The organism is Streptomyces sp. NPDC048496 (assembly GCF_043200055.1).
Classification (GTDB): Bacteria; Actinomycetota; Actinomycetes; order Streptomycetales; family Streptomycetaceae; genus Streptomyces.
This window is the reverse complement of record NZ_JBICXB010000011.1, coordinates 110,947-166,130: the sequence shown is the minus strand read 5'-3', so window position 1 is coordinate 166,130 and position 55,184 is coordinate 110,947. Positions and strand designations below refer to the sequence as shown.

The 55,184-nt window shown below is 68.9% G+C and carries 39 protein-coding genes and 1 tRNA gene (1 of these 40 running past the window's edge); 17 read left to right on the top strand and 23 right to left on the bottom strand.

Annotated features, from left to right (window positions below; all coding sequences use genetic code 11):
* Positions 1 to 208: 208 nt before the first annotated feature.
* Positions 209 to 3,616 (top strand): AAA family ATPase, encoded by a 3,408-nt coding sequence (locus ACGFSA_RS14580; protein ID WP_393304024.1) that lies wholly within the window; start codon positions 209 to 211, stop codon positions 3,614 to 3,616.
* A 102-nt stretch (positions 3,617 to 3,718) separates the two neighbouring features.
* On the opposite strand, the gene ACGFSA_RS14575 is transcribed toward ACGFSA_RS14580, so the two are convergent.
* The 10 genes from ACGFSA_RS14575 to pglW all read right to left on the bottom strand — a co-directional run bounded on the left by ACGFSA_RS14575 (position 3,719) and on the right by pglW (position 26,821).
* Positions 3,719 to 5,881: a DEAD/DEAH box helicase gene (locus tag ACGFSA_RS14575; RefSeq protein ID WP_393304022.1), complete on the bottom strand. Its 2,163-nt coding sequence runs from the start codon at positions 5,879 to 5,881 to the stop codon at positions 3,719 to 3,721.
* Positions 5,878 to 7,227 (bottom strand): BREX system ATP-binding protein BrxD, encoded by a 1,350-nt coding sequence (gene brxD, locus ACGFSA_RS14570; RefSeq protein WP_393304020.1) that lies wholly within the window; start codon positions 7,225 to 7,227, stop codon positions 5,878 to 5,880. Before brxD ends, ACGFSA_RS14575 begins: the two co-directional genes overlap by 4 nt.
* The gene (pglZ, locus tag ACGFSA_RS14565) at positions 7,224 to 10,016 is read right to left on the bottom strand and encodes a BREX-2 system phosphatase PglZ (RefSeq protein ID WP_393304018.1); all 2,793 of its coding nucleotides are present in this window, start codon (positions 10,014 to 10,016) and stop codon (positions 7,224 to 7,226) included. Before pglZ ends, brxD begins: the two co-directional genes overlap by 4 nt.
* On the bottom strand, positions 10,016 to 14,080 hold the full coding sequence (locus ACGFSA_RS14560; RefSeq protein WP_393304016.1) for a hypothetical protein: 4,065 nt from the start codon (positions 14,078 to 14,080) through the stop codon (positions 10,016 to 10,018). The genes pglZ and ACGFSA_RS14560 overlap by 1 nt, the downstream gene beginning before the upstream one ends.
* A 150-nt stretch (positions 14,081 to 14,230) precedes the next feature.
* On the bottom strand, positions 14,231 to 14,509 hold the full coding sequence (locus ACGFSA_RS14555; RefSeq protein ID WP_393304014.1) for a hypothetical protein: 279 nt from the start codon (positions 14,507 to 14,509) through the stop codon (positions 14,231 to 14,233).
* Between the two features lie 334 nt (positions 14,510 to 14,843).
* Positions 14,844 to 18,596, bottom strand: a complete 3,753-nt coding sequence (pglX, locus tag ACGFSA_RS14550; protein ID WP_393304038.1) for a BREX-2 system adenine-specific DNA-methyltransferase PglX — start codon at positions 18,594 to 18,596, stop codon at positions 14,844 to 14,846.
* A gap of 156 nt (positions 18,597 to 18,752) precedes the next feature.
* Positions 18,753 to 20,228, bottom strand: coding sequence for a hypothetical protein (locus tag ACGFSA_RS14545; RefSeq protein WP_393304012.1), 1,476 nt, complete (start codon positions 20,226 to 20,228; stop codon positions 18,753 to 18,755).
* On the bottom strand, positions 20,225 to 21,610 hold the full coding sequence (locus ACGFSA_RS14540; RefSeq protein ID WP_393304010.1) for a KGGVGR-motif variant AAA ATPase: 1,386 nt from the start codon (positions 21,608 to 21,610) through the stop codon (positions 20,225 to 20,227). The genes ACGFSA_RS14545 and ACGFSA_RS14540 overlap by 4 nt, the downstream gene beginning before the upstream one ends.
* Positions 21,607 to 22,092 carry a hypothetical protein gene (locus ACGFSA_RS14535; RefSeq protein ID WP_393304008.1) on the bottom strand — a complete coding sequence of 162 codons (486 nt, stop codon included), beginning with the start codon at positions 22,090 to 22,092 and terminating at the stop codon, positions 21,607 to 21,609. Before ACGFSA_RS14535 ends, ACGFSA_RS14540 begins: the two co-directional genes overlap by 4 nt.
* Positions 22,093 to 22,402: 310 nt before the next feature.
* Entirely contained in the window at positions 22,403 to 26,821 is a 4,419-nt protein-coding gene (gene pglW, locus ACGFSA_RS14530) for a BREX system serine/threonine kinase PglW (protein ID WP_393304006.1), read from the bottom strand.
* Between the two features lie 838 nt (positions 26,822 to 27,659).
* Between pglW and ACGFSA_RS14525 the strand changes: the two genes are divergently transcribed.
* Both ACGFSA_RS14525 and ACGFSA_RS14520 read left to right on the top strand, forming a co-directional pair.
* The gene (locus ACGFSA_RS14525) at positions 27,660 to 27,782 is read left to right on the top strand and encodes a hypothetical protein (protein WP_393304004.1); all 123 of its coding nucleotides are present in this window, start codon (positions 27,660 to 27,662) and stop codon (positions 27,780 to 27,782) included.
* 325 nt (positions 27,783 to 28,107) lie between these two features.
* Entirely contained in the window at positions 28,108 to 28,644 is a 537-nt protein-coding gene (locus tag ACGFSA_RS14520; RefSeq protein ID WP_393304002.1) for a hypothetical protein, read from the top strand.
* Between the two features lie 222 nt (positions 28,645 to 28,866).
* Here the strand turns inward: ACGFSA_RS14520 and ACGFSA_RS14515 are convergent, their stop codons facing one another.
* Positions 28,867 to 29,247: a helix-turn-helix domain-containing protein gene (locus tag ACGFSA_RS14515; RefSeq protein WP_393304000.1), complete on the bottom strand. Its 381-nt coding sequence runs from the start codon at positions 29,245 to 29,247 to the stop codon at positions 28,867 to 28,869.
* Positions 29,248 to 29,277: 30 nt separating this feature from the next.
* Between ACGFSA_RS14515 and ACGFSA_RS14510 the strand changes: the two genes are divergently transcribed.
* Both ACGFSA_RS14510 and ACGFSA_RS14505 read left to right on the top strand, forming a co-directional pair.
* Positions 29,278 to 30,189, top strand: coding sequence for a hypothetical protein (locus tag ACGFSA_RS14510; protein WP_393303998.1), 912 nt, complete (start codon positions 29,278 to 29,280; stop codon positions 30,187 to 30,189).
* A gap of 83 nt (positions 30,190 to 30,272) precedes the next feature.
* Positions 30,273 to 31,949, top strand: a complete 1,677-nt coding sequence (locus ACGFSA_RS14505; protein WP_393303996.1) for a hypothetical protein — start codon at positions 30,273 to 30,275, stop codon at positions 31,947 to 31,949.
* 256 nt (positions 31,950 to 32,205) lie between these two features.
* Here the strand turns inward: ACGFSA_RS14505 and ACGFSA_RS14500 are convergent.
* The 7 genes from ACGFSA_RS14500 to galU all read right to left on the bottom strand — a co-directional run bounded on the left by ACGFSA_RS14500 (position 32,206) and on the right by galU (position 37,641).
* Positions 32,206 to 32,279, bottom strand: a tRNA-Ala gene (locus ACGFSA_RS14500).
* Positions 32,280 to 32,367: 88 nt separating this feature from the next.
* Positions 32,368 to 33,492, bottom strand: coding sequence for a gephyrin-like molybdotransferase receptor GlpR (gene glpR / locus ACGFSA_RS14495; RefSeq protein ID WP_393303994.1), 1,125 nt, complete (start codon positions 33,490 to 33,492; stop codon positions 32,368 to 32,370).
* A gap of 162 nt (positions 33,493 to 33,654) precedes the next feature.
* On the bottom strand, positions 33,655 to 34,260 hold the full coding sequence (locus ACGFSA_RS14490) for a GNAT family N-acetyltransferase (protein ID WP_393303992.1): 606 nt from the start codon (positions 34,258 to 34,260) through the stop codon (positions 33,655 to 33,657).
* Between the two features lie 17 nt (positions 34,261 to 34,277).
* Positions 34,278 to 34,802: a molybdenum cofactor biosynthesis protein B gene (locus ACGFSA_RS14485; RefSeq protein ID WP_393303990.1), complete on the bottom strand. Its 525-nt coding sequence runs from the start codon at positions 34,800 to 34,802 to the stop codon at positions 34,278 to 34,280.
* Positions 34,799 to 35,299 carry a cyclic pyranopterin monophosphate synthase MoaC gene (gene moaC, locus ACGFSA_RS14480; protein WP_393303988.1) on the bottom strand — a complete coding sequence of 167 codons (501 nt, stop codon included), beginning with the start codon at positions 35,297 to 35,299 and terminating at the stop codon, positions 34,799 to 34,801. Before moaC ends, ACGFSA_RS14485 begins: the two co-directional genes overlap by 4 nt.
* 124 nt (positions 35,300 to 35,423) lie before the next feature.
* Positions 35,424 to 36,734: a gephyrin-like molybdotransferase Glp gene (gene glp, locus ACGFSA_RS14475; RefSeq protein ID WP_393303986.1), complete on the bottom strand. Its 1,311-nt coding sequence runs from the start codon at positions 36,732 to 36,734 to the stop codon at positions 35,424 to 35,426.
* A 4-nt stretch (positions 36,735 to 36,738) separates the two neighbouring features.
* Positions 36,739 to 37,641, bottom strand: coding sequence for a UTP--glucose-1-phosphate uridylyltransferase GalU (galU, locus tag ACGFSA_RS14470; RefSeq protein WP_393303984.1), 903 nt, complete (start codon positions 37,639 to 37,641; stop codon positions 36,739 to 36,741).
* A 94-nt stretch (positions 37,642 to 37,735) separates the two neighbouring features.
* Between galU and ACGFSA_RS14465 the strand changes: the two genes are divergently transcribed.
* On the top strand, positions 37,736 to 38,329 hold the full coding sequence (locus ACGFSA_RS14465) for a 5-formyltetrahydrofolate cyclo-ligase (RefSeq protein ID WP_393303982.1): 594 nt from the start codon (positions 37,736 to 37,738) through the stop codon (positions 38,327 to 38,329).
* A gap of 96 nt (positions 38,330 to 38,425) precedes the next feature.
* On the opposite strand, the gene ACGFSA_RS14460 is transcribed toward ACGFSA_RS14465, so the two are convergent.
* A complete protein-coding gene (locus tag ACGFSA_RS14460; protein WP_393303980.1) occupies positions 38,426 to 41,176 on the bottom strand; it encodes a penicillin acylase family protein in 2,751 nt (916 codons plus the stop codon).
* Positions 41,177 to 41,437: 261 nt separating this feature from the next.
* On the opposite strand from ACGFSA_RS14460, the gene ACGFSA_RS14455 reads away from it, so the two are divergent.
* The 5 genes from ACGFSA_RS14455 (at position 41,438) to ACGFSA_RS14435 (ending at position 46,855) form a co-directional block, all read left to right on the top strand.
* The gene (locus ACGFSA_RS14455) at positions 41,438 to 42,925 is read left to right on the top strand and encodes a potassium/proton antiporter (RefSeq protein ID WP_393303978.1); all 1,488 of its coding nucleotides are present in this window, start codon (positions 41,438 to 41,440) and stop codon (positions 42,923 to 42,925) included.
* A 271-nt stretch (positions 42,926 to 43,196) separates the two neighbouring features.
* Complete coding sequence (locus tag ACGFSA_RS14450) at positions 43,197 to 44,483, top strand: MFS transporter (protein WP_393303976.1); 1,287 nt, start codon at positions 43,197 to 43,199, stop codon at positions 44,481 to 44,483.
* A 217-nt stretch (positions 44,484 to 44,700) separates the two neighbouring features.
* Positions 44,701 to 45,030, top strand: a complete 330-nt coding sequence (locus tag ACGFSA_RS14445; RefSeq protein WP_393303974.1) for an FmdB family zinc ribbon protein — start codon at positions 44,701 to 44,703, stop codon at positions 45,028 to 45,030.
* A 254-nt stretch (positions 45,031 to 45,284) separates the two neighbouring features.
* Positions 45,285 to 46,118 (top strand): S-methyl-5'-thioadenosine phosphorylase, encoded by an 834-nt coding sequence (locus ACGFSA_RS14440; RefSeq protein ID WP_393303972.1) that lies wholly within the window; start codon positions 45,285 to 45,287, stop codon positions 46,116 to 46,118.
* Between the two features lie 149 nt (positions 46,119 to 46,267).
* A complete protein-coding gene (locus ACGFSA_RS14435) occupies positions 46,268 to 46,855 on the top strand; it encodes a hypothetical protein (protein WP_393303970.1) in 588 nt (195 codons plus the stop codon).
* Positions 46,856 to 47,080: 225 nt separating this feature from the next.
* On the opposite strand, the gene ACGFSA_RS14430 is transcribed toward ACGFSA_RS14435, so the two are convergent.
* Positions 47,081 to 47,308, bottom strand: coding sequence for a hypothetical protein (locus tag ACGFSA_RS14430; RefSeq protein ID WP_393303968.1), 228 nt, complete (start codon positions 47,306 to 47,308; stop codon positions 47,081 to 47,083).
* Between the two features lie 39 nt (positions 47,309 to 47,347).
* Complete coding sequence (locus ACGFSA_RS14425) at positions 47,348 to 47,716, bottom strand: hypothetical protein (protein ID WP_393303966.1); 369 nt, start codon at positions 47,714 to 47,716, stop codon at positions 47,348 to 47,350.
* Between the two features lie 282 nt (positions 47,717 to 47,998).
* Here ACGFSA_RS14425 and ACGFSA_RS14420 point away from each other — a divergent pair, with 282 nt between their 5' ends.
* The 3 genes from ACGFSA_RS14420 to ACGFSA_RS14410 all read left to right on the top strand — a co-directional run bounded on the left by ACGFSA_RS14420 (position 47,999) and on the right by ACGFSA_RS14410 (position 50,341).
* Complete coding sequence (locus ACGFSA_RS14420; protein ID WP_393303964.1) at positions 47,999 to 48,304, top strand: hypothetical protein; 306 nt, start codon at positions 47,999 to 48,001, stop codon at positions 48,302 to 48,304.
* 10 nt (positions 48,305 to 48,314) lie between these two features.
* On the top strand, positions 48,315 to 49,394 hold the full coding sequence (locus ACGFSA_RS14415; RefSeq protein WP_393303962.1) for a P1 family peptidase: 1,080 nt from the start codon (positions 48,315 to 48,317) through the stop codon (positions 49,392 to 49,394).
* A 179-nt stretch (positions 49,395 to 49,573) separates the two neighbouring features.
* Positions 49,574 to 50,341, top strand: a complete 768-nt coding sequence (locus ACGFSA_RS14410) for a DUF6227 family protein (RefSeq protein ID WP_393303960.1) — start codon at positions 49,574 to 49,576, stop codon at positions 50,339 to 50,341.
* A gap of 106 nt (positions 50,342 to 50,447) precedes the next feature.
* Here the strand turns inward: ACGFSA_RS14410 and ACGFSA_RS14405 are convergent, their stop codons facing one another.
* Complete coding sequence (locus ACGFSA_RS14405; protein WP_393303958.1) at positions 50,448 to 52,001, bottom strand: MFS transporter; 1,554 nt, start codon at positions 51,999 to 52,001, stop codon at positions 50,448 to 50,450.
* Positions 52,002 to 52,062: 61 nt separating this feature from the next.
* Here ACGFSA_RS14405 and ACGFSA_RS14400 point away from each other — a divergent pair, with 61 nt between their 5' ends.
* A complete protein-coding gene (locus ACGFSA_RS14400) occupies positions 52,063 to 53,073 on the top strand; it encodes a helix-turn-helix transcriptional regulator (protein WP_393303956.1) in 1,011 nt (336 codons plus the stop codon).
* A gap of 87 nt (positions 53,074 to 53,160) precedes the next feature.
* Here ACGFSA_RS14400 and ACGFSA_RS14395 read toward each other — a convergent pair whose 3' ends face one another.
* A complete protein-coding gene (locus tag ACGFSA_RS14395; RefSeq protein ID WP_393303954.1) occupies positions 53,161 to 54,159 on the bottom strand; it encodes an RNA polymerase sigma factor RpoD/SigA in 999 nt (332 codons plus the stop codon).
* A gap of 148 nt (positions 54,160 to 54,307) precedes the next feature.
* Here ACGFSA_RS14395 and ACGFSA_RS14390 point away from each other — a divergent pair, with 148 nt between their 5' ends.
* Together ACGFSA_RS14390 and ACGFSA_RS14385 are read left to right on the top strand one after the other, a co-directional pair.
* Positions 54,308 to 54,847, top strand: coding sequence for a GNAT family N-acetyltransferase (locus tag ACGFSA_RS14390; protein ID WP_393303952.1), 540 nt, complete (start codon positions 54,308 to 54,310; stop codon positions 54,845 to 54,847).
* Positions 54,848 to 54,896: 49 nt separating this feature from the next.
* Positions 54,897 to 55,184, top strand: partial view of a questin oxidase family protein gene (locus ACGFSA_RS14385; protein WP_393303949.1) — the start only. Its footprint extends 792 nt past the window's final position; only the first 288 of its 1,080 coding nucleotides appear in the window; the start codon lies at positions 54,897 to 54,899; its stop codon lies beyond the right edge, outside the window.

The window sequence follows — 55,184 nt, the reverse complement described above, 5'->3', positions numbered from 1 at the left end:
CCAGCTTCTTGATCTGCGGTTTCGGATCCGAGGTGCGATACATCCGCACCGCACGCTCACGCAACTCCAGCGAGTATTTCCTTGGGGCGGCCATGGTCGATGTTCCTCTCATGAGGACCATCTGACCCCCTGTCACCATCTTCCGCATCTCGGGGGAACCTCAAATCGGGAAGTCTTCGCGCAGGAAGTCGGCCATGAGCGGGTTCCCTTGTTCAGCCAAGCCGCGGAGGAAGCCGCTGACGCAGCGCTGAACTCCACCCCGCTGTGGGTGATGGACGGAGACAACCAACGTGCCATCATGGATGCCTTTTTCGAGCCGGTCGTCCCGGGTGACTCGTTGGTCTTCGCCTATCTGAAGCACTCCCCATTTCAAGAGCAGCGCACCGACCGACTGCTTGTAGGCGCCGCGCGGATCAATCGCGTCACTCCGCCACCGCTGTGGAACCACTCGGGGAACCCGCCATTCAGCTCCGCCATGTGGGAGACGGCTGTCGAGCACTCACTCCGCCCCGACATGACCGATGGAATCCTGCTGCCTTACCAGCAGCTCATCTCCCTGATGGACGATGGCATCGACGTCGACAAGGCGCTGGCATGGGCCCCCGAGGGCCGTGTTGTCGAGTTTTCTTACGTCACCGAGCATCTGTCCGACGATGCCGCCATCGAAGCGCTCACCTCTCTGCAGTCGGCCGCCGATGGCATGCGGGAATTGGGGGTGGACCTACCTGACACCGGGCGCGAATGGTTGCAGGCCCAGATCGAACGTCTCTGGCAGTTGCGCGGCCCTGTCCCCGGCCTGCCTGGTTTCCTCAAGGCGATCGGCGTCCAGCATCCCTACCTCGCCGCTCGAGCGGTAATGGCAGAGGCGGGCGACAACACAGACCCGTGGGACATCCTCAAGACAGTCTTTGCCGACCCGTCCTGCGCCCCCAGTGGGATCAGAGCGCACATCACCGGCCTCCAGGCCAGGATCTGGAAGAAGGTCACGCCAGAACGTCAGGCCGTCATGCGCCTGCTCTCTGGCTTTGACATCTCTCCGGCCCAGATACAGATGCTGCTCGAAGGCGCAACAGAGGTCGAGATGTCGGCCGAGGACCTTTTGCAGAACCCGTACTTCGCCTCGACGTGTACGTACGGCACCGCAGATCACGTGCCGTTCTCAACCGTTGACCGCGCCCTCTTTCCCCCGGCCCACGTCACCTGGAAGCCTCCGGTCCCTGACGACCTCAAGCTGGAGGGCAACGTCGATCGGCGTCGGATCGAAGCATTGCTTACCGACGTGTTGGAACGGCAAGGCCAGCAGGGCGACACGGTTGTACCCGCAAGTGAGACCATCGCGCTGGCACTCGAGGTACCGCTCGCCCAGCCGCCCGCGCTGCCGCAGACCGTCCTCGCCGGCCTCGGTCTGGACCATGACGGCATCCACGAGTGGACTGAATGGTCACCGCTGACAAGCGTGTCCCTCGCGGACGGCACTCCCGCGTACAAACTCACGAGGTTCGAAGAGACCTCTTTCGTCATCCGGGACTGGATCAGGGCGCAAGAAGAACTGGGCAGCCTCGGTCCCGTTACGGACGCCAGGCAGACCTTGGACGGCGCGCTCGGTCGCAACCAGAACGTCACGGGAGAGCTCGACGAGCTGGAAGAGCGCGCTCGCACCGAGAAAGCCGCCGGCCTCTCGGCCCTTCATGACGCGCCGCTGTCGGTGCTCATCGGGTCGGCGGGAACCGGCAAGACCACGCTGCTGCGCGCCCTGGTCGAGTACCCCGGAGTCGCCGCGGCCAATGTGCTGCTCCTCGCCCCCACCGGCAAGGCGAAGGTCCAGCTGGAAACCAAGGTCAAGCTGCCCGCCAGGACGCTGGCGTCATACCTGAGCGCCACTCACAGGTATGACGGGGAGACCGGCCGGTACCTGGTGTGGGGAGATCAGCAACCACGACACAACTACGCCTTGGTCGTAATTGACGAAGCGTCGATGCTCACCGAGGAGATGCTCGCAGCCACCCTCGATTCCTTCGCCAGGGTCAAACGACTCATCCTCGTCGGCGACCCCCGACAACTCCCACCGATCGGCGCAGGTCGCCCCTTCGTCGACCTCGTCAACAAGCTGCGCCCTGACAGTTTCGGTGACTGGGTGCGGGTGGCACCGGCCTACGTCGAACTCCAGGTGCCTCGACGCCAGCTCGCCGACGGGACCCACGGGACCCGACACGATCTCGAACTGGCAGCCTGGTTCGGCGACAACACCAGGGGAGCAGGTGACGAAGCCATCTGGGCAGAGCTGGCCGCCAGCCCTGACTTGCCCAGCGTGCGGTATGTTCCGTGGGGTAACAGGACTGCCGTCGAGACACTGACCGACGAACTCGAGCACAACTTGGCTCTCGACGGCGACCCGGACCCGTCACGTGCCTTCGCGCTCACCTATGGCGGCGTCATCAACGATGGCTACCTCAACTGGCAAGTAGGCGCGGGAGGACATGCCGAGGACTGGCAGATTCTCTCCCCGACTCGCTCCCGGGCGTTCGGTACGGTCGAACTCAACCGCCACATCAAGCGCACGTACCGGTCGAGCGACACAGCGTGGGCACAGCACTCCCGTCGCGCCAACATCCCGAAGCCGATCGGGCCCGAGCTGATCGTTCGCGGCGACAAGGTCATGCAGACCACCAACAAGCGCCTGAACGCATGGCCCAAGCAGAACGCGATGAACTACGTGGCGAACGGCGAGATCGGCGTCGCGATCGGACGCGTCACGCCGGCGACGAAGATGCCGAAGTCCCAGCTGCGCCTCAACGTCGAATTCTCCTCACAAGCAGGGTTCCAGTATTCGTACTGGCCGACTGAATCCGATGACGCGCCACTGGAACTGGCATGGGCGGTCACGGTCCACAAGTCGCAGGGATCCGAATTCGGCACGACCTTCCTCATCCTCCCCGCCCGGGCGAACGTCTCCCGGGAGCTCATGTACACCGCCCTCACCAGGCAGAAGGACAAGATCGTCATCCTCCATGAGGGCACGCTCTTCGACCTACGCGATCTTGCACAACCCTGGCGCTCGGAGACGGCCCAACGGCTGACCGACCTGTTCGACGCGCCACACCCGGTAGCGCTCGAGATTCAGGGAACGGCTCACCGCTTCGACCGCAAGCTCATGCATGTGTCAGCGAACGGCATCCCGATGGCGTCGAAGAACGAGGTCATCATCGCCGGCATCCTCGACCAGCTCGCCCCAGGCCACTGGCAATACGAGGGGCCTTTCACCGGTGCCGACGGACGCGTCGTCCTGCCCGATTTCACGGTCTCGACCGTCGATGGCCGCACGGTCTACTGGGAGCACGCAGGCATGCTCGACCTACCCGACTACGCCCGGAAATGGGAGCTCAAGAAGGCCTGGTACGCAGAGAACGGCATCCTTCCGCACAGTCAAGGCGGCGGACAGAACGGTTCGCTCATGTGGACGGACGATCTCAACGGCGCTGATGCGCAAGCCTGGCTGGCCTTCGCCTCAGAGGTTCTGGGAGCAGTGCCTGCCACGCTGCCGGCCCAAGGAGGCAACCGGCCTGGCCCAGCGCGGAGGGCCGCCAAGAAGACAGCACAGCGGCGCCCCACCTCCTAGCGATGAGGATTCCTCTCCGCGGAGGCGCTCACTTCCGGCAGTTGCAGATCGACACGTCGCAAGACCGCAGGAGCCCGGCTCGCGGTCGGCACTGATGTGGAACTACTCGTAGCCGAGCCTGAGGAAGCGTGCCGGTTCGGCGAGGACCGTGCCGGCACTCTTCTCGTCCGTCAGGCGCGCAGCGAGGGTGGCTTCGGCCAGGCGGGGCGGGAGAGCTTCTCCGAACTTGAGGCCACGAACCGCCCGGCTGCTGACATCAGGCAGGCACAGCCCCGCCGCAGCATCCGCGCGGGCCGTCTGCCAGAGCTGAGGCGTGAGGTCGTCGCGCAGCCTGACCCACTGGTCGCTGACCCGTCGGTGCGGGGCGGCCACCGAGGCCAGCGAGGCGGCCAGCGTGGCGTTGGCGCGGTGGCCCGCCCAGGTCCACCAGCGGACGTCGCCGTCACCGTGCCTGCTGATCACCGTGCCGCCGGGGTGGACGGCGTGCAGGTGGACGTCACGCGCTTCGGCGAGCTTCGCCGTGGCGCGCGCGGTGAGGCGGACCGGTGGGTCCTGGCCGAGGAGTACGTCCCGGGCGGCGCGGGTCAGGGCGAAGGAGCGGATACGTTCCCCACCGAAACCGCTCCAGCGGGCACGCCCGCCTTTGTCTGCCGGTTCCACGAAGCATCGCTTGCGTGTCCAGTCGATGTAGGTCACCAGCCAGTTGCGGCCTGCGAGAAGTAGTTTGCGCGGGCCCTCGATCTCCTCCGTGAGCAGGTCAGGGTCGGTGCGGCCGATTTCGTTACGGCCGTTGAGTACGGTGAACTCCGGCGGGGCGGTGAACATGGCCGTCAGATTCATGAAGTGTCGGTGCCCGTAGCGCCGTTCGGCCTCCGGGCCGATGAACAGCAGTCCGCCGTCCTGATCCAGGTACCCCTCCTCGACCAGGTGGCGGACGACGGGCAGCGCGCCCGGCCCGAACGGGCCCATGCCACCCCACCACTCCTGCCACAGGTTCTCCCCGACCCGGTGCTCCTGGAGACACAGGGCCAGTAGTTGCTGGGCCACCAAGTGGCGTGGTTCAGGCGGTGCGACGACGGGTTCGACCCAGCCACGGGACCACTGCAGCAGGAGTGCGGCTGACGCGAGCAGTCCTTCGGGTTCGAGCGCGAGGAAGAGGCAGTTGCGTGGGGTGCCGGTTCGGCGTCCGGTGCGGCCGATGCGCTGGAGGAAGGATGCGACCGTGGACGGCGCGTCGAGCTGGATGACGCGGTCCAGGTCGCCTACGTCGATACCGAGTTCCAGGGTGCTGGTGGAGACGATCACACAGTCGCGTGCATCGGCGAAGGCTTCTTCGGCGCGCCGCCGTTCATCCACGGACAGCGATGCGTGAGACAGGAACGTCGTGACGCCTTTCAGGCGCAGTTGCTCACCCAGTTCTTCCACGGTGCGACGCGTCTCGCAGAAGACCAGGCGTTTCTCACCGCGATGCAGGCCTGAGATGACGGTGGCGGCGTTGGCGACGGAACCGACGTAGTCGAGTTCGACATCCCCTGGCGGCGGTGTAGCGGGGGCCTGCGCCTCTCGCCCCGCGCCGGCTCGGCGCTCCTCGGCGAGGTGCGGTGCGACCACCCGCGCGGGCCGGCGTCCGTGTCCCGAACCCTGCAGCCAGGTCAGCAGCTCATCAGGATTGCCGATGGTGGCGGACAGGCCGACCCGCTGGAGGGGGCGGCCGACGATACGGCTCAGGCGCTCCAGTACGGCGAGCAGATGCCACCCCCGGTCGTCGCCCGCGAACGCGTGCACCTCGTCGACCACGACCGTGTGGAGCCCCGAGAAGAAGGAGCGGTGGTCAACATGTGCGCTGACCAACATGGATTCCAGCGACTCGGGTGTGGTGAGGAGGATGTCGGGACGCTGGGCGAGGATGCGGCGCCGCCGGCTCGTGGTGATGTCGCCGTGCCACAGCTCGGCCGTGCGGCCCACCCAGCCGGTGTAGGTCCGCAGCCGTGGGTGGAGGTTATTGAGTAGTGCCTTGAGCGGACACACGTACAGCACGCTGGTGCCCTTCCAGCCGTGGCGGCTCATGCGCGTCAGTAGGGGGAAGGCCGCCGCTTCGGTCTTTCCTCCGGCGGTGGGGGCGAGGAGTACGGCGTCCTCACCGCCCAGGAGCGGCTCGATAGCCTCTTCCTGCAAGGGGCGCAGGGAGCGCCAGCCGAGGGCGTTGACGATGTGGTGACCGAGGACCGGGTCCAGAAGGTCGAAGACATCGGCCGGTTCCTTCATGAGAGGGCCGGGTCGTCGTCCAGGTCCAGTGCGATGTCCCCGGCGCCCGTTGCCGCGCTGCGTTCCGTCTCATTGAGCTCGGCACTGCTCAACGTGAGCGCGTAGTGCACGCGGGGGTCGAAGTCGGGGAACTCGTCGACCCGGTCGAGGACATCGGCGACGAGCTTGCGCAGGTACAGGCGTGGGGCGATGCCGACCTTGCCGCCTAGGGACCCGGTGACGGCACGGGCCAGTTCGTCGAGGTAGGTGTCGTCCACCCGGTCCGCGAGCCACTGCGGGTGGCGGGCCGCTCCCGCGTACAGGTCCCGCACCTTGCGCCCGAGTTCGCCGAGCGAGTCCAGATCGAATCCGGCCAGCCGCAGTTGGACGGCGCGAGGGGAGTCGAAGCGCGGGTCGGTGGTGAAGTCGGTGGCCAGCCGCTGGGCGAGGGGCGCCAAGCGCTGGACGCCCTGCTGTCCGTCGTAGAAGGCCGGGGTACCGGTGATGACGAGGAAGAGGCCGGGAAATCGTCCGGCGTCGATCTCGTCGAGCAGCTGGCGCAGGGCGTTGAGGGACTTCTCCCGTACGTCGCCGCGCACGCGTTGCAGGGTCTCCACCTCGTCGAGGACCAGGAGCAGTCCGGGATGTCCACAGTCCCGCAGGACGGTCAACAGGCCTTGGAGAAAGCCGAGGGCACCGAAGTGGTCGAGGTCGCCACGGACACCCGCGGCACGCTTGGCGGAAGCTGCCACCGATTTCTGTCCGCTCAGCCACGCGATCAGCGCTTCGGCATGCGCGCCGTCACCCACGGCTACCGCCCGGCGATAGCCGCGCAGGGCCGCGGAAAAGGCAGGAGTGGTGCGGGCGACATCGGCGAGCCGGCGTTCCAGCAGCTCGTCCACGGCCTGTGCCAGCGCCTCCTCGTCGTCGTCGGCGACCTCGCCACCGGCGAGCACCTCCTCCTCCAAGGCGTAGAACCAGGAGTCGACGACCGCTCTGAGGGCGGAGGGCTGGTGGGTGGCCGTGGTGAGTCGTTCCACGAGTCGGCGGTAGACGGTCTCCAGGCGGTGCAACGGTGTCTCGGTCTCGGAGATCTGCACCTCGCTCACCGCGAGCCCGCGCCGCTTGGCACGTTCGGCGAGCCAACGGGCGAAGAAGGTCTTACCAGAGCCGTACTCGCCTCGCAGGGCGTGAAACGCGGAGCCCCCTCGAGCTGCGGTGGCCAGGTCGTCGTCGAGGGTCGCTTCGAAGCGTTCCAGACCGACGGCGAAGAGCCCGAGGCCGGCCTGCGGCACGGTGCCGCGCCGCAGTGCGTCGACCACGTCGCGCCGCCGCACCGCACTGACGTCGGATGCAGGAGCGCTCATGCTGTCTCTCCGAGGAACTGCTGCTCCAGCAGTGCCCTGTCGAGCTGGACGGTACGTCCCGACTCGACGAGCTGGAGCACGGAGTAACCGTCGATGTTGAGGAGGCGCTCCAGGACGGTGGCGAAGCGTTCCGGGTTGCGCTGCGAGCGACCCGTGGCGGCCTGAGCCGCTGCGGTCACCGCGCCGGGCGACAGCTTTCCCCCCGCCGCGAGGAGGGCGTCGAGCACAGCGGCGACGGCCTTGTCCGGGGGCGCGCCACGAACGAACTCGCGCTGGGACCTGTAGGACGCGGACCGTACAGTACGGGCACCGGGGCTGTCCTCACCGGAGGTGTCCGGGGACTGGGCCGCCTGAGGCCGGATGACCGGCCTCTTACCCAGAACCATCGTGTCGGTGTCCAGGACCGGCTCGGCGGTGTCCGGGACGGGCTTGGCCTCGGCATCGGTGGCAGGCCGCTTCTCGTCGTACCACCAGCCCGGGGCGATACGTTCGGCCGGCAGAAGTGTCCATCCTTCGGGAATCAGGTCCGCGGACGGCACCAGGGTGATCACGGGCACGGTGACTTCGGCAAGAGAGGCACCGCCGTGGTAACCGGCTTGTCGGGCGGTGTAGCGCAGGTCCTCGCGCCAGGCCAGGGTGACCCGGCCGCGTACCCGGGGGCCGGATACCTCGATCTCGCCGTCCGCCGCGTTCCCTGTGCGCCAGCGAGCTCCCTCGGCCTTGCCTACCAGGGGCTGCTGCCCGTGACCGCGCGGAGTGCGGTCGATGATATGGCCGTGGTCGGAAACGAGCACGACCGGTCGGCCGTAGTTGCGTGCCTCTTTCAGCAGGTCGGACAGTTTACCGATGTCCTCGGGCGCCCACTGGCCTCGGGCGCCTTCCCGTCCGTCGGCGAGCGCGTCGTCGACGGTGTTCAGGACGACACCGACGATGTCGTCGGAGGCGAGAGCCTGAAGCACTTCGGGGGCCAGCCGATGGCCGGGCGGCCCTTCGTATCCACCCTTGTGAAAGAGCTGGGCGGTGCGGTGCCGCTTCTTCCAGAACGCGGCGAATCCTGCGCGTTCGGCGCTCTGTCCGCCCTCCGTTGGCTGACCACACAGCAGGGACGCCCTGCTGAGGGTCGTCACGGACGGCAGCATCGACACGGCGGCCCGGCGTGCGGCGTCCTCGCCGGGGCGCGGCTTGGGGACCACTTCCGTCCACGGCCGCCGGTCTAGCGCACCGGCGAGCTGTACGGCGACGTCTGCGCTCATGCCGTCGAGTACGAGGATCAGAGGCCTGCCTCGCTCACGGCCGGATGCCGCATCGCCCTCGCGTTCGAGCGGCCTGGCGAGGGGGACGACTGCCTCGGCCAGCACATCCTCGACGAGCAGTGCGCCCCCGGGCGCCTGTCGGCAGGCACTCTCGCTCCAGAGTGCGAGCCGCTGGGCGAACTGCTCGTCGAGGGTGGCCCGTCGTGCTCGTACGGCTCCTATCAGCCGCTGGTAGGCGTCCGCGACGGCTGGATCCCGGGAGGCGTCGCCCTCGGCGAGGATCCCGACTGCGAGGTCGGCCCAGCCCGAGGACGCCAGATGGCTGTGGACGCCGTGGGCCACCGACTTCACCGTCTGCAAGGGCCCCTGGAGCCAGCGGACCAGGCGCACCGCTGTACGGGCGTTGTCGGTCGAGTCGGCGTACAGCGCGGCGAGGTGGTGCCCCGTAAGGTCGCGCAGCGCGGCCTGGGCCTCGCTCGCTGGACCGTGCAGGGTGCCAGCGAGATGGCGGAGCCGGGTCCGGTAGCCGGAGGGAAGCAGCCGGTCGGTTCCGGTCAGGGGGCCTAGGCGGGCGTCGTCGGCGAGCCGGTCGGCACGGTCGAGGATGTCGAGTACGCGGTCGCGGGCCTCGGTACGGTGCGGCCCGTGGCCTTCGGCCTCGGCGATCCAGCGTGTGAGAACCCCGGTGACTGCGTCCGCGTAGGGGCGCAGCGCGTCGAAAGAGGCGAGTGCGGGACCGAAGAGAGTCCCGAGGGCGAATCCGGTGGCTTCGGGTGTGGTGGAGGCCAGTGCGGCGGATGCGAGTGCACCGAGCGGCAGGGCGTCCGTGCCGCGTCCGTCGGCGACGAGAGCGAGAAGGGTGGGTGCGGCCGGTCCGACGGTCCTGGCGAGCCAGTCGCTTAGCCCGTCGCGTTCGGCGACGGACAGAACGGCGTAGCGGGCGGGGCCGGTGGGTGTACGCGTCCAGGCGAACAGCGTGTCGGCGTCGAGGTCGAGGGTGTCGGCGGTGGTGTCGCCGAGCCCGAGCCGTGCGGCGAGGAGGGCGCGCACGGCCCGGTCGCGGGTGAGGACGGCTCCGGCACGCGGCCAGCCGTCGGCGGGTTCGGCTTCCAGCAGGGCGTCCAGGAGCCAGCGCTCGTCGGCCATCCGGGGGTCGACGTCGGTGGCACCGAAGAGCTGCTTGACGATCTCGGCTCGGTCGACGGCAAGCGGCCGGTGGCGGACGGCGTGGGCCCGCAGGTCCCAGCCGAGCTGGTCGGCGGGGACCGCTCCGGTGACGACGAGGACACTGTCGCCGTCCGGGTCGTCCTCGGTGCTGTGGCGCTGCCAGGCGTCGGCGATGCCGAGCGGGGAGTCCTGGTCACTAACGCGGACCCGGCGGCTCGAGTCCGCGACGCGCAGGGTGAACTCGGTGTCCTGCCCGGGGCCCTCGTAGGTGGCGTCGACGAGGACGAGCCGCCGTCCTCCGGCGTCCGGGAGTTCCGCTTCCAGCAGGACCTCGATGGCGCGTCGGCCCACGGCGGGGCGGGTGCCCATCAGCGGTGCCCTTCCGTGCCTGCTCCGAGGCTGCCGGAACCGTCGGCGGAACCAGGCCCGGGACCTGGGCCGTGGCCGCCCGGGGTGCCGGGTGCCGCCGCGCCGCCGGTCTGCCCACCGGGGTCGACCGCACGCCAGATGATCTCCACCGGCGTATCGGGGTTCCCGGCGCGGAAGTCCTCGATCTCCCGCCGTACGGCGGCCAGCTCACCGGCGAGCAGCGTTTCCAGGCCGCTCGCTCCGGCCTGGACGACTCGCCGGGCGGCCCGGGGACCCGGCAGCACTCCCCCGGCGCCCTCTTCTGCGGCGGAACCGGTCGTGGACCCCGGTGCCGGCCACAGGAACTCGGGCTCCGGGGAGCCCGCCGGCGGACCGGCCGGCGGTTCCTGGTGTGAGGACACCGCCGGGCTTCCGTGTTCGGTGAGGGAGATCTCCCCGGGACCCGGCGTGGGTTCGGGCGGCAGCGGCGCCGTCTGTTCCAGCTGGAGCGCCGCGTCGAAGATGCCCATCGCGGTCGACCGCACCTCGCGGAGTACGGGCGCCAGCGGCCGCTCGAACTCCGATGCGCGGACGGTCTCGGCGATGTGGTCGAAGAGCCGGCCGGCCCGGTCGCCCACGCTGTCGTCCCGGTCACGGAGGCTGTGCACGCGCTTCAGCACGGGCCAGTCGGTGGCGTCCAGGGCGGCGAGGACGCCCTCGGCGCTCTCCATGGTGTGGGCCAGTTCGCGGATGGGGGTCTGGTGGGTGACCGCGGCGAGTTCCTTCACCAGATTGGTCGCGTCACTGCTGTGCCGGCCCAGCCGGGCCAGCACCCCCGCGGCCTCCCGCAGCATCGCGGTACGCGGCGCGGTGGTACCGGCGTCGAGGCCGATCAACTCCGCGTGCCGGTCCAACGCGCTGCGCACACCCGCCACGTCTTTCTCGAGCTTCGCCGCCTTGGCACGTACGTCGGCTGCCAGCTGGTTGACGTTGCGCGCGTACGGCTGGGGCTTGGCCGGCACGCCGAAGAGGTGCGCGGCACGGTCCCTGGCCTTCTCGTACTCCTCGTCGTCGGGCAGGGGCTGGGCGCGCAGCCTCCACGGGGGCCCGATCGACAGAAGATCGGGTGCCGTGGTCTCGGGGCCGGAACGGAGGACCCAGGCGCGGTCATCGAGCAGCGCGTAGGCGGCGATCAGCAGGTTGGTGGTCTGCTTGTCGAGGCCGGAGTAGCCGAGGGGTTCCTCGGTGATCCAGCGGCGGATGTCCTCGACGGAGAGGTCGTCGCGCTCCTGGTTCTGAGCGGCGGCCTGGTTGATGCGGGCACGCCAGTCGGGGCGCAGGACGAGCGGTCCGTCGTGGACCGTGCCGAGCTCCAGCGGTTCGACGATGCGTTTGACGGTCGCCACGTGGTTGCGGTCGATCTCCACGCGTCCCCCGTCGTCCATGGCCCGAGTGATCCACTCCAGGGTGGTCCGCAGCTCGGCGGGGGTGACGGCCTTCCGCTGGCCCTGGCGGTCGGGGCCGAAGGCCGGGTGCTTGGGGTAGAGCGCGCCGAACATCCCGTCGGCGAGGTGGGCCACGTTGTCCGCGAACTGCTTGCCGCCCTCCAGCTCGGGGCGTGGCAACTGCGGCAGGAGGGACAGGACATGACGTCCGTCGACTACCTCGACGGCCTTGGTGCCTTCCTTGGGCGCCGAGATGCCGTACACCTCACCGAGCGAGGTGACCAGGGTGTGGGTCAGGGTGTCACGGCCGATCTCGAGCTGGCGCCGGGCCTTGACCCGGTCGTCCGGCGCGTAGGTGCGCGTGTACTCGTCCAGCCGGTTGCGCTCCAGCAGGAAGTTGATCCGCATCAGCCGGCCGAGCTGCGCCTTGCGCTGCTCGGAGAAGAAGTCGGGCAGCCAAACCAGCGTTGCGGCGGACAGCCCGTTCTTCTTCAGCTCCACCACCCGCTGGTAGTCGTCGCTGGGATAGCGGCGCTCGTCGTCGTCCCAGGGGTAGTCGACGACGAGGCGGACGTTGGCGCTGTCGGAGGGCGTGAAGTGCTCGTCTGCCACCTCGCGCGGATCGCGTACGTTGCCGAACACGAACTCCACGGTGCGCCGGGTCCCCCGCCAGACGATCTCCTTCTCGACGATCAGACTTTCCTTGACGCCGAACAGCTCCCACAGCTGGTCGCGCACCCATACCCGACGCACGCCGACCCTGTCCTCACCGGCGACGGCGTCGAGCAGCGGCTCGATGTCCAGGTCGGACAGGTGGAGCGAGAACACCGGGTCCTTCTGGCCCTCTGCGAGCAGCTCACTGTGGAAGGTGCCGCGCAGCGCCTGCATCCGGTCGGCGACCTTGTCGCCGGGCGGGACGGTCCGCGATCGGACGGAGCCGTGGTTGAGGGCGGCCAGCCGCGCGCCGGTGAGCCTGCGCAGCGCCGGGACGTCGGGGGCGAGCGCCGCGAGCAGCAGCGTCTTGATGAACCGGTCGTCCGCGACGAAGTCGGGGTGGTCCGCCCGCCCGTACTGCTCCAGCAGGTGCTGCTGCGCCTTGGCGTGGAACTTCTCGGCGGCGTCGGACTCGTGCTTGAGCTGCTCGGTGAAGGCCGCACCGGTGCCATCGACCAGGATGTCCCACAGGTCGCCGAGTGGGATGAGCTGCCCGAGCGGGGCGTCGGCGTTCTTCTCAAGGAGCTGCTGGACCAGCTTCAGTCCGCTGCGTTCGCGCTGGAGGGCTCCGGAGAGCGCGACAAGCACGTTCAGCAGGGCAGGTGAGAGCGGGTAGACGGCACGGAAGTCCTCCCAGTTCGCACTGGTGGCGCCCTGGTCGTCCAGCAGGACGTCCTTGACCTGCTGGTTGGACCGGTCGATGCCCGCGAAGGCGCTTTCCAGAACCTCTTCCTGGCCGGGCTTCGCCTTCAGCACCCGCTCTTTGATGATCTCCGGGAGGTTGCGGTCCTCCAGGTTGATGACGGTGAAGCGCTCCTTGAGATATTCGAGCGCTTGTTCCATGTTCTGGACGTCGGAGCCGAGGATGTCTTTGCCGACGAGCTGGGAGAGGTCGCGCTGCCGGGAGATGAAGGAGACGATTGGCACCGGCCGGTCCGCGTTACCGGATTCGATCAGCTTGACGAGCTTCTGAATCTCCTCGTTGACCCAGGTGCGCTTCCTCATCCGGGCCTGGAGCCAGAGGATCAGCTCGTCGAGGAAGAGCACCACCCCGTCGTAGCCGAGCGACCGGGCGTGCTTGCTGATCTCGCTTAGCCCGTCGTCTAGCGATACGAACGCATTCTCATCACCGGCCTTGCCGGTGGCGTACGACTTCATGGGGCCGCCGAGGAGGGCGGCCACCAGACGCTTGCGGTCCTCGTCGCCTGCGGGGGCGTCGAAGGCGGCGTTGAGTTCGGCACTGGTCCACCGGGTCGCGGAGACGGAACCGATGGGAGCCAGCCCGCCCTCAGCAGGGACCGATCCGATGGGGGCCAGACCGTCATCGGTGACGGGGGCACTGGCCGGGACAGGTGCGGCGGTACCCGTGGTGGGCAGCAGCCGCGCGAACGCCTCGTCGCCGAGTGACTCCCGCATCGACCGGGCGTCGGCCAGTAGCCCGTCCGACTTGTAGACCGGCGGGGTCGGCGCGTCCGGGTGCTCGGCCCGCACAGTCTTGACGTATCCGCCGAGCAGCGCGGAGTCCAGGTTGGCGGCTCCCACCAGGTGGTAGGGGACCATCAGGAACTTCTTGCCGGGTAGCCAGTCATTGTGCTCCCCGACCACTTCGCGCAGCCTGGGCTTGGCCCTGGCCGCCGGGTCGCCGTTGAGTACGGCGTGCAGCACGGTCAAGAAGTGGCTCTTACCTGCGCCAAAGGAGCCATGCAGATAGGCGGCGTACGAGGTGTTCTTGCGCACGGCGCCCCGAACCAGCCGCAGCGCCTTGTCGAACTCCTTCGCCAGCTGCTCGGTGACCACGTAGTCGGCCACCGATCCGGCCTGGGCGTCGCCGAACCCTTCGGTCAGGGCGACCTTGAAGTCGCCGGCGTGGGCGTCCTCCTTGATGTCGAGGACATCCTTCAGCACAGCGTTGCTGCCCCTGGCCATCAGCCGCTCCCGCTCCCACCACGTCCGCCCGGCCCTGCCGACCGGTCACTCAACGGTCCGGGCCCGTCACCAGGGCCCTCTTCACCGCTCCTCCATCCTGCCAGCTCGGTACGACAACCAGGGACGGTCCGGCAGAAGAGGCGCACGCAGCTACCCGCCGTGGGGTGCGTCCCCAGAGGTCAGCCGAGCCGGGTCGGCCCTCTCACCGGTCCTGCCGTCGTCGGTGTTCTCGATACCCATGTCCTCGTCCTCGTCCTCGTCGGGCACGTACGGCAGGCGCATCCCGCGCGACTCGGCAACCCGCAGCGCATCGCTGAGGCATTCGGCGAGCCTGATCCCGGCGTACCGCACCTCGCTGTACGGGGACATGGTGTTCCCCAGCACCGCGCGGGCGTGGTCGAGGATCTCGATCCCCATCTCCAGCTGCACTGTCTCCGTCTCATCGGCCAGCCGGGAGAAGTGGCTGCTCCCGTCGTCGGCGACGAGGAAACAGGGCTTGCCCTCAGGTGCCGTCCAGGGGGCAGGCGCGGCGGCGTAGTGAGCGGTACGACGGACTGAGTTGCGGCGTTCGGCAGGGCGTCCATCAGGCAGCCACCCCCTGCGCACCGATCACATGCAGATCGAGGTCCAGCCAGAGTCGGCAGCGGGCACGAGGGCGAGCCGTCGGCGTCGCTGCGCGAGCCGAACGATGGCGAGACTGCCTGACGGGCAGGGGGCCTTCCCCGCGTCTGCGCGAAGGCCCCCTCCACTGCTGCCCCGCACCCTACTCGGCGGCCTTCCTTCGGCCGGCCCGCCTATTCTCCGGGCGCCAGGCACGTAGATCATCATGTGACAGGTTGCGGTCCACAGATCCACGGTTCAGCGCGGTCTGGAATTCCTGGGCGGGGTTGTCGCCCCACTCCTCGTCGTAAGCGTCGTACCACTGGTGGACCCACGGCATGGTCTCCTGCAACCCCGCGAGCAGGGGCACGAAGCGCGGATCATCCGTGCTCCAACCGTCCACCGAGGAACGGTCCATGAGCAGGTTCACCAGGGCCTCGGCCTGGTCACGGTGGTTCCAGCCGGCCCAGCCGAGGAGGAGGGACGGGTCGTTGTCCGTGGAGGCGCCGGGATAGGAGACGAATCGCTCCTTGGGCACGTCGAGCTTGCCGCGGTTCGACCAGTAGGAGTGCTTGAGAAAATCGGCGCCGGTGTACTTCGGCGGCACCTTGATGTCGAGCCGTTCCCCGGTCCGGTCCTCCTCGCGCTGCTGCTCCCATACGTGCTCCCACTGCTCGCGCTTACGCAGGCCGGACTCCTTGTAGCGGAGGGCAGCGAGGTACGGGACATGCTCGGCCTCGATGACGGCTGCGAGCACAGTGGCGAGCGAGGCGTCACGGTTGTCGAGGTGGTCGGCAGCGTAGAGCGCGGCGACGGCTTGGACGTCCTCATCGTGCCGTAGGGCGTCGGCGAGCTGGAACACGGAGAGCGTGCGGGGCGCGATGTAGTCGTTGCGCTCCTCGAACCACAGATCCTTGCGCTCGGCAGCATCGAGCAACCAGGCCCGCAGGGCAGCCGCCTCGCGCTTCTTCCAGGACTCGATGGACCAGCGCCTCTTGTACTCGGGGCGCTCCAGCAGCCGGATGTCCTTGTTCGACTCTATGATGTCGAGCCGCGCCTGAACGACCTGGCGGTACGCCTTGGGCCAGTCGGCCGGGATCTCAGTAGTGGCCGTTTCCGTTGAATGATGGCGGTCGAACCAGGCGGTGTCGGCCTCGCCAGCGTCGACCTGGCGCTTGAGGGCGATCTCGAAAGCCCGCTCGCCGAGCCGAAGGCGCAGCACGTCGGCGCCCCCCAGGCCGACAGGGTCGCCGCCGAGCGTGGTACGCGCCACTTCCTTGGGCGTAAGCAGTCCGTAAGCCCCGTACACGGCCCAGTCCAGCTCCTCCTGCAAGAGGATCATGCAGGAACGGATCCGCTCTTGCGCCTCGGAGGCGTCGAGCATGACGGAACGGGTGGGGGTGCCGGACGCAGTGAGGGCGGAAGGCTCGTACTCGCCCAACTGCTGGGCGAGTGTGTCAAGTTCGCGGGCGAGGGCGAGCGGGAGCTCTGACGGGAGCGGGAATTCCTGAAGCTTGGTACCGGTAAATTCGTAGCGCTCCTCCCATTCCTCGTCTTGCACTCCGCGCCCGAGGCCACTGCCCCCCTTACCCTGGCTAACCTGCTTCAACCAGAAGCAAGCCGCCGAGGAGTTCAGCACCCCCATCAACTCAAGATGCTGCTCCTCGGTCGCCTTCTCCGGAAGCTTGATCACCGGCGCGGAACGATTGAACACCTTTCCGCCGCGATCCAGCACAAAGTGATTATGCGTGGCCACAAAAGCGAAAGCGATGGAAAGCGGCTCCCGGTACCTCCTCGGAAAGAACATACTGTGATCGAACCAGCGGAGACCACGCTGTTCGGGTGTCTCTCCGAAGTCCAATCGTTCACGCAAAACTGTGCGGTTGCGCCATACGAATCGACATTCCGAGTCATCGATATCCCTCGCCCATCCCCTGATATTCGTGGGCGCGATCGTGACATAGGGGAAAAAAGTGCAAGTGCTTGGCTGAATACCGTACTCGCGGACTTCCTCACCCAGGATGACGGGCACGGTACCTAGTGACAACTGACGAGTGTCAGCAGCAGACGGCGGCATGTAATACGCCTCATCGAGCCCTGTGTGCGTGGTGCGCCCGAGCTCCGCCACAGCTACGCCCAGACGCCTAGGCGCCTTTTCAATCGCACCCATGACGCTGGGGGCACCACCCCCGGACAGAGTCCAGGGAAATTTAGAGAACCGAACGCGCTCAGCATCCTCTACCGAGACCCACTTCGACTCATACCCAGGTTTCCCAACATTCCTGACGATCGCCTGCCAAACCTCTCCTTGCGCAGCTTCAGGCGGCACGCCGGCTTCTCCCTGCACACCCAGCACAGCCCGGATCGGGTCCGCCTGCCGTGCCATCTGATTCCGCCCGGCTAGAATCACCGTCGGTGTCCCATGCCCCGGAATGTAAGCCCCGGAGGTGTCAATAATGTGCGAGAGCTCCACGCCTCCGAAGTCGCGCTTCTTCCTGCTCTTCGGGTCCTTGTACGGCCCGCCGTGGAAGTACGACTCGATGAGGAGCTTCCCGAATTCCCGCTTCATGAAGGAGTTCGAGGTGATCTGTCCGGTGAATCCACCATTCCGCTGGTCGCCACTGGATCGGATCGCCAGCTCAAAAATCCGCTGGGCGAACGGCACCGACAGTGCGTACTGACGTGAGCAGGCCCAGTACACATCCCGGTAATTCTGGTTCTCTTGCTTGTCCTTGACCGTGATGTACGGCGGGTTAGCCACGACCACGTGATACGAGCCGCGCCCCAGCAGATCCGTACTCTCGACGTACTCCTGGACGTCCTCCGTCCGGTACGTGAACACCTCGCGCTCGACGTCGTCGAACGTCTGCCCGTCCTCCTGACCGGCCTCCCGACCGTGCAGCAGCGAGTCCCCCACCGCAATCCGGATCGGCAAGGAGGGAGCCCGTCGGAGCTCGCGTACTTCGCCCTCCTTCAGCGCCGCGACCAGCAGCCGGAAGCGGGCGATGGAGGCCGCGTACGGGTTCTTGTCCGCGCCGTGCACGGACTCCAGAGCACGGCGGATTAGTAGCCACCGGTCCGTGCCCGGCTCCAGCTCGCGCCACTTCGCGAGAATCCGCTCGAACAGGCCGAGCAGGAAGTGGCCTGAGCCGCACGCGGGGTCGATGCAGCGCAGGCCGCGCACTTGATCGTCCTCGTCCAGCTCGCCCCGCCAGTCGTCCGGCTTGTGCTTCCAAACCGGGTCGAGGCCGAATTCCTCGACAGCCGGTTCCAGCGTGAGGTCGAGGATGAACTCCTCCACGAAGACCGGGGTCTGGAGCAGCGCGTACGTCTTGCGGGCGTGCTCGGAGAGGTCCTGGTAGAGGTCGCCGAGGAAGCGGGTGTTCAGCTCCGGGTCGGTAAAGTCGTAGCGGACCTCGTTGTCCGCGCCCCGTTCGCGCCAGAAGGCGAGCAGTCGGGCCGCCGCCTCGTAGGACGGCGTGACCTCCCCCATCGGGTTGTGGCGCTCGTCGAAGAGAGCCGCCGCCGTCGGGTGCGCGTCGGCGAGGGCGTCGAAGGAGGCCTTCAGCCAGTCACGGTCGTTCTGGTCTGGGTGCTTCCGGAAGTGCTCCTCGTGGCGGTCCTGGGCCTCAAGTAGACGCTCGCCGGGGCCGGACAGCCAGGCGTCGCGGATGAGCCCGTTGTCCTCGCTGAAACGGACGAAGACGCAAGCCAGGACCCAGGCTGCGGCAATCTGCACCAGGCGTCCGTCGAGCCATGTCCCGTAAGTGCCGCCGTCCGTTCGATCCGCAGCCACGGCATGCTGGTACTCGGCCGCAAGAGACCCGCTGAACGGCTCTTCCCGCGCCCTCGCCCGGAGGTCGTCCTCCAGCAGCGCGACCTGCTTCTGCAATTCCTTGAGCAGGCTCTCGAACATCGCCTCGCGGTCCTGCGACGCACCCGTCGTCGTACGGGCTTCCTCAGACGACACCGGCGGAACCTCTTCCCATCCCCGACAAGCCTGCCGCGTGGTCACGGCGTATCCGTCCATCCTGCCAGCCTGGCCGCCCGGTCCGGCAGCCAGCCGCCGGAGCTACACCTTCGGACGCGGCACCCCGCCCCGGCGCCCGAGCCCGAACGCGATCCGGTACACATCGGGCAAGTCCAGGCGTCCGTCACGACGGGGCGGAGTCATGACGCCGAGGGACATCAGCTCGTCGATCAGCCGGGGCAGATCATCAGGGTGCCGGGGGCCGGTCCGCACCAGGCGGGGTTCGTCGGCCTGCGCGTACAGGGCGGAGTCCTTCGCCAACTCAGCCGGGAGATTCTTCTCCGCCCACAGGTTCAGCACCGTCTGCTTCTCGATGGGCACCTGGCAGCCCGCGAGCGGCCGTATCGCCAGCTCCACCCACGGTGTGTCCTCGCTGACCTCGTGGACCCGCCGCTGCGAGGCCTTCTGCACCCCGGCGCGGATCGCCTCCTGATGCAGGGCCCGGTCATGGCCCCGGTAAGCGGTGTGCGTGCTATCGGCCGCCGTCAGGAGCGCCTGGAGGAAGCTACGCGGGCTGATCCTCCCGTTCCCGTCCATCAGATGGTTGGGCAGCCAGGTGTACGGCCTCCCCTTGCGGAAGTTGCTGCCCATGAAAGGGTCCGCGATCTGCTCGAACAACAGGATCTGTGACTCTTCGTCGTTGCGCAGCAGCAGCGGTGGGACGTGGCGTGTGCCCTCAGCTTCGGAGACCCAGCCCCCCGTGATCCGCTGGAACCGTCGGGCCGTCTCACTGTCCTCGTTGCCCAGGCAGTGGAAGAGCAGCCCGTACAGATCGGTCTGCGTCCAGGTCAGCTCGGCCGCGTAACCCGACAGCTTCGAGGCGTCCGGGAAGTGCTGCCGGGCCGAGTCGAACATGTCCGGGCGGATGAACACCTTGAGCCGGATGTTCCGGGTGCCGAAGCGCATCTGCAGGGCCAGCCGCAGGATTCCGCCGACGAGCCGGTCCGCCTGCTCGCGGTCGTTGTGCAGGTGCTCCAAGGCGTCGAAGAGCAGCAGGTGAACCAGGTTCTTGTCGTACGCCTCCCGGTCCGCGCGCTCAATCGTGCGCTGGGCCGGCTCCGGGTTGACACGCACCCAGGCCACCTTGTCCGACCAGTTGGGCAGGGCGCGCAGCTCCGGCTCACCCAGGGCGTTCAGCAGCACCGCGTACCAGATGTCGAACGTGTCCCCGGACTCCAACAGGGCCCGCAGGACCTGAGGGCTCGGGTAGGACTCGGACTGCATCGCCAGACCGTGTCCGGGCGAGACGATCACGCGGCGCAGCCGGCTGATGCGGTACTCGGCGGAGACGAGGTCGCGCAGCCCCTCGTCGAGCAGCGAGCGGTACCAGAAGGTCTTGCCGACACCCCGACCACCCGGCACCACCGTTGTGTCGACGTACAGAGCGGTGCGGTGTGAGTCCGGCATGAACAGGGTGTGCGCGGACGGCGCCCGGGTGTCGGCGTACGGGGACTCCTCCAGCGCCGTCGACAGCAGGTCGCGGTACTCGGCGGCGGTGAGCGGGGCCTCGGCCGTCATCGGGGTCCTTCCTGGTCGTCCCTGCGCTCCCGCAGGTCGGCCTCGATGCGGCGGGTCGTGGTCTCCAGGAACTCACCGTACGCGGCCTTCACGAAGCGGCGGTCCTGCCAGCCCGGAGCGTCGGCCGCGTCCATGCCCACCAGGCCCGGTTCGAACAGGATCGGGACGGCCCAATGCGGAGCGGACTCGTCGTGCAGTGCGCCGTCCTGCACTTCGTCGGCCCCGACTGCGTCGTACAGCACCTCGAAGCGCTCGTGCGCATGTGCGCGGAAACGCTCCAGATAGGACTCCAGGGGGTAGTGCACGGAGTCGGGGACCATCGAGGCGACCATGCCCAGTTTCTCCCGGATGCGCGGAGCCTGGCCCGAGGACTGCCAGGCGGCGAACAGGTCTCCGTATCCGCTCCACGTCTGGGCGTTGTCCGTGCCGAACAGAAGGGCCAGATCGCAGAGGCGGGAGATGGCGACGGCGGCGATGTCGTGGATACCGGCCCTGCTGTCCAGCAGGACCACGTCCGGACGCCGCTCGTGGTCGCCGTCCCGTGCCACCGCGTCCTCACAGGCGTGGACTGCACGCTCCAGGCGGGTCGCAAAGGAGGCATCGGGAGTGTCGGCGTAGACGCGGTTCAGCTTGTCGACGTACGCGTTCGGGATTCCCCCCGGTTCCGGGTCGCGCCCCCTCGCCGGGGCCACCCAAACCTCGCCGATGTTGTCACCGGATCGACGCGGCGCGTAGGACGAGCGGGTCACGAACTCCATGCCCTCCGCGTTGCCGACCGCGGATTCCACCAGGTAGTCGACGAGGCCATGACGGGGTAGCTCCTTGCCCATCAGCAGCGGGCCGGCACCCGGCGACTCCAGGTCCAGATCAACCACCAGAACGGCATGGCCGCGGTCCGCGAGATGGCGGGCTAGCATCACCGTGGCCGTCGACCGCCCGACTCCGCCCTTGAAGCCGTACAGCACCGTGCGATGGTTGCGAGGGCTCCCGGCCTCGGGGGCCGGTGTACTCACCCTGGCCCAGTCCTCGCCGACGACCGTGTTGTCGAGGAAGCGGACGGAGCCGGCAGCCGTCGGGCCGTCAGGATCGTCCACCACACGCGGGGAGTTCAACAACGCGCCCGCGGAGAACATTTCCGAGGCGAGCAGGACCACCCGGTCGGCCCGGTAACGGCCAATGCGGTCCTCGAACTCCGCCTCCCACTGCTCCCGGCAGCCTGCCGCCGCCTCCTCGCGGTCCGTGTCGTCGACGATGAGGGTGAAGCAGCCCAGTACGTCCCGGACCAGGAGGACAGGGAAGCCGCGTCTTGCTGCCGTTCGGGCGATGGCAAAGGCGCGCTCACGGGCCTCGTCGAAGTACACAGGGAAGGAGGAGGGTTTCACGGGAGCCTTCTGTTGATCACGGCTGTTTCATTCAGGGAAACTATGCGGTGTGCGGCTTCCCGGCGCTTGTCCACCACATCGGCTTGCAACCACCCGCCGTCACGGTAACGGTGGGCAACATTCCACCTTCTGAACGCCCGCAGATCACTGTCGAGCAGGGCGTGAAGCGGTGCGCCGGACCGACCGCTCGCGAACAGCTTGATCTCACGGACGAGTTCGTTGACATGACCGAACTCGATGATCCGCTCGGCGTCCTCCGGGTGCCTGGCCCGCGGCTTGGCAGACGGCTTCTCCTCGCCTTCCAGAGGTTCCATCTGCACCTCCGTGAAGTACAGCAGCAGGCTCTTGACCGCGCACTCGGCAGCAAACCCGTAGAGGTGGTCGGCTGAGGGCAGACGGCTGCCCTTACGGAGGTAGTCGCCGTCTAGGAAGTGCCGCAACGCGGCCGAGGCGAAGTGTTGTTGCTGGGTGGGTTCCGGCACAGGTCAGATCGTAGGCCGATCTTCTCGGAGCGGAAGGGCAATTGGGACACAAGGCCCCCTTGCGCACTGCAAGGCGCCCAGGTCGGTCCGACCGGCCGGCTGGCGAGCATCGCCCGTAGCCGAGCCCCGTAAGTATGGAGCCGACGCAGATCTGGTCAGTTGGCCAGCATCACACCCGGTCAAGAAGCTATCGATGTTGAGGTGCCTATGGGTTGCGGGGGAACTCCAGTGGCCCGCTGCACCATCGAGCGCCTCACAGGCAACGACTGCCTGCCGGGGCAGCCAAAAACAGCGGCTGCCAAGGCCCCTGTCAGCCCACCTTCTCCCACGTCCCCGACTTCAGCTCCTTCAGAAACAATCCCTTGAGCTCCACTCGCTGGGTCTCCCGGTCCACCACATCCACCGTGCGGCCGTCCAGAGCAGGCGACGCCTCGGGATCCTCCATGGGAACGAGCAGCCAGAGGCCATGCGGAGCGACGGCAGGGCGTCCCGCGGCGTTCTGTAGCGCGACCAGCAACTCCCGTCCCCCCACATCCCAGTAGCGAGCGACCAGTCCGGCCCGGTGAGCGAGGAGAACCGTGCGCGGGCCTGAAGCCGCCGCCAGCTCCTCGATACGGGCCGAGACTCGCTCCAGCGCCAGCCGTGCGTAAGAGGCAAGGCCCGCGCCGATGCTTCCCGAAGCGGCGTACGCGGCATCCGCCTTCAGCAGCGCCTGCCAGGGTGCCCCCTGCTCCTGGGCCAGCTCCCACAGCGTCGCGAGGAGCAGCTCGTCCAGGGCGAGGGGCGTCACATCGAAACGTTCCGCCAACTGTTCGGCCAAGCCGGGGAGTTCCGGACCCTTGACCGGGAGAGCGACGAAACCACCCCTCCGACGAGCCGCCTGGAGGCGGGCGGCCGTGACCCGTCGCGGGTCACGGCCGAGCGCCAGCTCGCTCTGTGCGTCCTCAATGAGCGTCCGGGTACTGGCCAGGGCGGACACCGTCTGCTCGGTGTGCCAGGCAACGGCTTCCCGGGCACGTGGCAGAAAACGCTTGCGTTGCTGGTCGTAGGCGAGCGGGAAGCCGGCCTGGTCCAGGGCCTCTTCCAGCTCCACGTAGGTGGCGTCGGCAAGCACCGCCAGGGCCGGGAAGCGGGCGCGGAGCCTGGCCAGCAGGTCGTCGGTGCCGATCCCGGTGTCCGGCCGTACCCCTGCGGCGGCCTGCGAGATCCGCAGCGCCTGGTCCAGGTGCAGGTCCAGAGGATAGAGCTCCAGGCGCGGAGAGACTCCGATGTCCCGTGCCATGGCGGCGGCTAGGTCGACGAGCCGGGTGTCTGCCAGCGGGGGCATGCCCTCGGGCACACCGACCGCGCGGAGTTCCCTCAGCACCGTCACCCGGCCCGGCAGTGGGTCGCGGACAGCCACGTTGGCGGCCACGACGCCGAGTGCCGCCGCGTAGTCGGCAAGTTCGGCGGGTGTCGGCTCGTCCGCACCGGGCTGGTCCTCCAGCGCCAGTAGCACGCGGCCGTCACGCCGCAGCATGGCCAGCCGTGCCGGAGCCTCCGAGCCGACGTCCTCGTCCCGCTTACGGGCCTCCGTGTCCACCGCCGCGCGGACCACTGCCAGCGCCCGGGCCGGCGTATCGACCGCATCGCCGTCACCCGCCCCGTGCCGGACGCGCAGCTCGTCCGCCAACTCCACGGCGGTCATCACTCTGCCCTGCTCGGACAGTATCGCCGCCAGCTCGTCCCGGATCCGGTCCATCCACGGCAGGCCCGCCCACCGCTCGACCGCGGCAAGCTGGTGCGCGGAAACCGTGTTCTGGCTGATGTCGAGCGCCTTCGCGATGGCGGTCTGCACCGGCCAGTCCCCCAGGTCGGCACCACCCGGCAACTGGAGGGTGGCGCGTACGACATCGGGACGCGGCTTCGTACGACGCCCCTGATTCTCCGAAGGCATGAGCCGCGCGGCCAGCGTCTCCACCGACTCCAGCGCCTCCTCCGGGGCGTCCAAAGCAATTGCCGCCGGTTTGCGTGACTCCGGGCGCTTGCGAAGGTCATGCGACCACTGGCGGTGGCGGCGGTTGAGCTCCTTACGGATCGCGTTCCCAGCGCCGCGAGCACGGGAGATCGTGTGCGCGGGAACATCGAGCAGCGCCCCGACCGTCGAGGCACCGAGAGAAGCGGCCACCGACACGGCACGCGGCGACAGGCCCGCCGCATCCAGCGGCGTTCTCAGGTCGGCGGCTGCCGCAGCCTGCTCACGGGCATCCTCGATGTCCTCGGCGGCCATTCCGACGGTGGCAGGCGTGGTCGCCGGACGCGCCGAGTCGGCCGTACGGAACAACCGACGCCATGCCTCCTGCAGGTCGCGCAGGCTGTCGTAACGCTGCTCCGCGTCACGGTGCAGCGCACGCTCGAAGAACTCGGTCAGGCCCTGGCTCAATGCCTGATCGAACAGCTCGGAGGCGACATACAACTTGGCATTCGTGACCGTCAGCGGATCGACCGTGCCGTCGCCCCACACGGGACGTTCACCGGACGCCATCTCATGCAACGTGACGGCGGCGGCGTACCACTCGGCGTGGTCGTCGTAGCGGGCGCGACGGCTCCCGCCGAGGAAGGGGTCGAGATAGCCGCGTGTCCCCGCCTGGACGTCCCTGTCCGGAACGTCGGCCAGCGAGAAGTCGAACAGCATGAGTTGCCAGGAGCCGTCGCTGCGCCGGAACAGGCCGAGGTTGTCCGGTTTGATGTCGCGGTGGCGCACGCCCCGTGCAGCCAGAGCATCCAAGGCCGCGAAGAGGTCGTTGCCGAAACGCTCCAGCTGGTCGTAACCCAGCCGTCCCTCACCGCGCAGACGCGAACCGAGACTGACCGGGTCCCGGTCGCCAGGCGGGCGGAAGCCCCCCGCGTACTCGATCTCTAGCACCGTGCGACCGCCGACCTCACGGGGGTCCGCCAGCAGCTTGACGATCTGACCACCGCCGACCTCTTTGAGGGCAGCGGCCTCGGCGTACAGGCGGGCGTCCTTCTCGTGGTCAAGGGCGATCTTGAAGACCCGCGGGAAGTCCGCCTGCCCGTCGACAGCGTCCCCGGTCCGACGCACGAGCAGTGCGCGAGCCGTGGCGCCGGTGCCGAGCACCCGGGTGACTGTCCAGGTGCCGTCCAACGGCTGCCCGGGCTGCACCGTCAACGGGTCCGCGACCGGCGCGCCCGCCGATTCGGGGATCGCCGCATCCGCCTCGGCCTCGTCCAGCAACCGCAGGAACTCGTCGGCCGAGACCGGCCGGTGGCGTACGTCAGCCGCGGTGGCCTGGAAGACTAGATCGTCGAGAACCGTGGACACGCCGTCGGCGACCGCGTACGGGTGCAGCCCTCCCTCGCCTGCCAGCCGGTCCACCAGCGCGCTGCGGCGCTCGGCGGGCGGTCGGCCGGTCAGCAGCAGATACGCCAGACTGCCCAGACCGAACACATCGAGATCCACCGGGTCGGCGAACTCCTGGCCGGACTCGGGGGCGAGGTAGACCTGCGCGACATCCGCGATCAGCCCGGAGTCCAGCGGGCTGTCTCCCAGGGAACGATGCAGTGTCGTCCGGAAGTCACGCGCCGCGGTCTGCCAGTCCGCAACCCTGATGACCGGATCGTTGCCGTCCTCGTCGGCCGAGACGTACACCGAACGGGCCGAGAGGGCACGGTGGTACAGCGACCGGTTGTGCGCATATCGGACCGCCTCGGCGAGCTGGCGCACCATGTCCAGCCGGTCCTTGGGGGTCAGCCGGCTGCCGTACGCGTCGAGGTAGGCGTCGAGGCGCAGGTCCGAGACGCGGTGGCGGAACAGGATCGCCGGACCGCCGGCATGCTCCCGGATCTGCACCGCTTGCACGATGCCGCGGTGGTTGATGCCCTGCAGAACCTGATACTCACGGCGAGCCGCCCGGTCCACCGCGTCGCGCTGCTGCGTTGAGGCTGCCTGGCCGGCGAGGTAGATCCTGACCCGGCCGCTCTCCTTCACCAGGCCGTCGTCGCGGGTCGCGAGCCGGTCCTCCCAGCCGGGGCCTGCGTCCAGGGCACGCGGCTCTAGACGCCAGTCGCCGCCGAAGCGCAGGTGAGCCATGGAGTGGCTGACGCCGATGTGCTTCATCAGCTTTTCAAGCAACAGACCGGTCCGCTGGGTGACGCGCCAGCTCTCGCGCTCGGGGGGGAGGCCCAGCAGGCCGTCCCAGATTCCCGGAAGTCCGCTGCCGCCGTCATTGCGCCCGTACACAGCGGTGCGCTGGAACTCGTCGAGCTCGCTGTTCAAGTCGGGGTCGTGCAGGAAGACCGCCGGCTTGATGAAGGGGACCTGCCTCGGGTCCTCGTTCAGCGCACGCGCCGCACGAGTGAGCTGTTCCTTCAACTCCTTGGCCTTGAGATCGGTGAGATGTAGCGGGTTCTTGAGCGTGCGTACCCGCTCGTCGTGGAACTGCCAGGTGTCACCGTGATTCACCACCCTTCCCGGGTGGCCCTTCAGCTCCAGCAGGTAAAGGCCACCAGGCACAGCGATCAGCAGATCACACTCGTTGACCCGTCCGGAGGCACCGGTGAACTGGAACGTCGCCCACGCCCGGTGCGGCTCGACTTGCGGCATCAGCTCGCGTACATGGTCCAGCCCCTCCTGCTCCCATCCGAACCACGAACGGCGCGGCTGGAACCAACGCTCCCTGCGCAGAGGAGGACCGGGCTTCGGAGCGGACGGCCGCGCGGCTGACGTCACCGGGAGACCTCCAAGAGGATCGGCTCGGGCAGGACAAGGACAGAGACATAGAGACAGGGGACTTTGACCAGGGCCAGGGAGCGCCCATTACCTGCCAGCGTGACTCCCGTCACACACCATCGCACCTGCCCTTACCCACCGTCCCGGCCACATCTTAGTAGCTAGCCGTCGGCAGCCTGGATTCCCGCGGCGCTGGCCACGCTTACTCCACTGAGCTCGTTAAAGGCTGGCCGACTGGTGTAGACATCTCGCTCACGGGCCACAAATGCGGCGTATCGCTCTTGACCTCACGCCTACAACAACAAGCGAGAGGGAGACTTCCTGGTTCAGCGACGTGTGGCGTGACAAGCCACGCACAGGGCGACAGCCAGGAACACGTTCGCGACCGTTCGAAGCACTCTTCTCCATCCATCCCCCTCCGTCGGGGCTATCCACTGTTCGGCCCATCCGGATGGCTACTTGTCCAGCCAGCGGCTAATCGTGTTCCATGCACCTCCCCGGCCCCCGTTTTCATCGCACGGTGACTCTCGCCGTGATCGATGCACAAGAGCGCGTAGCCCTCTTTCCACTTTTTGATTCCATCCACAAGCACTGGACTTTGCCCCACTGCCCGGTCCGGCTGGTCGAGTCCTACACTGAGGCCGCCCTGAGGCTAGGAACACGTTGCTTCAGCGGCTCGGCTCTCCGATGGGGACCAGTTGTCGGACGAAGATGGGCCGCTCCGCCCTCGAGTGGCGCGCCACGAGTGCGGATGGAGGAGCGTGTGTTTCTAGCTCGCACTAAGGCACCCTTGGCCTCCAACTCGATCCACAGAGGAGGGCGGTCTGGGCTGGCTGCCATGTGGGCAGCGCGGGCGATGCTCTCGTCGCTCTTGAAGGAGCCCCACCTCGACAGCACGGCGACCCTGGTCGACGGCTACCTCGACGGCTGGCTACCCGACGGCCCAATCACTCTTGGTTGAGCTCCATGATGGCGCGCGCTCAACTGCACGAGCACTCACCGGCGCCGTAGGGTCAGTCCACCAAGCGCAAACCCCGAACCAGGAGACTCGTGCGCCCCCTGCGGGGATGCACAGCGACGAACACCCCAAGGAGGACCACTGCTGTGGTTGCGCAAGCTCCCCTTCGACGCAATGGTTTGCGCGCACCCTCTGTTGCATAGGTGAGATTCAGCAAGGGGCCCCGCGATGACACACGGTGGCTCTAGAGTGACGCTTGCGTGCAAGGTTGCGGGCGGACTCGCACGCAACAGCGGCTAGCTGTAGGGAGTTTGATGGGGAGTCGGCAATGAGTGACATGCTCTTCCATCGTCTCGACGCGGAGGAACACGCTGCTCGGGAGTTGGTTGCCCGACTGCGCGCTGAGATCGCCGAGACCGAGGAGCGACTGGCAGCACTTGCAATCACTCGGCGTACTGCAGCGCAGCTTCTCGAAGAGACGCTGCCTGGGAAACCGACTGCGAGTGGGGGATCCGCCGAAGGCCGCGACGGGGTTCATGCACAGTCCTCCACGAATGGCGCTTCAGGAGCCACCGAGTCGGATGCAGAGTCGGCCCCCGGCGGGCAGCAGCGGCGCAGGACGGACAACCAGCAGGGTTCGAAGCTCTCTGGTCGACTTACCGAGCTGAACCGGAAGGTAGTCACTCTGGTGGGCTCGGCAGATCGACCGATGAGCCCCAAGGACGCAGTCATCCCCCTCGTCGACAAGAGTGCGCCTCGAGCAGAGATCGAGCGGATGCGTCACCGGCTCAACCGCCTGGTGAATAAGGGATTCCTGAAGCAGGTCGGACCGGGCCTGTACACCGGGGCGGAGGTGGATCGATAAGTAGCAGCGCCTAGCAGCACGTCCGTTGCCGTGAAGGATCAGCACGGCGTTGGACGGTGAATTGGTGGTGCCGCCAAGGGATCAGTCTCGGCGGCACCGAGCATGTGAGTCCGGTTAGGGGCTTCTGCATGCCGTTTTGAGGGTAGCCCACCGTCGGGTCACCTGTGGCGTGCTGAGCCCAATCCGTCCTGCCTGCACAGATGACGTGCGGGTTCCGGAGGTTCAGCAATGCATCGATCCCGGATCATTGGTACCCGGGTAGAGACCCACGCCGAGCCCGTCCTCCAGACGGCTCAACGTCGCCACGTCCGGCCAGCTACTGCCAGCGAGGAGATTCGCGACCGCCTGACGGTTGACGCCACTGAGAGCGGCGACGCGTCGCAGACCCAGCCCCTGAAGGGTCATTTGCCTGGTCAGGCCTTGTGCGACCGCCTGCACAATCCTGGCCTGGGGCTGGTCAACGAACGTCGCCTCGGGCCAGTTCTCCGGGTCCCGAGCCAGCTCCCGCGGCGGCCTGCTGCGGCCTCGTCCTCCGGTCATGCGCATGCGCTCCTGACTGTCGAAGTGCACACTCACGAAACAGGTGGCCACTTGTGTAGCCACTTTTCGTGGTGCGTTCCTTTGGAGACGGCAATGAGCGGCGCGATCCTCGGCTACCAGCCGTTGGAAAAGCCATCGGAGTGGCCCTTGGTCGCCGATGGCGTTCGCATGGTGGCCGCCGCGACCTGCGATTCCGTCCCATATCCAGTCCCGAAAGTGATGCTGGCGCTCTCCGGTCTGGCCATGTACGCCGAGCGCGTCGGCATTGCCCGCGACCCTCTGGCATGGCTGGCGCCAGAGGTGATGACGCGATACCTGCTCGCACGGACGAAACTCGAAGGCAGTTCCGTCCAGACGTACCGGAGCATCCTCCTGCGCATCCGCGAAGCCTTGCTGTGGTTGGAGTACGGCCAGCAGCCCACGCCCCGAATGAGTGCCAAGCGCCAGCGCGCAGCCCCGTACACCCCGCCTGAACTCGCCCGCTACCTGATGTGGGCCCGCACACTGCCCCCTACGTCCGCCATCGGCGGCAGCGCGCTGGCCCTGCTGGCCCTCGGCGCCGGCTGCGGACTGGCACGCCGCGAGGTGCTGGCCATCCGCGGCACCGACATCACCGTGCTGCCGTCGGAGGCGGTGGTCGTCGCAGTACCGGGCAGCGACCGGCTGGTGGTCTGCCGAGCGATGTGGGAGGAGGCCCTCGCTGCAAGGGCGTGTGCCGCGGGTGACCGATACCTGTTCCTGCCTCAACGCCAAGTCGCCGACCCGAAGAACGGTGTGTCCAACTGGGCCGAGCGGACGCTGAAGGGTGCATCGGGGCTTCCCGAACTGAAGCTGGCCCGGCTGCGTAGCACCTGGATCGTTGAGCTCCTGCGCCAACGTGTCCCAGAAGATGTCATCGCCACGGCGGCGGGCATGAAGTCGACTGCCGCCCTGGCCCCCTACCGAGCATCGGTCCCCCCGCTCACAACCGCGGCCACCGCCCGCATGCTGCGCGGATCGGCATGAGAACGCCCGCCGATGATCCCCGCTATCAACCTGGCAACGGCCGCCCCCGCCGCCCGTACCCGCGCTCACACGAGCCGTCCGAGATGGCCGACAGCAAGGTCATGAAGCTTCGGCGCACGCTCCATCAGAGTGGCGTCGTTGAGATGATCGAGGCCCAGTTTGCAGGGCTGCCGGGGCCGCCCGGCTACCCCATCCGTCTGGTTCTGCTCGGCCTGGTCTGCGCAAGCTACGAGAGGACCAGCAGCAACCTCGACGACGCTTTCGAGATCATGACGTTCGGCACCAGCGAGCGGCTGCGCGCCCACCTCTCCATTCCGACCTGCGACATCGAGGACCAGGATGCGGTCAACGCGCTCTACAACCGCTTCCACCGCGCCTGGACCCGCATGAACCGGTTGCTGGACGCTGCACCGCACCAGCGCCGCAGTCGGCTTCCCAGGGCAGCAGGCCTCAAAGTGGCCGCTCAGTGGAACGGTGAACACGGACAGCCCGCTCTCCGCCGTCTGGAAGAACTCGCCAACCGGCTGGTCACCGCCCCGGTCCGCATCGCCTTCGTGAAAGGTCTGATGCGTCATTGGCGCGGCGACAGCGCGATCGACACCACCTGCGTGCCAACTTGGGCCCGTCCCCACACACGTAAGCGCTCCGCTCTGGAGGCGAGCGCCAACTGGCATTACAAGGGAGGTGGCGACCGGGAGTTCGGCTACAGCGCCACGCTCGCCATCGCGGCTCACGCCGACCCGGACCGAGCCGGCCGCTACCCACAGCTGATCCTCGGCATGGTGCTGCACACGCCAGAGAAGGACATGGGCCGCCACGCCCACTACGTCAGCGCTGTGCTGGCGCAGCTCACCGAGCTCCGTGGCTTCACGGCGGCCGACCGCGCTTACACCAAGCTCCTCCCCGAGAACTTCCACCGGCCGATGCGCGCCCTCGGCTACATGCCCGTGCTCGACTTCACTGAGCCCCAGGTCACCTCCGCCAAGGCGGAAGGCCATCACCAGGGCGCGATCACGAAAGTGGGCCGACTCTTCTGCCCCCTCACCCCGCGCCGCTTGCTCGACCTGTACACGCAGATCCGCAGCGCCAAGAACGAGCGTGAACGCATCCCGCTTCGAGAGCAGCTGCAGGAGATCGAGGCGTACGCGCTCACCCGCAAGGACACACTCGACGATCGCGGCACCGAGCGGTTCGCCTGCCCCATCACTAAGGTCAACTGCCCCTGGGCACAGGAGCGTGAGGGCCGCGGCGCACCGACGAAGAAGGGGCCTGTACCGGTCGTCATCAACCTCGATGCCCACAGGGAGCGCACCGCGCACCCCGCCAGCCGGCCCACCGTAGAGCCCCCAACCATGCCGCTCGGCGAACGCCCCAAATGTTGCCGCCAGTCCTCCGTCACCGTGCAGGCGCACGTCATGCCCCGCACGCGGCAGGAGCTGCCTTGGCAGACGCCCTCCTGGGCCTTGGCCTACCAAACGTTGCGTGCTCACATCGAAGGTGGCAACGGGCGACTGAAGTCCGTCGACTCCGCCCTGCACGCCCGCGAGAGACGTCAGCCCCGTGGCCGCGTCGCCCAAACCCTCCTGTCCGCCATCACCGTCATGGTCCACAACATCAAGGAACTCGAGCAGTACCTGGCCGCCAGCAAGCAAAGTGCGATCACCGGCCTCGACCTCGAGCCGAACGACATCCTTGTGCCCTACCCGACGATCAGCTTGACGGTCGCGCCCCGCTCTCAGGCGCTGAGCCGCAGCCCCTGAGTGGGCACGTTCCGGGTAATTGAAGATCGACACGTCGCGAGACCGCAGGAGTCTGCCTCCACGCCTGCGGTCCCCGCGGCATGTCCGCATCCCGACCCCCGGTCCGTTCCGACGCGGACCGCCGCGCTTCCCAGCGGCCCGGCAGGCTGACTTTCACACAAGCAGGAGCTCAAACGACGAGATCCCGGTCAGACGGTGACCGTCTGACCGGGATCTCGTGAACCGTTCCGGGATGAACCCGTGAACGGCCCTGCGGTGGACCTGTGGGGATTTGAACCCCAGACCCCCTCGATGCGAACGAGGTGCGCTACCAGACTGCGCCACAGGCCCTTGCAACGAGTGAAACTCTAGCACCCTCACAGGGGTGCTTGGAAATCCGTTCCCTTGCTGGTCAGCCGGGTCGGCGTCGGAGCGGGTCTCACTCGTTGGCGGCGCGGGGCCGGTCGCCGTCTTCGTACTGGTCGAAGAGCGGGGTCCGGCCGCGGTCGCGGGAGCGGCGGGACGAGCCGGTGCGCTGGCGTGGCGCCGGCTCGACCGGGGGTGCGGCGGGCGGCGCGGTGCCCGTCTGGGTCGGCTCGGCCGTGCTGGAGCGGGCCGCGCTCCAGGTCTCCGGGTTGCCGACCTCGACGCCGCCCGTGGCGCGCGGGGCGACCGGTGCGGTGACGTACGTCGGCAGCGGGACCGGGACCGGCTCCCAGCTGTCGCCCTGGACCCGGCCGCGTTCACGCTGCTGGTCGACCCATTCCGCGTGGTCCGTCTGCTCGACCAGGGCGCGGCGGCCCGCCTCCTGCGGAGAGACCGCGGGGGCGGGCTCGGGCTCCGGGTGGCGCGATTCGGGCTCCTCGTCGGACTCGGCGGGGGCCGTCGACGCGGGCTGGTGCCTGCGGGGACGGTTCTCGCGCAGGCGCTGCGCCGCGACCTCCGCCCTGCGCCGGTCCATGGTGAAGACGAACCGGCGCCGTTCCTGGGCCCGCAGATGCACGATGTACATGCTCAGCAGCACGGCCGGCACCGCGGGCGCCCACAGGAAGCGCAGGCCGCCGACGGCCGCGACGATCGCGCCGAGGGTGAAGGCGAGGAAGAGGACCGAGGTGGTGCGCCGCCGGCGCGCGAGGACCTGGGAGCGCTGGGCGCGCCGGGCGCGCTCGGCGTCGGTCCCGCCGGGTCGTGCACGCCGTGCGGACACGGGCGCGTGTACGGGTCTGTCCTGGGCCTGCGGCTCCGGTGCGCGCGCCGGGTCGTGCAACCGGGCTTCGGTGTGCGCCGGAGGCGCGGCAAAGGCCCGGACGTCCACGGAATCCATTCGGTCCGTGTCCGCGTCCGGGTCGACGTCGGGGTCCGCCTCCTCGGCGGTGCGTTCCCGCAGCTCCTTGGCGTACCGGCGCTCCATGGCCGCCCGTCCGGACAGCAGCCGGATGGCGGTGCTGAAGCGTTCCGTCGGACGGGCTTCATTGAGCTCGTCCTGCCTGCGGAGCCACATCGGCACCAAGTAGGCGGCCCAGGCCCCGACGATGACTGCGTAGATGAGGCCGCTGCTGCTCACGTCTCACACCGTAGAGGGGTTTGCACGGAGGCATCCGCCAATTGGCCCGGTGTGTCGCACGATCCGGCTGATATCGCGGACTTTTTTGTGATTGTTCAGATCGGCAGTCGGCGTTTGTGCGTTCGTCAGCGGCCACACATCGATCAATTTCGAACACTTATTTTATTTCGCGTGGCGTTCCGGTCGTGCCTGGTGCCAGCGCCGGAGCAGTCCGTCGGGCACCTCCTCCGCCGTGAGCGCGAAGATCAGATGATCCCGCCAGGCACCGTCGATGTGGAGATAGCGCGGACGCAGCCCTTCCTCGCGGAATCCGAGTTTCTCCACGACCCTCCGGCTGGGCCCGTTCTCCGGCCGAATGCACACCTCGATGCGGTGCAGTCCGACCGTCCGGAAACAGTGGTCGACAGCGAGCGCGACCGCGGTCGGCATCACACCGCGGCCCGCCACGTCCTGGTCCACCCAGTAGCCGACGTGTCCCGAGCACATCGACCCCCAGGTGATCCCGGCGACCGTCAACTGCCCGACCAGGCGTCCCTCGTACTCGATGGCGAAGGGCAGCATCCGGCCCGCGTTGGCCTCGGAACGCAGATGGCGGATCATCTGACGGTACGTGGGACGCCGGGCGACCGGGCCGCCCGGGGCGGGCGGTGGAACGGTGGCCTCCCAGGGGCGCAGCCAGTTGCGGTTGCGCCGATTGACCTCGCGCCACACGCGCTGGTCCCGCAGCTTTATCGGCCGGAGGGTGATCGCGCCGTCCGTCAGGATCACCGGCCAGGTCGGGACGTTCAGCTCGGGCTCCCGGGTCGGGGGTGGTCGCCGCCGCGGAGCTGGTCGACGGCGTGCACCAGAAGACGTTCGAGGACGGCAAGCCCGTCCCGTACCCCGCCGGTGGAGCCGGGCAGGTTCACGATGAGGGTGCCGCCCGCCACACCCGCGAGGCCACGGGAGAGCGCGGCCGTGGGGACCTTCTCACGGCCCTCGGCGCGGATCGCCTCCGGGATGCCGGGGATCTCGTGGTCAAGGACGCGGCGGGTGGCGTCCGGGGTGCGGTCGGTCGGCGAGATGCCCGTACCGCCGGTGGTGACGATGGCGTCGTACCGGGCGGCCACCCCGGCCCGCAGGGCCTGTTCGACGGGGTCGCCGTCGGGGACGACCTGCGGCCCGTCGACGGCGAAGCCGAGCGCGGTGAGCGCCTCGACGATCAGGGGACCGCCCCGGTCGGCGTAGACACCGGCCGAGGCGCGGTTCGACGCCGTGACGACAAGGGCGGTGTACGGGGCGGGCGGCGCCGCGCCGGTGGACGCCGTCATGCGTCCGATCCCTCCGGCGCCGGCCGCCGGTAGTCGCCCGACTTGCCGCCGGACTTCGCCTCGACCCGGACATCCGTGATGACCGCGCTCTTGTCGACCGCCTTGATCATGTCGATCACGGTGAGCGCGGCGACCGAGACGGCGGTCAGCGCCTCCATCTCCACGCCCGTGCGGTCCGTCGTCTTCACCGTGGCGGTGATCTCCACCGCGTCGTCGGCGACGCTCAGGTCGACCTTCACACCGGAGACGGCGAGCGGGTGGCAGAGCGGAATCAGCTCCGGGGTGCGCTTGGCACCCATGATCCCCGCGATGCGGGCGGTGGCGAGGGCGTCGCCCTTGGGGACTCCCTCGCCACGGAGCAGTTCGACGACGCGCGGCGAGACGAGGACCCGGCCGCTGGCGCGGGCGACGCGCGCGGTGACGTCCTTCTCGGACACGTCGACCATCCGGGCCGCGCCCGCCTCGTCGAGATGCGTCAGCCTGTTCTGCGTACTCACTGAACTCCGCCTAGCGGTAGGGCGCCGGTTGCCCGCTCGGCCTGCACCGGGGTGCGGCCGGGGGTCCGAGGGGTGTCCCCCGGTAAGGCACAGCGGCAGACACCGTACCGCCACCGGCCGGCGTTCAGCGGAGCAGGATCACCTCGGTGACCGTGCCGGGCTCCGCGGAGGTGACGTCCTCAGGCAGCACGATCAGCGCGTCGGCCTGGGCGAGGGCCGCGATCAGATGCGATCCCGAGCCACCGACAGGGGTGACGGTGCCCGCCTCCGCGTCGTACGTGCCGCGCAGGAACTGGCGCCTGCCGGGCGGCGAGGAGAGCGCGTTGTCGGTGTTCAGCGTGGCCCTGACGGTCGGGCGGGTCACCTCTTCCAGGCCCATCAGCCTGCGGATCGCGGGCCGCACGAACAGCTCGAACGAGACGTACGAGGAGACGGGATTGCCCGGCAGCGCCAGCAGCGGTGTGTGCTCCGGGCCGATCGAGCCGAAGCCCTGCGGCTTGCCGGGCTGCATGGCGAGCTTGCGGAAGTCGATGCCGCTGCCCGGCTCGTCCTCGTCGCCGACGGAGGACAGTGCTTCCTTGACCACGTCGTACGCACCGACACTGACCCCGCCCGTGGTGACGACGATGTCCGCGCGGATCAGCTGGTCCTCGATCGTGGCGCGGAGCGAATCGGCGTCGTCCGCGACGGCTCCGACCCGGTAGGCGATCGCTCCGGCGTCGCGCGCGGCGGCGGTCAGCGCGAAGCTGTTCGAGTCGTAGATCCGGCCGCCGGTCAGCTCCTCGCCGGGCTGCACGAGTTCGCTGCCGGTGGAGATGACGACGACCCGCGGCCGCGGACGCACCTTCACGGTGGAGCGGCCGATCGCGGCGAGCAGCCCGATCTGCGGCGGCCCGATCACCGAACCGGCCCGCAGCGCCAGATCGCCGGGCTGCACATCGCTGCCGCGGGCCCGGACATGGGCGCGGGCCTCGACCGGGCGGTGGACACGGACCTCGCCGCCCGCGCCCTGCGGGGCGTCGCTGTGGGCGCGCATGGTGTCCGCCGGGCCGCCGCCCGTACCGCCGTCGGTCCACTCGACCGGGACGACGGCCTCGGCACCGGCCGGCAGCGGTGCGCCGGTCATGATGCGTGCGGCCTCGCCCGGTCCCACGGTCTGGTCGCCGGAGAGCCCGTCGCTGCCCGCCGCGATGTCACCGATGACCGTGAGCACCGCGGGGAACTCCTCGCTGGCGCCCTCGACATCGGCGATCCGGACCGCGTACCCGTCCATCGAGCTGTTGTCGAAGGGCGGCAGGGCGATCTCCACCACGACGTCCTCGACGAGGACACAGCCCTGGGCCTCGGGCAGTTGCAGCTCGATGGGTTCGAGGGGCCGCACGGCGCCGAGAATGTCCTCCAGGTGCTCGTCCACCGACCAGATCGTGCTGCTCAAAGTGCTACATCTCCTCGGTGACATAACGGCGGAGCCAGGCCCGGAACTCCGGTCCCAGGTCTTCACGTTCGCACGCGAGTCTGACAATGGCACGCAGATAGTCGCTCCGGTCGCCGGTGTCATAGCGGCGTCCCTTGAACACGACACCGTGCACCGGGCCGCCGATCTTCTCGTCCGCGGCGAGCAGCTGCAGCGCGTCGGTCAGCTGGATCTCGCCCCCGCGGCCCGGCTCGGTCCTGCGCAGTATGTCGAAGACGGCAGGGTCGAGGACATAGCGCCCGATGATGGCGAGATTGCTGGGCGCGTCGGCCGCGTCGGGCTTCTCGACCAGGCCGGTGACCCTGACGACATCGCCGTCCGTGGTGGCGTCGACGGCCGCGCAGCCGTACAGATGAATCTGCTCCGGCTCGACCTCCATGAGGGCGACGACACTGCCGCCCTCGCGCTCCTGGACCTCGACCATGCGGGCGAGCAGCGGGTCGCGCGGGTCGATCAGGTCGTCGCCGAGGAGGACCGCGAACGGCTGGTCACCGACGTGCGGTGCTGCGCACAGCACGGCGTGGCCGAGGCCCCGCGGGTCCCCCTGTCGGACGTAGTGCATGGTGGCGAGGTCGCTCGACTCCTGGACCTTCTGGAGCCGTTCGGCGTCTCCCTTGCGGGTGAGCGCCGACTCCAGCTCGTAGTTGCGGTCGAAGTGGTCCTCGAGCGGGCGCTTGTTGCGGCCGGTGATCATGAGTACGTCGGAGAGACCGGCGGCCACCGCCTCCTCGACGACGTACTGGATCGCGGGCTTGTCGACCACAGGCAGCATCTCTTTGGGAGTGGCTTTGGTGGCCGGCAGGAAGCGGGTACCGAGCCCTGCGGCCGGAATGACAGCCTTGCTGATCCTGGGGTGCAACTGAGTCATGCGCGCAACCATAACCGGTGAGCACAGGCGGAAGATAAGTCGCTGGTTAACTTTGTACTTCTATATGCACATACGAGAGATGCGCAGGTGCACGTTGAACACCGACATGTCCGGAAAGGCCGCGCTCAGGCGTCAACTACTCGCCTCGCGAGCCCTCCTGACCAGCGAAGACGTCGAAAATGCCGCGATGGTTCTGTCCCGGGGCGCAGTCGGTCTCACCGAGCTGGCCGGGGCCCGTACCGTCGCCGCCTATGTCTCGGTCGGGAGTGAACCGGGGACCCGCGCGCTGCTGGACGCGCTGCGCGCGCGGGACGTACGGGTACTGCTGCCGGTGCTCCTCCCGGACAACGATCTGGACTGGGCACCGTACGAAGGTGCCGGCCGCCTCCGCCCGGCGGGCCGCGGGCTGCTGGAGCCGGACGGTCCACGGCTGGGGCCCGACGCCGTCCTCGACGCGGACGCGGTCCTGCTGCCGGGCCTCGCGGTGGACGGACGCGGGATGCGGCTCGGCCGGGGCGGCGGTTCGTACGACCGGGTGCTGGCCCGGCTCGCGGCCGCGGGGGCGCACCCCGCGCTGATCGTCCTGCTCTACGACAACGAGGTGGTCGCGACGGTTCCCGTGGAACCGCACGACCACCCCGTGGACGCCGTGGTGACACCGGCCGGAACGCGGCGCTTCACGGACTGACGGCCTCCCCCACGACAGGGAGTGGGGAGGCCGTGAGCCCGGCCGGCACCGCGCCGGGCCCGTCGGCCCGGACCCCGCGGTGCCGGGTCCGCCGCCCTACGACGGCTTGAGCGTCAGCGTGTCCTTCGTCGACCTGGCCACGGCGTTCGTCCCGAAGGACCAGTCGAGCAGATCTCCGTCGGCCCATTTGTCGGTCTGATCGGTGTAGTGCGCGCTGAACGCGTGACCGGACGCGCCGCTGAGGTTGATCCAGCGGGACTTGTCCCAGTCCCCCACGTTGACGACCATGCGCATCGACGGGACCCAGATGACCTCGTAGCCGCCCGCCGCGTTCCAGCCGCTGGCGTTGACCGCGGCCTCGCCGCCGCCCAGGTTCCACGGGCCGCGGTTGAGGGCCCGCTGGAGCAGATCGGGGCCTTCGGTACCGAGGGTCTGGTTCTTCAGGGTCAGCTGGTGCAGTCGGCCCCAGCTCCAGGTGGAGATGTCCTTGCCGAGCTTGGCGGTCAGCTCCCAGCGGGCGTCCTTCATGGCGCGGGCGAAGAGCTCGTCACGGTTCTCGGCCGCCTCGTCCCTGCGGTTCTTCGGCGCCTTCCACCAGTCGTTGTTCTCGTCGTCCACGAGGTTGGCGACCACCTCGTACCAGCGGTCGCCGCCGTCCGGCTGCGCCGAGTCCGCGTCGCGCTGACCGCACTCGCGAACCGGCTTGTCCTGCTCGTCGACCGGGCCCGTGCTGTCGGCCGGGAGCACGGTGAGGCATTCGCCCTCGACCCGCATCTCCTTGGGCAGCTTGTCGCCGAACGCCAGCTTCAGGATGTTGCGCCAGACCGCGTTGAAGTACGCGGCGGCCGCCGAGTCGGGCTCCTGGGTGTAGTCCCAGCCCTCCAGGAGCTTCTGCGCCTCGCGCACGCTCGTGTCGGAAACCTTGATCTTCATCAGTTTCGGCACCAGCAGCGCGGCGATCTCGCTGCTGTTGTCCATCTGCATCTTCTGCATGTCTTCGGTCGAGATCTTCTCGCCACCCTTGATCTTCGACTCGATGAGGCCGCTGATCCGCTGGCTGCGGGTGCCGTAGCCCCAGTCCTTGGTGAGCAGGTGGGGGTATTTCTCGTCGACGACGGCCTGGTTGGCGGTGACGATGTAGCCGCGCTTCGGGTCGTACTCGTACGGCAGCTCGTCGAACGGGATCGGGTCCTTCTTCCAGCCGTACTCCGAGCTCCAGCCGGGGCTCGGCATCGTGCCGTCGCCCGTCTTGCGGACCGGGATCTTGCCGGGGGCCTGGTAGCCGATGTGTCCCTTGGTGTCCGCGTAGATGAGGTTCTGCGAGGGAACCTCGAAGTGCTCGGCAGCCGAGCGGAAGGTGGTGAAGTCCTTGGCGCGGTTGAGCTCGAAGACGGCGTCCATGGACTTGCCGGGTTCCAGCGCGGTCCACTTCAGGGCGACCGCGTAACCGTCGGCGCGGTCCGGCGCGGAGTTGGTGACCGGGGCCTTCCGGCCGACCTTCTTCAGCTCGCTGCTGCGGTCGGAGATCAGCGGACCGTTGTTGGTCTCGCGCACGGTGATGTGCCGGCTCGCGCCGCCCGCGACCTTGATGGTCTCCTCACGGGTGACGAACGGCTTCACCTTGCCGTCGTACTGGTAGCCGTCGCCGGAGACCTTCTCCAGGAAGAGGTCGGTGACGTCGGCGCCGAGGTTGGTGAACCCCCAGGCGATGTCCTGGTTGTGACCGATTATCACGCCCGGCATGCCGGAGAAGGTGTACCCGGCGGTGTCGTACTGGCAGGTCGGCTTGATCTCCCGGCAGTGCAGCCCCATCTGGTACCAGAGCGAGGGCAGCTGCGGCGCCAGGTGCGGGTCGTTGGCGAGCAGCGGCTTGCCGGTCGTCGTGTAGTTGCCTGAGACCACCCAGGAGTTGGATCCGATGCCGTTGCCGTTCGGGCCGAGCAGCGCGGGGATCCGGTCGAGGGTGTCGGAGAGCGAGGCGAGCTGGGCGTTCACCCCCTCGGTGGCACCCTGCACGGTGTTCGCGCCGATGCCGGAGGTCGGCGTCGCCTTCGGTTCGAACTTGCCGGTGACCGGCGAGATCGCCCCCTCGCTGACGATCGGATCGTGCTTGTCGTACGGGTACGCCGGGTACAGGTCCTCGATCTGCTTCTTGCTGAGTCTGCTGGTCATCAGCGAGCGGTCGATCTCGTCCTGCATGTTGCCGCGCAGGTCCCAGGCCATCGCCTTGAGCCAGGCGACCGAGTCGACCGGGGTCCACTTGGTCGGCTTGTAGTCGTTGGTGAGGCCGAGCGCGGCGTACTCGACGGAGATGTCCTTACCGTCACGCCCCTTGAGGTAGGCGTTCACCCCGTCCGCGTACGCCTGCAGGTTCTTCTTGGTGTCCGCGGACAGGACGGTGTCGTACTCCTCCTGCGCGACCTTGCGCCAGCCCAGCGTGCGCAGGAAGGCGTCCGTGTCGACCTGCCCGGAACCGAACATCTCGGAGAGCCGGCCGGCCGTCATATGACGGCGGACGTCCATCTCCCAGAAGCGGTCCTGCGCCTGCACGAAGCCCTGGGCGCGGAACAGGTCGGCGTCGGAGTCCGCGTAGAGCTGCGGGATCCCGTGGCTGTCGCGCTTGACGTCGACATTGCCGGCGAGGCCGTCGATCTTGATGGAGCCGTTCGTCTGCGGGTACGAGGCCCGCACGGTGGTCACGGACCAGAACGCACCGTAGCCGATACCCGCGACAAGCGCCAGCACCAGGACGATCACGATCAGGCGGGCGCGTCGCCCCTTCTTCTTGCCGGTCTTCTCACCGGCGGAACCGGAAGAGCCGGAAGAGGCGGTTGTGTTGGCGGGCATCGCTGTCCTTCGAGGGGCAGGGTGGTCCTGGGAGTGCAGGAGCAACCATAGGCGCAGCACCGAAGCGGGTCCGACGCGGTATCGGGATGCATCGAATCGAGGAGCGATCGCACGAACGCTCGAAGCCGTCAAGAAAGCGTTAAAGATTAGGTAAGGTAACGAAGTACCGGCCGCCGGAAGACGATTCGGCAGGCGTACGCAGGGAAGGAACGGCCACTGACTGTCCACACGCTCAACGAACTCCTGCTCGTCTGCTCGCTCGTGCTGCTCGTCGCCGTCGCGGCGGTGCGCATCTCGTCCCGCAGCGGGCTCCCCAGCCTGCTCCTGTATCTCGGCATCGGGATCGCCATAGGGCAGGACGGGATCTTCCACGTCAAGTTCGACAACGCCGAACTGACCCAGGTGTTCGGCTACGCCGCTCTTGTCGTGATCCTGGCCGAGGGCGGCCTCGGTACGAAGTGGAAAGAGATCAAGCCGGCGCTGCCCGCCGCCGCGATGCTGTCGACCGTCGGCGTCGCGGTGAGTGTGGGCGTCACCGCGGCGGGGGCGCACTATCTGGTCGGCCTGGACTGGCGGCAGGCGCTGATCATCGGCGCGGTCGTCTCGTCGACGGACGCCGCGGCCGTCTTCTCCGTGCTGCGCAAGGTGCCGCTGCCGGCCCGCGTGACCGGCGTGCTGGAGGCCGAGTCCGGCTTCAACGACGCCCCCGTGGTGATCCTGGTGGTGGCCTTCTCGACCAAGGGACCGGTCGACAGCTGGTACCTCCTGGTCGGCGAGATCGCCCTGGAACTGGCGATCGGCGCGGCCGTCGGCATCGCCGTCGGCTGGCTCGGCTCGTTCGGACTGCGTCGTGTGGCCCTGCCCGCGTCCGGTCTCTACCCGATCGCGGTGATGGCGATCGCCGTGTCCGCGTACGCGGCGGGCGCCATGGCCCACGGCAGTGGCTTCCTCGCCGTCTATCTGGCCGCGATGATCCTCGGCAACGCCAAGCTGCCGCACTGGCCGGCCACCCGCGGCTTCGCCGACGGGCTCGGCTGGCTGGCCCAGATCGGCATGTTCGTCCTGCTCGGTCTGCTCGTCGCGCCGCACGATCTGGTCGACGACTTCTGGCCCGCGGTCGTCGTGGGTCTGGTGCTGACCGTGGTGGCGCGCCCGATGGAGGTCTTCATCTCCCTGATCCCGTTCCGGATGTCCTGGCAGGAGAAGGCCCTCATGTCATGGGCGGGGCTGCGCGGCGCCGTACCCATCATCCTGGCGACCATTCCGATGGTGTCCGGGATCGAGGGCTCCACCCGGGTCTTCAACATCGTCTTCGTGCTCGTCGTCGTATACACCCTGATCCAGGGACCGACGCTGCCCTGGGCGGCGAAGGCCCTGAAGATTGCCGAGGACCCGTCCGAGGCCGCCGACCTCGGCATCGAGTCGGCGCCGCTGGAACGGCTGCGCGGTCATCTGCTGTCGGTGGCGATCCCCGCCAGGTCGAAGATGCACGGCGTGGAGGTCGCCGAACTGCGGCTGCCCGCCGGCGCCGCGGTCACCCTGGTCGTACGGGAAGGCAAGAGCTTCGTTCCCGCGCCGTCGACGGTGCTGCGGCGCGGAGACGAACTGCTGGTCGTCGCGACCGATCCGGTACGTGACGCGGCGGAGTCGCGGCTGCGAGCAGTCGGCGAGGGCGGCAAGCTGGCCAGCTGGCTGGGGACCGACGGGCACAGCAGAGGGACCGGCAGCGGCGCGAGGGCCCATCGCTGACCATCCGAAGCGCACCACCAGGAGTCTGCGCACCATCGCAGGCAGGCCCCTGCCTGTAGCATGAAGGAAACCTGATCGACCAACTCTGCCTGATGCAGAGCTGGCGCGACCGTATGGCGGTCGTGGCGTCCTCCGCCTCTGCAGCGAGCGCCCGGCATCTACCGCAGTTCCGCGCGAAGAGGACAGCTCTCGGCAGCCCCCGTACGGGACCGGCACCCACAGGTGCGGACCGGCGGGGGCACCGCTACCAGGCGGCAGAAAGGCATGGACCGTGGCGTCCACGGTCTCCGACCGCCCCGGTTACGGGCAGCTGCTGCGCACCCCCGGTGCGTGGACCTTCCTCCTTCCGGGCTTCGCCGCACGGCAGCCCTTCGCGATGCTGACCATCGGCATCGTCCTGCTGGTGCAGCACACCACCGGTTCGTACGGCAGTGCGGGTGCCGTCGCCGCTGTCACCGGCGTCTCCATGGCACTGTTCGCACCCCAGAGCGGCAAGCTCGCCGACCGCGTCGGCCAGCGCGCCGTACTGCTCCCGGGCGTCCTCGTGCACGCGGCGTCCGTATCGGCGCTGACCGCACTCGCCCTGGCGGACGCACCGCTGTGGCTGCTGTTCCTGGCCGCCGTTCCGACGGGTGCGTCCGTCCCCCAGGTCGGGCCCATGGTGCGGGCCCGCTGGGCCGCCCTGCTGGGCGCGGCGCCGGGCCGGAAGGCCTCACCGCTGATGCCGACCGCCGCAGCCTTCGAGTCGGTGACGGACGAGTTCACCTTCGTCATCGGGCCGGTCCTCGCCACCGCGCTGTGCACCGGCGTGCACCCGGCGGCCGGGCTGATCACGGAAGCCGCGCTGACGCTGGTGGGCGGGCTGTTCTTCGCGGCGCAGCACCGCACCCAGCCCGCGGTCCGCGCCGCCGCGGCCGGTGCCCCCGAACAGCGCGTCTCCGCTCTGTCCGTGCCGGGCGTACGGGTGCTCGCGGTGGCCTTCCTCGGGATCGGCGCGGTCTTCGGCGGCATGCAGGTCTCGCTGACCGCGTTCACCGAGGAGATCGGCCGGCCCGGCGCGAACGGCCTGCTGTACGGGATCTTCGCGGCCGGCAACATGCTGGCCGGGATCACCTGCGGGGCCATCGCCTGGAAGAGCGGGCCGCGGCGCAGGCTGATCGCCGGATACGCGGCGCTGACGCTGACCGCTTCGGGGCTGTGGGCGGTGCACTCCGTGCCGCTGCTGGCCGGGCTCGGGCTGCTCGTCGGGCTCTCCATCGCACCCGCGCTGATCAGCGGATACACACTGGTCGAGACGCTGGTTCCGGCATCCGCGCGGACCGAGGCGTTCACCTGGCTGACGGGCTCGATCGCGCTCGGCCAGGCGGCTGCGGTGACAGTCGCCGGACGACTCGCGGACGCCCATGGCGCGAGCACCGGCTTCGTGGTGCCGCTGGTGGGGACCGTGCTGGCGCTCGTGACCCTGGTGACGCTGCGTTCGCGGCTGACACCGGCCCGCGCGACCATCATGGCCGCACGCGGCTCGGTTCACCGCGATCCTGTCGCGGCCAGAAAGTGACGATTCATGCGCTCGCTCGCTCAGCGGAATACGTCACTGTGACTCCTCCGCCACATAATGTGGCAGCTTTTCGCTCAGGCCGGCGGCCCTCACGGCGGCCAAGCCCTGACCGCTGCCCTTCAGGCAGGTGACAGACGTAACTGCAAACAGCGGCCCGTAGCAGCTACCATTGAGGATCGTTAGCACTCATCGAGTGAGAGTGCCAGGAGGAAGACAAGTGCCGACCTATCAGTACCAGTGCACCGAATGTGGCGAGGGCCTCGAGGCGGTGCAGAAGTTTACCGATGACGCTCTGACCGCGTGCCCGAACTGCGAAGGACGCCTGAAGAAGGTGTTCTCGGCGGTCGGCATTGTCTTCAAGGGTTCCGGTTTCTATCGGAACGACAGCCGCGGATCGTCGTCGAGCAGCACACCGTCGTCTTCGTCCGCGAAGGCATCCGGTTCCGCTTCGTCTTCTTCGACGGGGTCGGAATCGAAGTCGTCCGCGTCGTCGTCCACCGCGTCCTCCTCTTCCTTGTCGTCGTCGAGCGGTACGTCGGCCGCCTGAGCCGAGGTACGCAGCTTCACACTTCATCCGAGGGCCCTGCCGATCCGATCGGCGGGGTCCCGGGCATTTACGGCCTCCCCCACGATAGGGGGTGGGTTCCCGACGCCCTGCGACTCCGCTTGCCGCGTTGTCGTCAGTCACCGACGCTCCGCGTCGACTCCGTCCTCCGCCTTGCCATCGAAGCCGCACGATGCCGCTCGCTGATCCACTCCCTACCGCGGGGGAGGCCGTGACGGCCCCGCTAGTGTGATCGCATGGTGAACGCAGAGATCGGTGTCATCGGCGGCTCGGGTTTGTACTCCTTCCTGGAGGACGTCACCGAGGTTCGCGTGGACACCCCGTACGGACAGCCGAGCGATTCCCTCTTCCTCGGCGAGATCGGCGGCCGCCGGGTCGCCTTCCTCCCCCGCCACGGACGCGGCCACCATGTGCCGCCGCACCGCATCAACTACCGCGCCAACCTGTGGGCGCTGCGGTCCGTCGGCGTACGTCAGGTGCTCGGCCCGTGCGCGGTCGGCGGGCTGCGCCCGGAGTACGGACCGGGGACGCTGCTCGTACCGGACCAGATGGTGGACCGCACCAAGGCCCGTACGCAGACGTATTACGACGGGGAGACCCGGGCGGACGGGGTGGCGCCGAACGTGGTGCACCTGGGTTTCGCCGACCCGTACTGCCCCGAGGGGCGCAAGGTCGCACTGGCGTCGGCCCGCGGCAGGGGCTGGGAGCCGGTGGACGGCGGCACGCTCGTCGTCGTCGAGGGGCCGCGCTTCTCGACCCGGGCCGAATCGCGCTGGCACGCGGCGATGGGCTGGTCCGTGGTCGGGATGACCGGGCACCCGGAGGCCGTGCTCGCCCGCGAACTGGGGCTCTGCTACACCACGATGACGCTGGTGACGGACCTGGACGCGGGTGCCGAGGCGGGCGAGGGCGTCTCCCACGGGGAGGTGCTGAAGGTGTTCGCCGCCAATGTGGACCGGCTGCGGTCGGTGCTCTACGACGCGGTGGCCGCGCTGCCCGCGGAGGGGGATCGTCACTGTCCCTGTGCGAAGGCGCTGGACGGGATCGAAACGGGGCTCGAACTGCCGTAGGGGGGTGCCCCGATGGCGAGCGGGTGACGGAGTTGTCCACATCGTGGGGGCTGTCCACAGGGCTCAGCGGAAATCCCGCGGAAGGCGGAGGGTGAGGGGCGTCGGCGTTCGTCCGGACTCCGCGCTCCTCACGACTGGTGGTGTTGGCCATGTTCCCGCCCGCTTCTGCGACCTCCTCCTCGTCTCATGTACGCCCGTCCGTCCCGGGGTCGCCGGTGTCGGCGCCCGCGCCCTGCGGGGTGCCCTCGTTCGCGCCGTTACGGGTGCGTGGGGGCGGGGGGCGTCGGCTGCGGCGTGCGATGTGGCGGCAGCGTCGCGCGATGGCGGCCGGGCTGGCGCTGACGGCTGCGGCGCTGGCCGCCTCGGGACTGGGCGGCGGCGAGGCGCCGGGCGGTGCCGGGGGCGCGGCAGGTGCCGGGCCGGGAGTGAAGCGACGGCCGGTTCCGCTGGTGTCGGCACCGGTCCGGATCGCGGATGCGGCAACCGTCCGGCTGCTGCGCCCCGGCGACCGTGTCGATGTGATCGCGGCCGAGGGCGCCGGGGCCGATGCCAGGGTGGTGGCGAAGGGGGCCCGGGTGGCGGCGGTGCCACGGGCCCCGGCCGACGGCTGGGCCGAGGATCCCGCGGAAGGTCCTGCGGCGGGCGGCGCGCTGGTTGTGCTGTCCGTGCCACGGAGCACGGCCGCGTCGCTGGCCGGCGCGGGGATCTCGGCCCGGCTGGCGGTGACCCTGTGCTGAACCCGACCCACCCCCCTCTGCGCACTGATGCGCCGTCAAGCAACCGGCCCGAGGGCATGGATCGGGTGGGCGGCCATGCAGGCCCCGCCAAGGAAGGTGTGCAGGAGACGCCGGAGGTCAGCGAGCCGGAGGTGCTGAAGGAGATCCGCGACGCGCTCGTGTCACAGCGCGCCGGGCCGACGGGCGAGGGCGCCCAGGGCCCGGGGCGCGGGCACGACGAGCAGCTCAGACGTGGTGGGGCGGCTTCTCGTCGAGGAAGCGCGCAAGGTCGGCGGAGCCGTCGCCGACCGGGGCCCGCTCACCCCACCCTCGGTCCGTATCGTCCGCGGACTGCTGGTCCAGCGGATCGTCGAAGATCAGAGCCGGCTTGGGCTTCCTCTGTTCCGGTTGTACGGGGTGGGCCGGCTGTGTCGGTTTCGAATCGCGCGGTCCGGAGGCGGGGGCGGTGCTCATGTCTCCAGGGTACGGCGGCTCTCCCGGGTACGGCAGCTGTCAGCGATCCTTCGGGCCGAGCATCCAGAGCCCGAGGACGACGGCGAAGGACAGGCAGAGAAAGCCCGCACCCCACCAGGCCGTTGCGATGTTGCCCTCCATCCATTCGTCGACGACGACCGTCAGGCCCCAGAGCCGGCCGATGACCACGGTCATGGTGAGGGTCAGCCGAGCCGTCAGCTTCGCGGACCGCTCGGGCTCCTGGTCGGTTCCCGCTCTCGGGCCTGGACCGGTGTGGCGGACCCGGGGGTCGCCGTAGCCGCCGGTGGGGCGGATCTGCGGAGAGCGCTCATGGACAGGCCGGTTCAGCTCCGGTCGGGCACTTCCCGGGTGGTACTCCGGGTCTGCGTGCCGCGGTGCGAGTCGCACTCGCGGCAGGGGCAACTCATCTCACTCCCTCGGCTCTGCCCGGCGTCGTCCGTGGATGACCACTGCCGTTCCGGACGGCTCCGGGAATTCGCCAACAGCGCCCCCTCGCCTCCGGCAGGCCGTCCCCCTGCACTGCTGCTATTTCTCGTGAACATCCACGAGTTTTAAAATCGCCATCTGCTGCCCGAACCGGCAGACAAACGCTGCTGCTTGAAGTGAACGAAGCCGGCCACTACGTGATCTTCGGCTCCGCCGCCGCGATCGGCTCGGGCATCGAGGTCGGTGGAGGAGGTCATCGGCAAGGCGCATGTGTCGACGACGGCCGCCTCGGCCGCCGTGGCGGCCCCCGCCGCGGTCTGTCTGCTGACGGTGTGGGTGGTCCACGCCCGCCACTTCAAGCGCGACCTCGCGGAGCAACTACCTCTCCCCCTGGCCGCGGTGGCCATCCTTGGCTGTACGTTCACCGGGGAGTGGGCGGTCCTCGCGGCCGGTCCGGTGGCGGCCGCGACGGTGGCCGTCGGGGTGTCGCTGTCACGGCGCCCGGCACCGGGCGCACCGGCCGCCGCGGGTCCGCCGAACCGGATGTGAGGAGCACGTGATGACCGGACAGGATGCACAGTTTCCGCTGTCCCCGGCGGCAGGGGCGGTGGACGCGCTGACCGATGTCGCCGGGCTGCGCGTCGGTCATGCGCAGGTGCCGGGCGACGGCGCACTGAGCGGCACCACTGTCGTCCTGGCCCCCGAGGGCGGCGCCGTCGCGGCTGTCGACGTACGCGGCGGTGGCCCCGGCACCCGGGAGACGGACGCACTCGACCCGCGCAATCTGGTGCAGCGGATCGACGCCGTCGTCCTGACCGGTGGCAGCGCCTACGGCCTGGACTCGGCATCCGGCGTGATGGCCTGGCTGGAGGAGCAGCGACGGGGTGTGCGGGTCGGCCCCGATCCGTCGCAGGTGGTGCCGGTGGTCCCGGCCGCGTGCATCTTCGACCTGGGGCGGGGCGGCGACTGGCGGGCCCGCCCGGACGCCTCGACCGGCCGCGCCGCCGTGGAGGCCGCAGCCGGTATGGAGTCGGGGGCCCAGGTCGCGGAGGGCGGGGTCGGTGCGGGTACGGGTGCGGTCGCCGGTCAGCTCAAGGGCGGCGTGGGCACGGCGAGCGTGCGACTGCCGTCCGGAATCACGGTCGGCGTGCTGGTCGTGGTGAATGCGGCGGGCTCCGTGGTCGATCCGGTGACCGGGGTGCTGTACGGGGAGTACGGCGCCGCGGAGCCGCCCGTGCACCCTCCGGCGGAGGTCCACGAAACCGCCGTGCGCCGCCTGGCCGAAGCACGGGAGGCGAACGCGCTCCCCACGCTCAACACCACGCTCGCCGTCGTCGCCACCGACGCGGATCTCACCCGGGCGCAGGCACAGAAGCTCGCGGGCACGGCGCACGACGGGCTGGCGCGCGCCGTGCGGCCCGTACATCTGCTGACCGACGGGGACACGGTCTTCGCGCTGGCCACGGGCGAGCGCCCGCTGCCGCAGGAGAACCCGATCGCTCTCAACGAGCTCCTGGCAGCGGGCGCGGACACCCTGACCCGCGCCGTCGTGAAGGCCGTACGGGCGGCGGAGGGCGTCGACCTCCGCCCGGGCGCGGGCGTCCACCCCTCGTACAGCGATCTCTACGGCCCCCGCTGACCCATCCGCCGCAGCCGGGCATCCGCCGACTCGCCATCCGCAGAAGGAAGTTCGAGCGAATCGCCAGGAACCTTCCGCACGCGTCATACGTTTTCAGGAACCCCGGTCACGATGTCGGACCCAGGGACTACGTTAAGCACGCACCAAGTAACACGCGGCGACGGCCTGGAGACAGCACCTTGAGCGATCCGTACGAGACAACCGAGCAGCATCTCGACCGACTCCTACGACGGGCACTCAACTCTTTCGACCTGCCCGATTGCACGGTCGAGCAACTCGGGACCGCGCTGGCCCACAGCAGCTCCCTGCACTCCTCGCACCACAGTTCTGTGCTGCATCGCGAAACCTACCGGCATACCTACCTGCTGGCCGACGGCTCCGCGCTCACCTTGTGGGAGCTGGTCCACAGCACCGCCATGGCCGCGGCGGACCCCCGGTCGCGGCGGCAGCCCGTCCCCCAGCACCACGAGTTGTACGACGACGAGGCGGACGTCCGTCTCGCCGCCGCCCGGCTGTCCGGCAGCTTCTCCGACGTACCCGCGTTCGGTGAGGACGGACAGGCCGACCTGGAGATACTGACGGTCCTGATGGCCACTCCACCGGCCCCGCTGCCCCGGATGTACGCGCCGGACAACTCCGCGGACCACGCCCGCCGGGTCCTGCGCCGCGCGGAGAACAGCGACGTTCCGGGCGAGGAGACCGCGCGCCTCCTGAGGGCAGCCTTCGCCCACCACATCACCCAGATCTTCGGCAGGCAGTGCCGCGTCGACGGGCGGGACGCCGGATTCACGCTGTACGAGCACGCGTTCCTGCTCCTCGACGGCAGTGAGACGAGCCTCTGGGAGGTCGAGCACACGGCGACGCCGGACGGTCGCCACATGTGCGAGGTGTACGGGGACGAGAAGACGGCGCGCGAGGCGATGGAGAGCCGTACGCGCATCTGCTGACCGCCGCGCCGCCCGTGCGCCGAGGGACGCTGCCGCCGAGGCGCGCGTAAAGGTGCCCGCACCCCCTCGGGGCGGTGCGGGCACCTTTACGCGCGGGCAGACACGTTCAGGACGTCAGCACGGGCTCCTTGGCCACCTCGCCCGGCACACCGTCGGCGTCCTGGACGTCCTCGCCGCCCTCCACGTGCTGGTGCGGCCGCGCGGGCAGCGCGAACATCACCAGGAAGATCACCGCGAGCACTCCGGCCACCCACCAGAGCGAGTGCTGGAACGCCTCGGCGAACGCCGGACCCACCGCCTCCGGCGCCGGCTGGTCGCTGATCGATCCGAAGAAGACGACCGAGACCAGGCCGAGCCCCAGCGCGTTGCCCATCTGCTGCACGGTGTTGATCAGTCCGGACGCCGATCCGGAGTGCTCTTTCGGCACCTCGGACAGCACGGCGTCCGTCAGCGGGGCCACGATCAGCCCCATCCCGAGCCCCATGACGACCAGCGGCAGAGCCATCTGCCAGGGGGCGATGCCCATGCCGTACCGGTCGGACTCCCAGATGTAGAGCAGCAGCCCGACGACCATCAGCAGCGCCCCCGTCTGCAGGACCTTGCGGCCGAACCGGGGCACCAGCTTCTGCACGGAGATCCCCGCGGCGAACGAGACCGCGATCGAGAACGGGATGCCGGTCGTGCCGGCCCGCAGCGCGCTCCAGCCCAGGCCGATCTGCATGTACAGCGTCCAGACCAGGAAGAAGATGCCGAGCCCGATGCCGAAGGTCAACTGGACGGCGATGCCCGCCGCGAAACTCTTGACCCGGAAGAGCGAGAGCTCGACGAGCGGCGAACCGTCCTTGCGCGCCTTCTCCCGCTCGAACAGCACCAGGACCAGGAACACCAGCACGCTGCCGATCATCGACGCGTACCCCCACAGCGGCCAGCCCAGCTCGCGCCCCCGGGTCAGCGGGTAGAGCAGCATCAGCAGCCCCAGCGTCACCAGTGCGACACCGACCAGGTCGAGGCGGAGTGCCTTCGGGGCCTTGGACTCCGTGATGAACTTCCGGCCCAGAATCAGTCCCGCGATACCGACCGGCAGGTTGATCAGGAAGATCGGCCGCCACTCCAGACCGGCGATGTTCCACTCGGTGAGCAGCGCGCCCAGCAACGGTCCCAAGACCGCGCCGAGGCCGACGATCGCACCGAAGAGGCCGAAGACCTTGCCGCGCTCGTGCGCCGGGAAGGTCGCGTGGACGATCGACAGCACCTGCGGGACCATCAGCGCGGCGGTGCCGCCCTGCAGGATGCGGGAAGCGACCAGCATCTCCGGGTTCGCGGCGAAGCCGCAGAGCGCCGAGGCCAGCGTGAAGCCGCCGATGCCGATGAGGAAGAGCCGCTTGCGGCCGTAGATGTCGCCGAGCCGACCGCCGGTGATCAGGCCGGCCGCGAAGGCCAGGGCGTATCCGGCGGTGATCCACTGGATCGAGCTGAACGTGGCACCGGTGTCCCGCTGGATGCTCGGGATGGCGACGTTGACGATCGTGACGTCGACCAGGTCCATGAAGGCCGCGGTCATCACGATGGCGAGCGCGAACCACCGGCGCCGGTCCGCCGGGTCCGAGGACACCGCGGGAGCGGCCGCCGTGGACGGCAGAGGGGATTCGGAAGAATTCATACGACGAAGCTAGAGGGCCATTAGGTCAGGTCATGACCTAATGGGCGGGCATCCTGGATCCATGACCGACACCCCGGCACGACTGCTGAATCTGCTGTCGCTGCTCCAGACACCGCGTGAGTGGCCGGGCAGCGAGCTCGCCACGCGGCTCCGGGTCAGCCCGCGCACCGTCCGGCGCGACATCGACCGGCTCCGCGACCTCGGCTATCCCGTCGAGGCCTCACGCGGCTCGGTCGGCGGCTACCGTCTGGTCGCGGGCGCCGCCATGCCGCCGCTGCTCCTCGACGACGAGGAGGCGGTGGCCATCGCGGTGGGGCTGCGGGCGGGCGCCGGGCATGCCATCGAGGGGGTCGACGAGGCGTCCGTGCGGGCGCTGGCGAAGTTGGAACAGGTGCTGCCGTCACGGCTGCGGCACCGGGTCTCGGTCCTGCAGAACGCGACGGTGCCACTGGCCCGCGGCGACGGTGCGACCATCGACCCGCAGACACTGACGGTGATGGCGGCGGCGGTCACCGGACAGGAGCGGCTGCGGTTCACCTACCGGGCGGGGGACGGCGCCGAGACGAAGCGGCTGGTCGAGCCGTACCGGCTGGTGAGCACGGGGTGGCGGTGGTACCTCGTGGCGTACGACCTGGGGCGCGAGGCGTGGCGTACGTTCCGCGTCGACCGGGTGAGCGAGCCGTTCGCCACGGGGGCCCGCTTCACCCCGCGCGAGCTGCCCACGGGCGACGCCGCGGAGTTCCTCACCGGCTCCATCCAGCGCCGGCAGCCGGAGCTGGCGGTCGAGGTGAGCTTCGCGGCCCCGGCGGAGTTCGTCACCGCCCGGCTGCCCTCGGCGTTCGGCCCAATGGAGCCGACCGGCGAGCACAGCTGCCGGCTGCGTGCGGTCATGGCGGACTCGCTGGAGTGGGTGGCGCTCCGGCTGGCGCTGGTCGACTGCGAGTTCATCGCTCACGAGCCGCCGGAGCTGGTGGCGCACCTGAGTGAGCTGGGTGCCCGTCTGACCCGCGCGGCCGCGCCAGCGGAGTCACCACCGGCGGAGCGGCCTGCACGGCCCGGCGCAAAAGAATGAGCCCCGGCGCCAGGGGGGGTGGGCGCCGGGACTCAGCTCAGGGGGTCCGTACGAAGCGACCCATATCGGAGGCTACTGGACGCGGGGTCACGCCGCAGCGTCAAAACCCGTGTCGTGGGCCATTCGTTTCAGTTCGAGCAGCGCGTGCTTCTCGATCTGACGGATCCGCTCCCGGGTCAGCCCATGCTGCTTGCCCACCTCGGTGAGGGTCCGCTCACGGCCGTCCTCGATGCCGTACCGCATTCGGATGATCGACGCGGTGCGGTGGTCGAGCTTGCCGATCAGGTCCTCCAGCTCCTCGCTGCGCAGCAGCGTCATGACGGACTGCTCGGGCGACACCGCGGAGGTGTCCTCCAGCAGATCGCCGAACTGGGTCTCGCCCTCGTCGTCCACGGACATGTTGAGACTGACCGGGTCGCGGGCCCAGTCGAGGACGTCACCGACGCGCGTGGGCGTGGAGTCCAGCTCTGCGGCTATCTCCTCGTGCTCCGGGTCACGCCCGTGCTCACGGTTGAACTCGCGCTGCACACGGCGGATCCGGCCGAGCTCCTCCACCAGGTGGACGGGGAGTCGGATCGTACGGGACTGGTCGGCTATGGAGCGGGTGATGGCCTGACGGATCCACCACGTCGCATACGTGGAGAACTTGAAGCCCTTGGCGTAGTCGAACTTCTCGACCGCACGCACCAGGCCTGCGTTTCCCTCCTGAATCAGGTCCAGCAGCGGAAGACCTGCCCGCGGGTAGCGGCGGGCTACAGCAACCACCAGTCGGAGGTTGGAACGGATGAAGATGTCCTTGGCGCGCTCGCCCTCGGCGACCAGCGCCTCCAGCTCCTCACGCGTCGCTCCACCGGCTTCGCTCTCCACCGCACCGTCGAGGATCTGCCGCGCATACACGCCCGCCTCGACGGTCTGCGACAGTTCGACTTCCTTGGCGGCATCGAGCAGCGGCGTGCGCGCGATCTCGTCCAGGTACATGCCGACCAGGTCGCGATCGGCGATCTCTCCGCCCACGGCGCGAACACTGCTTGCCCGGCTGGTCCCGCCACTGGCGGACGAACGACGGGCGACGGCACGGGTTGCCATGCGTGCTCCCTTGCTGAGTAGGTCGCGACACCCTTTCGGGTGCCCTGCATCCGATGGAAACAACGACTGGAATCCGGACAGAATTCCCATGGCTGGCATTCATTTTCGCGATCATGCAGTACCCTGTCCGGCTGCGAGGGGAGTGCACATGTCGGAGCTCCGTGCAGAAGTGCAGGTCAGGCCCGGCATCGAGGGCGATCTGGTGGCCCTCACGGACATCTACAACCATTACGTACGTGAGACCGCTCTCACATTCGATACCGCCCCCCTCACACCCGAACAGCGGCTGCCGTGGCTGCGCTCCCACCCTGAAGACGGCCCGCACCGCCTTCTGGTTGCTCAGGATGTCCGCATTGTCGGCCCCGCATCAATCCTGGGTTACGCCACCAGCAGCGCCTTCCGCCCCAAGTCGGCATACGCCACGTCGGTCGAGGTGAGCGTGTACTGCGCGCCGTGGGCCACCGCGCGCGGGATCGGCACACTCCTCTACACGTCACTCTTCGAGGCGCTCGCCGACGAGGACCTGAACCGCGCGTACGCGGGCATCACCCAGCCCAACGACGCCTCGGTCGCACTGCACAAACGTTTCGGTTTCCACCATGTCGGTACGTACGCCGAGGTGGGCCGGAAGTTCGACACGTACTGGGACGTGGCCTGGTACGAGAAGCGACTGGGGCCGGAGACCTAGGTCCGCAGCCCGTTACCGGCGGTGGGCCCCGCGCCTAGCGTGTTCCGGCATGACCGACACGTCAGGCAGGACAGACCCCTTAAGCGCACCGGACACGGCACCGGTCGACCCCACCGGCACCCTCGACGAGGCGCTGGACCGGCTCCACGCCGCGGGTCCCGAGCGCAACGGCTGGCTGAGCAACCACGGCCCGATGGCCGTCGAGGCGCTCGTACGGCACGGCCAGGCACCGGCCGTCCACCGTTGGCTCGACTACTACAGCCACAAGCTGGAGGACATGCCGGCCCCCGCGACCCGGATCACCGCGGAGAACTGGCACGAAGCCCTGGGCGACCCG

Bases quoted from the DNA above. Each gene is read 5' to 3' on its own strand.
- ACGFSA_RS14575 (WP_393304022.1), bottom strand. From the start codon at position 5,881: ATGAAGGAACCGGCCGATGTCTTCGACCTTCTGGACCCGGTCCTCGGT.
- brxD (WP_393304020.1), bottom strand. From the start codon at position 7,227: ATGAGCGCTCCTGCATCCGACGTCAGTGCGGTGCGGCGGCGCGACGTG.
- pglZ (WP_393304018.1), bottom strand. From the start codon at position 10,016: ATGGGCACCCGCCCCGCCGTGGGCCGACGCGCCATCGAGGTCCTGCTG.
- ACGFSA_RS14560 (WP_393304016.1), bottom strand. From the start codon at position 14,080: ATGGCCAGGGGCAGCAACGCTGTGCTGAAGGATGTCCTCGACATCAAG.
- pglX (WP_393304038.1), bottom strand. From the start codon at position 18,596: ATGTTCGAGAGCCTGCTCAAGGAATTGCAGAAGCAGGTCGCGCTGCTG.
- ACGFSA_RS14545 (WP_393304012.1), bottom strand. From the start codon at position 20,228: ATGACGGCCGAGGCCCCGCTCACCGCCGCCGAGTACCGCGACCTGCTG.
- ACGFSA_RS14525 (WP_393304004.1), top strand. From the start codon at position 27,660: ATGTGGGCAGCGCGGGCGATGCTCTCGTCGCTCTTGAAGGAGCCCCAC.
- ACGFSA_RS14520 (WP_393304002.1), top strand. From the start codon at position 28,108: ATGAGTGACATGCTCTTCCATCGTCTCGACGCGGAGGAACACGCTGCT.
- ACGFSA_RS14510 (WP_393303998.1), top strand. From the start codon at position 29,278: ATGAGCGGCGCGATCCTCGGCTACCAGCCGTTGGAAAAGCCATCGGAG.
- ACGFSA_RS14505 (WP_393303996.1), top strand. From the start codon at position 30,273: ATGGCCGACAGCAAGGTCATGAAGCTTCGGCGCACGCTCCATCAGAGT.
- ACGFSA_RS14485 (WP_393303990.1), bottom strand. From the start codon at position 34,802: ATGACGGCGTCCACCGGCGCGGCGCCGCCCGCCCCGTACACCGCCCTT.
- galU (WP_393303984.1), bottom strand. From the start codon at position 37,641: ATGACTCAGTTGCACCCCAGGATCAGCAAGGCTGTCATTCCGGCCGCA.
- ACGFSA_RS14460 (WP_393303980.1), bottom strand. From the start codon at position 41,176: ATGCCCGCCAACACAACCGCCTCTTCCGGCTCTTCCGGTTCCGCCGGT.
- ACGFSA_RS14440 (WP_393303972.1), top strand. From the start codon at position 45,285: ATGGTGAACGCAGAGATCGGTGTCATCGGCGGCTCGGGTTTGTACTCC.
- ACGFSA_RS14435 (WP_393303970.1), top strand. From the start codon at position 46,268: ATGTTCCCGCCCGCTTCTGCGACCTCCTCCTCGTCTCATGTACGCCCG.
- ACGFSA_RS14430 (WP_393303968.1), bottom strand. From the start codon at position 47,308: ATGAGCACCGCCCCCGCCTCCGGACCGCGCGATTCGAAACCGACACAG.
- ACGFSA_RS14415 (WP_393303962.1), top strand. From the start codon at position 48,315: ATGACCGGACAGGATGCACAGTTTCCGCTGTCCCCGGCGGCAGGGGCG.
- ACGFSA_RS14405 (WP_393303958.1), bottom strand. From the start codon at position 52,001: ATGAATTCTTCCGAATCCCCTCTGCCGTCCACGGCGGCCGCTCCCGCG.
- ACGFSA_RS14400 (WP_393303956.1), top strand. From the start codon at position 52,063: ATGACCGACACCCCGGCACGACTGCTGAATCTGCTGTCGCTGCTCCAG.
- ACGFSA_RS14395 (WP_393303954.1), bottom strand. From the start codon at position 54,159: ATGGCAACCCGTGCCGTCGCCCGTCGTTCGTCCGCCAGTGGCGGGACC.
- ACGFSA_RS14390 (WP_393303952.1), top strand. From the start codon at position 54,308: ATGTCGGAGCTCCGTGCAGAAGTGCAGGTCAGGCCCGGCATCGAGGGC.